The organism is Micromonospora rubida (genome assembly GCF_009908295.1).
Taxonomy (GTDB): Bacteria; Actinomycetota; Actinomycetes; order Mycobacteriales; family Micromonosporaceae; genus Micromonospora; species Micromonospora rubida.
The window spans coordinates 109319-161479 of the sequence record NZ_JAAALO010000002.1; the positions used below are offsets into that span (position 1 = coordinate 109319).

Consider the following 52161-nt stretch of genomic DNA (forward strand, 5'->3'; position numbering starts at 1 on the left):
CTCGTCCTGCGGCACATACGTCACCGGTGCGCCCAGGCGGGCCTGCGCCGAACTGGTCACCACGTCGATGCGGCCCTCTTCGACGTCGACGATCCGGGTGAACTTCTCGCCCACCTTCAGCAGATCCGACAGCGGCCCCTGCCGGATCATCGACCGCAGCGGCCGGTAGATGTTCTCCGTCTGGTCCTCAGCGAACGCGGTGATCTGGATCAGCGGCGTCGGCCAGCGCATGCCCATCGGCTCGCCAGGCCGGTAGTCGTATTCCCAGCCGCACCCGCACCCGTGGTCCGAACACGCCCAGCCGTCACCCTTGCCCGCCCAGCCCGCGAACAGCGCCGGCCCGGCCGCCTCAAGAGCCACCCCGCACGCGGACCAGGGACCCTTGCCCGTCTTCTGCGGCGCGATGATCTGCGACCAGCGGTGCACGAACGCCGTCGACAGCAGCGGATTCTCCGGCTGCCACTCGGCGTCCTCCCGAACCCGGTAGTGGTTGAGCGTGCACCACGCCTGCCAGTCGTACAGCTCCATCCGCTGACCGGCGCGGAACTGATCCGGCACGGGACAGTGCTGCTCGATCCAGTCGACCGTGATGAACAGGGTCGGGAAGTCGACGACGAAGGCGTCCGGGTCAACCCGCCGCGCCATCGACGACCTGGAACCTGTCCCGCGCAGCCATCCGCGCCGACTCCGGCGGGGTGGACTTCTCCGCCCGCTTCGCGGCCACCTGGTCGACAGCGATCCGCCACCGGTTCGTGCGCAGCCCCGGAATCGTCAACCCCAACGCGTCGGCCATCTGCCGAACCAGCGTGGCCAGGTTCGCCCGGGCGCCCGGCTGCTCCGCCTCCACCAGACGCCGCACGTACAGCGCGACCTCCAGGTCCTGGCCCTGCCGCTCCCACTCGCACGCCTGCGGACTCGCCCAGAGCCTCCGCCACAGCTCGGCTTCCCGCTCACCCCAGTCGGAATCCTCGTGCTCCGACAGCGGCCAGGCCGGAGGATCGCCCGCCCGGCCCGCCGACGGCAGCACCGTCCACTCGCCGTCGGACTTCCGATCCCGACGCAACGCCTTCGGGTCTGGCGGCGGCCCCGAGCGGGTCCGAGCTCCACCACTCGCCATGTCGATCATCTCCTCAGCCGCATCGCGCGGCATCGGCCGACCGTCACATCGCGTAACGGTCCGAAGTTTTGAACCCGGCCGACCGGACAGAGCCCTCCCCGGCGGTCCGCTGACCTGCGGGTCTTGGGGGTCACCCCCCACCCCTCGTTACTCAGGGTGACTTTCAGCAGGGCTCGTCGTCGGTGGCTCGCTTGCGTAGCCGGGTCGACGCGTACTCGACGAGGCCGAGCATCCGGTGCAGGGGCACGTCGCTGTCGCGGCTGAGGCAGCCGATGGCGGTGAGGCTGTCGCCGTCGTCGGCGAAGCTGTGCTGCGCGGTGACCACCACGTACTCGGTGAGCACGTACGGCTGGCCGTCGGAGTACGCGGCGAGAGTCTGCTCGATGGCGGCGGTGAGCGTGTCGTCGGCGGCTACCTGCTCGGGTGTCCTGCTCATCGGGCGTGCCATCCTCCGGGCTGGTGTGTGGCGGTCTCCCGGCCGTGGCACGAGGCGCACAGGGGCCGGAGCCTGCCGTCCGCGTCGGGGTCGGCCACGCCCTGGGCGACGAGGTCGCGGCGGCTGACCGGGTGGTGGTCGGCGACGGCGGCCGGGGCGGGGCAGAGCCGGCATCGGGTGTGGCGCCGGAGGTAGTCGGCGCGGCGCCGGGCCCAGGCTGGGCCGTAGCCGCGCTGGCTGCTGCTGCCTCGCGCCTGGTCTGCCTCGCGTGTGTGCGTGCCGCATCGGCCGCGTGGTGTGAGGTTGGGGCAGCCGGGCGTGGAGCAGACCTTGAGCGCGCGGGGCATGGTCACCTCCGCCGGGTGGTGCGGGCAGGCCCCGCCGCCAAGGCCTGCCCGCCACCGCGCCCTGCGTCCTGTCCCCGGGAACGCAGCAGCCCGGCGGGACCTGAGTGGTCGACCGTCCGGGCTGTGGGCACACTCCGCCTACGCGGGATGTGAACAAATGATGGGGCTACGCGGCGGCAAGGTCAAGTCGCCGGGGCCGCCCGCGTGGCGAGGTGCGGACGGCATGCTCGATCGCGGCAGCCTCGTCGAGCGGGCTGTAGCCGGCTCGGGTGGTCAACCCTTTGCGGTCGCGCCAGCGGCGGACCATGGCGGGGGTGATGTCGGGGCCGAGGCGCTCGGCGAGCTGCTCGACGGTGCCCCACTCCCGGCCGTCGATCCGGATCATGCGCCGAGCCTATCCGCGCTGCCCTGGCGGGCGCGGGCGGCTGCGATGACGCCCATCAGCGAGTAGGCGGGGTGGTTGTCCGGGGACAGGTGGGAGCGGTCGTAGCCCTCGGTGGTGGCCGGGTTGGCGTGACCGACGGCGTACTGCACGACGCGCAGGTCTCGGCCGGCTGCCAGGTTGAGGGTGACGAAGCTGGCGCGCAGGACGTGGGGGCCCATCTTGGCGATGAGCGGCTCGGGCAGCCCGGCGGTGGTGGCGAGGCGGACGAGCTGGCGGCGCAGGTTGCGGGGGTCGACGCGCCCGCCGGTGTCGGTGACGAGCAGCGGCCGGCGGGGTCGGGCGCCGGCGGTGAGCGCGGGCAGCCGGTCGACGTCGCCCCGGGTGGCCAGGTAGGTGGTGAGGCGCTGGTGGGTGGTGGGGATGAGCGGCACGGCGCGCCGCTTGCGGCCCTTGCCCATGACGTGCAGCACGGTGTGGCCCTGGTCCTGGCCGAGGTCCTCGATGTAGGCGCCGAGGAGCTCGGCGATGCGCAGCCCGGTGGTGGCGAGGGTCCAGACGATGGCGGCGGTGCGTGGGGTGTCGGCGTCGGCGGCGTCGAGCAGGGCGACCACCTGCTCGGCGGCCAGGGCCGGCGTCGGCACGGGGTTGGCGACGGGCCGGCCGACCTTGAACTTCGCGGGGTTGCGGCGGAACGCGATGTCCTGCTCTTCGAGCCACTCGTACCAGGATCGGACGGCGGAGAGCCGGTTGGCGCGGGTGCCGTCGCTGTAGCCGCGGTCGCGCAGCTCGGTGGCCCAGAGCTGGCCGTGGGCGGGGACGGCGTTGAACGGGTCGACGCGGTGGTGGGCGCACCAGTCGAGCCAGGAACTGACGCCGTAGCCGTAGCTGCGCGCGGTGTGGGGGCTGGCGCAGGCGCGCAGGAACGCGGCGACCAGGTCGGCGAGTCGGTCGTGGGTGGTGGTGACGGGCACAAGGTCGGTCATGGCCGGTCCTGTTCGCGTGTAGTGGATCTATCCGGTGGCGGTGCTGGTGGCGGTCCGGGTGGTTCCTGGCAGGGGTGCGAATCCCTGTTGATCTCACTGCTTAATGACAGTTATCGGGTTCGCTGCCCGAGGGCCCGGGGCGCACGGTCGCACCCCGGGCCGGGGCGGGTCAGGCAGTGCGGCGGTCAATCGCCTCGACCCACGCGACGGCGACAGCAGCCACCTGGATCAGCTCCTCGCGGAGCTTGGCGGGGTCGGTCTCCGCGTACGCCTCGGCGATCTCCTCGGACAGGATCGCTGTCCAAGTCAGCTCACCTCGGGCGGCGAGGTGCTGGCACAGGGCCCGAGCCCGGACGGCAGCCTCCTTGTCCCAGCGGCTCTCCTCGGTGCCGTCGGGGTGGTTCTGCTCGCCCCACTGCACGTCCTGGCGGCTGCGCTCCCGGGCGATCTCGTACAGCACCGCGCGGGTGGTGTCGGTCCGCTCGACGTCCTGGTCGACGGCGGCCGGTCGGTCGGTGAGGGCGTGCGGGTTGAGGTAGCCCATCGTGGGTCTCCTTCGATCGGGTCATTTGCTCGGGCTGGTGGCGTGTGCGGCCCCCGCGACCGCACCGAGGTGGTCATCGGGCACCGATCCCGTGGTCGCATCGGCACGTGACCACCCAGCAGAACGGGTGCGCGTAGGGGCCGGGGCAGACGCAGGGCGTCGGCTTGCGTCGGGCGCGCAGGCGCGGCGGGATGATCCACCTGACGTTGATCAACTTGAGGTGGCGGGCGTCGATCACCGGGCACCTCCGACCGCGCCGAGGACGACGTAGCGGGGCCAGATGTGCACCACGCCGGCCACCGCGCCCTCCATCCCGCACGGGCAGCCGGGCCCGGTGCACAGGCACGGCTGGTGGGGCTGGCCGGGCGGCTGGCTGCCGTCGCAGACCACCGTCCAGTCGGCTTCGGGGCCGGCGGTCTGGATGTGGAGGGTGGCGCGGCAGCGGCAGGCGGGGCAGGTGGGCGGGATCGGGCCGCGTAGGGGGGCCCGGCTGGGCGGCGCCCACGGGCCGAGGGTGCGGCGGGCGGACCGGTCGAGCACGGCGAGCGCCTCAGCGGTGCGCTCGGCGGCGTGGGGGCTCATGCTGGGGATGGCGTGGCGGATGCGGGTGAGCGGGTCCATGCCGGGCGCTCCGGGCAGCAGGCCGGCGAGGGGGTCCAGGGCGCGCAGGATGCCGCCGAGCGCCTCCGCGTGGGGGTCGGGGCGGCTGGGGGCCCATGCGCCGATGGCGAGGTCGGCGGTGGGGTCGCCGTGGCCGCCGAGCCCGTGGCGGCGGCCGAACTGCTGGGAGGGGATGGAGATCTCGCCGCTGCGGTTGCCGTTGACGGCGTCGGCGAGCGAGGCCTTGGCGGCGGACTCGAGCGCGCCCAGGGCCGCCGCGAGGGAGTACGCGGCGGCCAGGGCGTGGAGGTGGTGCGGGGTCACGGTGCTCCTTGCGGTTGAGCGGTCCAGAGGTGCTGGAGCAGGGTGGGGCGGTCGTCCAGGTCGTCGAGCCAGCCAGTCAGCCGGCCGAGGTTGAGGTCGGGCCCGAACGCCAGGTACGTCCCGTCGGCGGACTCGCATCCGAAGTCGGCGGCGAGTCGGAGTCGGGCGGCGGAGTTGACCCGGCCCATGTGGATGGTCTTGCCGCGCTCGCGGGCCTCCCGGGTGAGTCGGCGGGCGACGTCGCCGACCTTCCATTCGGTGGTGCCGGCGAGGAACAGCACGTCGAAGTCGTCCCACGGGATGAGGCCGTCTTCGCAGCCGTCCTGTGCGGCGAACGCGGCAGGGATGCCGAGTGCGCGGATCCGGGGCAGCCAGGGCAGGGATTCGGCGAGGGTCCCTTCGGCGTCGAAAGGGACATCGGGGGCGACTGCCCAGGCGCACCGGTCGGGTCCGTAGCGGTCGACGGTGTTGGCGAGCCACTCGTACCAGCGGGCGTGTCCGGGCCAGCCCTTGCCGAACTTGCCGTTGTCTGCGGCCCAGGTGGCTCCGGGTGGGATGCGGTTGCCTTGGGCGGGGGTGGTCATGCAGGCGATCCGTCCGGCGGTCATGGCGGCTCGGATGGCGGGGCTGGATGGTGTCCCGAAGTAGCGCATGGGGTCACGGGGCTCCTCAGGCGACGCGGTTGAGCGGGTTGCGGATGAAGCGGGCGAGGCGCAGGGCGGCCGGGTACGCGGCGGCGGTGTGGACGGGGGTGGCCGGGTAGTAGAGGCGGGGGTCGCCGGCGATCCGGATGTGGCTGATGCCGCGGCGGGCGGTCCACCGCGAGACGTAGCCGCGGCCGATGCCGGCGATGGTGGCGACCTGGTCGGAGGTGAGGAGGTCGATCACCGTGCCCTCCGGGGGGTGGCGGTCACCCCCGCCACCAGTGCGGCGGCGGCGGGGATGACCAGGCGGCGGAGGGTCACCGGTGACCCCGGCGATCAAGCTCGGCGACCACGTCGTTGAGCGCGGCGGCCACTCGGGTCCGCTCGTCGGCGTCGGGGTACAGGTCGTCGTCGGGCCAGCCCTGCTCCAGGCTGGTGCGGATGACGCTGGCGGCCCGCCAGCAGGCCTCCCGCTTGGCTGCTCGGGCGTCCACCGCTCAGCCCTCCCGCGCGGCGTTGGCCGGGTTGTTGGCCGGGCACCGGTCGGCCCGGTGCATGGATCGCATCGTGCGGGCCAGCGCGGCGGGGTGCTGGGTGCAGCCGGGGTCGGTGCGGGTGCTGTCGACGGCGCCGCACGCCGCCTTCGGGCACGGGCAGTCGCGCTCGGCCTCACCGGGGCCGGTGCCGCGGGCCATGTGCAGCGGGCTGAGGGTGGTCGGGTAGGCGGGGCTCATGTGGTCGGTGTCGGTGTCGGTGAGGACGGCGGCCTGGTGCTGGGTGGTGTCGGCGGCGATCTGCGCCAGGGTGGCGTCCCGGCCGGCCCGGTCGGCGACCTGGACGAGCACCGGCCGCATCGCCTCGTCCAGGGCGTCCCACGCGGCGTCGGCGGCGTCCTGCGCGCCGGCCGGGGCGGAACCGGGGGTGCCGTCGCCGGCGAGGCAGGCGTCGTAGGCGGCGAGGAGGGCGGTGTCGTGCTGCTGGGCGGGCGTGACGCAGTCCAGGCGGCGGCGGTGCCAGTGCTGGGCCCAGGCGTCGAGGGCGGCGAGCAGCTGGGCCGCCCAGACAGGCAGCTTGTCGTCGCCCTCGTCGTCCTGCTCGTCGTCGGTCTCGATGTCGATGAGCAGGACCATCCGGGTGGGTCCGCACTCCGCCTCCAGCTCGGTCTCCGAGTCGGCGTGGAGGTCGGCCCGGGTCCAGGTGCCGCCGGGGCCGGGCCGCCAGATGCGGCCGTCGGTGTCGACCCTGACCGTCTCGCCCCGCTCCAGCAGCTCGGCGACGTCGGCGGCGTCCAGCTCGTCGTCCTGGCCGTCGTCGGCCGGCTCCGGCGTCGTCGTGTCGCCTCGGCCGATCTTCTCGCCGAGGTGGTGGAGCAGCTCCCCGTAGCTGACGGGCGCCGGCTGGCAGGTGGTGAGCCAGTCGCGGAGGAGCGCGGGGTCGGCGGCGAGGTAGCTGATGTCGCGGGCGATGTCGCGGTGGACGTCGGCGCGGGTCTGGTCGCGCTCGTCCATCGCGGCGACGAGCCTTTCGACGGTACGGGTGCGCTCGGCGGCGAGTTGCCCGATGAGGTCGGCGACGCTGGCGGTGGGCGACTGGAGGCCGGCGCGGTTGAAGGCGGCCCACGCGTCGGTGAGGTGGGCGAGGGCCTCGCCGTGCTCCCGGCGGGCCTGGTCCCGCTCGTCGAGGGCGGCGTCGCGGTCGCGGACCATGGCGGCGGTCTCGGCCCGCTCGCGGTGGAGCTGGATGCGGAGGTCGTCGCGCTCCATCTCGATGCGGTCGGCCTCGGTCGGCTCCGGGCGGGTCGGCTCCGGGGCCCAGATGCCGTTCGTGACGGCGGTGCGGAGGTCGGCGGGGCGGAGCGGGATGCGGTCGGTGGTCGGGTAGAGGACGGCGCGGTCGCCGCTGCGGGCCTCGATGGCGGCGAGGTCGGCGTGGAAGGCGTCGAGGTGGGCCTTGGACTGGGCGAGCGCGGTGTCGCAGCGGGCGATGGCCTGCTCGATGGGGTCGCGGGTGTCGGGCTGCTGGGTCATGGCGGTCCTTCCGGGTCAGGCGGTCGGGTCGGCGGGCGTGATGTCGTTGAGGGGCGGCTGCGGGATGTAGCCGGCGTCGGCGAGGAGCCGCAGGAAGCGTTCGCCGGTCATCACCACGTAGCCCTCCCCGGGGGAGGTCTTGCCGCGGCGCTTCACCCAGGCGGCACCGACGGACGCCCGGTCGTTGCGGCGTTCGGTCTCGGTCTCGTCGAGCCAGCCGGCGAGGTCGATGCGGCTGGCCGACTTGGCTTCGATGACGACTCCGGGAATCCCCGCGATGTCGCCTCGGTCCTTGGCGCCGCAGAGGGTGCGGCGTTCGGCGTGCGGGACGCCGTTGGCGAGCAGGTAGCCGACGATGGCGGATTCCCAGGCGGTGCCCTTGCGCTTGCTGGCGCTCATCAGTAGGGGATCCCTTCGGTTCGGGGCGTGATGGTCGGGGTGGTGGTGGCGCGCTGGTCGGCGGGGACCTGGCGGTGGCAGGCGTGTTCGGCGAGCACCGGGCCGGTGAGGGCGGTGCCAGCGATGCGGCCGGCGTCGCGGTGCACGAGGCCGTCGCGGGTGAGGGTGTAGGTGTTCAGGCCGGCGCAGAGGACGTGGATCTCACCGGCCCGGTTGAGGGGCACCAGGTCGACGCGGGCGCGCAGGCCTTCGGCGTGGCCGGTGAGCACGGTGGCGCCGCAGCGGGCGTGGATGCCCGGCTTGACGGGGGTGGTGATCAGCGGGCCCGTCATCACTGCCGCCCGGTGCTGGCGGGGATTGCCAGGGTCGCGGCGGCGCTGCCAGGGTGCTGCTTCGACCCTGGCAGCGGGTGTTTCTGCTGGTCAGTGCCGAAATTTGGCCGGCTGGTGCCAGGGTGCCAGGGTCGGTTCCCTGTCGTGGTGCTCTTCTGGGTAGAGAGATAATTCTTCTTAGGGTGCCCTAAGTGCCTTTTATTTCTGTCTTCCTTTACGCGGAAGACGTTGACAAACACCCTGGCAAACCCTGGTAGCCCCAGCTCAGAGGCGGTTTCGACCCTGGTAAGACCCTGGCAATGACCCTGGCAGCGACCCTGGCAATCGGTCATAACGGACGGGCGGCGGATGTTCACAGCGCATCACCGCCGAGCCACCGGTTCTTCACCTTGAAGCCGTCCGGCTCAAGGGGGGCCAGCCCGTAGACGCGTTGGGTGCGCACGCCGTCGACCATCTTTCGGTCGACCTGGATCGAGCCGTTGCCCGCAGAGCGGAGATCGCGGGCGAAGACGGCCTTGGTGCTGACCCGGTCGCGGCCTTCCTCGTCGGCGCACCACTCCTTGTAGACGGCGAAGAGGTCGTCGAGCAGGACCGGCGGCGCTTCCGGGTCGAGGGCGGCCCGGTCGTCGATGAAGCCGTACACCGGCGAGGTGAGCCGGAGGATCTCCCGCTCGGATTCCTCGCTGCTGGCGGGCGGCTTGAACCGGCCACGTTCGGTGAGCCGGTCGAGGCCGTCGAGCGCCCAGTTGAGAATGCCGGGCAGTTCGCCGAGCAGTTCCTTGGTGAGGTTCGGGTTCTCCTTACCGTAGAAGGACACCCGGAACCGGACGTGGATCATGCGACCGGCCAGGGCCCCAGATGCATCGGTGAACTTCGGCATGTCGTTGCCGAGGGCCATGAAGCGGACGCCGAGCCGGCCGTGCCACGTCTCCCGGTTCTTTCGGTTGACGTCGCGGGAGTCCTCGCCGCTGATCGCCTTCATGATCTCAACGGCCTCGCCGACGTCCCGGGTGGACCAGTTGATGTCGGAGAGCACGGCGAGGGATTTGCCGATGAGCGGCTGCTCGCCGAAGTCTCCGGTGAGGCTGGCGAGCCGGACCGCGGCGACCGATTCGGGGCCGAGAAGCGATTCCAGGATCCGGGCGATGGTGCCCTTTCCGGACCGCTTGGCTCCGAACAGGCTGGCGATCTTTTGCAGATCGGTGCGGCCGGACACGACGTAGCCGAACCATTCGCCGAGGAACGCCTGGGCTTCTTCGTCTGCGGGCAGGACCTCGGCGAGGAATGCCCGCCACTTCGGGCATCTGGCCTCCGGGTCGTAGGCGAACGGGAGCGATGCCAGGTTGAACCGCTGCGGGGTGTGGGGGTGGAGCGTCCGGTTGGCGACGTCGAGCACCCCGTTTGTAATGGCGATGCACTTCTCGTCGTCCTCGTCCCAAGGTCGGGCGAGGACTGCGGAGCCGATGGCTTCGCGTAGGTTGCCGATTTTCGCGATGTTGGGAGCCCAACGGCCGAACTCTTCTCCGGTGTCGAAGATGGCGTTCTCGGTCTGTAGGTACAGCCAGCGGTTGATGGAGGCGTCGCGCTGCACGGCCCATCGGGTGCCGTTCCACTCGTAGAAGTCGCCCCGCCACCAGGTGAGGTGCGGGATGTCGTTGGTGGCCGGGAGGCGCTCGACGAGAGCGCGGGCGACGGCCATCGGGTCGGCCGGCGCGGGGATCAGCCGGTCGTGGGTGGCGGCGTTCTGCTTCTTCTCCAGGTACCGCTGCTGGCGCAGCTGCTCGGCGACCTCCTTGGCCCGCTCCTTTTCGGCTCGCCGCTCGTTTCGAATAATCGCGTCGAAGTCGCCCTTGGTGATGGCGGGCACGACCTGCCGGATCGCGTCGCGCCAGGTCTGCTGGTCGGCGGCGTCGAGTCTCGCCACCCGGCGGATCAGATCGCGTGCCTTCGCCTGGCGCTCTTCTTCGCCCGCGTCAGCGAGCAACTTCATCTCGGCGTATAGGTCGGTGGGTGCGTCGTTGGCCTTGAGGACCCGGGCTGCGGTGCCGTCGACTGCGGCGAGCACCCGGGCGGCCGACGCGGGCGGGAGTAGGTCGGCGATGGCGGCGCGCTGCTCGGCGGCGGGGTTGGCGCGCTCCAGGGGGGTGCCGTAGCCGAGGCGGGCCAGTTCGCGGGCGGCGGCCCTGTGATCGCCGCCGTGGTGGAGCAGGGCGTACGCGCCGAACTTGGTGTAGGGCACCTCGGTGTCGAACTCGGTGGAGCTGGAGAAGACGTAGAGCCGGTCGCGCCCCGGGTCCTTGCCGGTGGTGGCCGACGGGCCGGGGTCGGTCTTGCCCGAGCGGCGCCACTCGCAGTAGGAGCCGGGGGTGCCGCTGCAGACGCTCCACCCGGCCCCGCCGAGGAGCAGCTCGTCGTCCCAACCGGTGCGGGCTTCGAAGTCGTCGCCGGGGGTGACGGTTCCGGCGGGCCGGACAACCTGCAGGGCGGGCCGGGCCGGCGTCGGGCTGGGGGCGGGCATCGTGTCGAGGGAGCGGAACGCGCGGTGCAGATGCTCCCGCTCGTTGCTGGTGATGGTGGGTACCTGCCCGTACGTGCCGTAGGTCAGCTCCCACGGCTTGCCGGTCGGGTGGGTGGTGCCGTTCGACGGGGCGACGACGACGTACCCGCCTTCCCCGCGGGTCTCGGCGAGTCCCCGGGTGATGACCCGGTGGGGGTGGCGGGCCAGCAGCGCCCGCTCGTCGTCGGTGAGTTCGTCGTCGCGGGCGGGCCGGTTGGCGAGCTTCGTGTTCCCCGGCACCGGGCCGTCGACGCGGTAGAGGAAGTGCAGGCCGCCGCTCGGGGTGCGTTCGGCGTACCCGCCGGCGGTGATGCGCATCCACAGGTCGGTGAGGTCGGCGTCGGTGAGCAGCCGAGTCACCTCGTCGAGGGCGCCCTCGGCGACGGCCCGTCCCTCCAGCTCCAACATCTCCAGGCCGCCGGAGACGGCGCCGCAGATGATGCCGAGGCCCGGATGGTTGCCGGCGAACCAGGCGGTCACCTGGTCGCGGTCGGGCCGGGTGGTCTGGTACTGGGTCCAGGATCCGACGGCGGGGGCTTTGCTGCCGTCGGTCTTGGCGGGCAGTACGCAGAACCCGGCGTCGTGCCACGCCAGCGCTGCGTCCCGTGCCTGCGTCATCTATCTGACTCCTGAGCTGATCGGTTCGGGGAGGGTGTTGCCGGGGCTCCGGGGCCGCCGGCCGGCCTTGAGGTGGTGGCCGGCCGGCGACTCGGGGGCACCGGTTACCGGGGGCTGCCGAGGGCGGCGTGGAGCTTGTCGCGCTGTTCGGCGCTCATCTGCGCCCAGATCGCCGGGTCGACGCCGGTGGGGGCGTCACTGGCCGGCGCGGGGGCGGCGGGGGCCGGGGCCGCCGGGGCGCTGCCCATGAGCAGGTTGTTCGCCGCCTGGCCGGCCGGCGGCCGGTAGGTCGCGGTGTAGAGCTTCGGGGCGTTGAAGGCCTTGTTGGTCTTCTCCCCGTCGGCGACGTAGGTGACGGTCAGCTCGCCGCCCACTTCCAGGCCCTTCGCGCCGGCGGTCTTCACCGCGTCCCGGACGGCGGCGAGCATCTTGGCCTTGACGTAGAGGGCGCGGACACCGTCGTCCTCGGCGTCGGACGGGTCGCGCTCGTCGGTCTGGATCTGGACGACGAGCTGCATCATGGGGTCGCCGTTGGAGAACGTCTTGAACGAGCCGTCCTTCGGGTCGGTCTGCTGCTGGACCTTCGGCTCGCGGACGATCGGGCCGGTGACGACGGTGCCGATGGAGGGGAAGGCGGCGGACTTGGTGCCGCCACCCATGAGCAGGTCGTTGGCGTTCATTGCTGGGGTGCTCCTTTGCTCCGGTGAGCAGTTGGTTGGCCGGTCGCCCCGGGCGGGGCGCCGGGGCTTTAGGGGGCGATGAGCCCGTCGGCGAAGCGGTCCATCCGCCGGTCGTTCGCGGCGGTGTCACCGGCGCACCCTTCCCAGCCGGTGGGCTGGCCGGGCCGGTTGAACGGGCACCAGGTGCAGGTGTCGCGGTGCGGGGTGGCCGGCACACCGGCGATGAACGCCGGGCTGGCCGCGACGTCGAGGTCGAGGAGCATTTGGACGGTGGCGTAGTACCGGTCGATGGCCAGGTAGGCGATGTCCGGGTCGTACGGCTCCGTCCACTCGTCGGAGTCGTCGTACTTCCACGAGCGGGCGAGCAGGACGAGCCGGACGTGCCGCACGTCGCGGCCTTTGCGCTGGTGGCCGAGGCCGTACAGGTGGGCCTGGATCCGGTATTCGGGGCTGACCTGCTGGGCGGCGGGCTTGCCGAGTCGCCTCGCGGTGCGCAGCTTGGTCAGGGCGGTGGTGCCGACGAACTTCCAGTCGACGACCATGCCGTGGTCGAGGTCGAACGCGTCGCCGTGGCCGCGGATCCCCTCAACGTCTTCCAGGCCAGGGTCGACTTCCAGGTCGTCTTCGGCGAGCCACCGTTCCCGGCCGAGCTGCGCGTTCCAGAACGCGACGACGTTCTCCATCTCGGCGTGCACGGCGGTGCCCTGGAACGGCGCCCAGGTCGGGTCGGTGATCGGCCTGCGGGGTGCCCCGGCGAGCTTGCGGGCCATCTGCTGCTGGCAGGGGGTGCCCAGCTCGGACGGGCCGAGGCGTCGCTGCATGGACCGGGGGCGGCTGGCGTCGTAGTCGATGAGCACCTGGCGGAGCTCGGCGACGGTGGACGGCGGCGGCCCGGCCGGTTCGGGCTGGCAGCCGAAGTGCCAGCCGGCACCGGTGGCCTTGTCGAGCACCAGTTCGGGGGCGAGCTGCTCGCCGCAGTTGGCGAGGCAGTGCGGCCGGGGGGCCGGCGCGGGTGTGGTCGGCCGGCCGGTGAGGCTGGCGATGACCGCGTCGAGGGTGGCCTGGTCGACGCTCATGCCGCCACCTCGCGGTGCTCCAGCAGCTTCTCGGCGTCGAGGTCGACCCGGTTGCAGTCGGGGCATTGGCTGGCACCCTCGATGTGCAGCGGGTCGGTGGTGTCCCAGCGGTCCTCGGGCAGGCCGCAGGTGACGCAGGTGTTCACGCCTTTCCTCCTTTGACGACTCGGAGCTGCGGCCGGTCGGCCTCGCACCCGGGGTGTCGGTCGAACACGCCGGGGGTGCCGTCGTGGCCGGCTGCGGCGGCGGGGTGGAGGGCCCAGCCGCAGCCGGCGGCGCAGCGCCGTCCGGCGCGGCGGGCGGTGGTGGCGGTCATCGGGTGTGCCTGCGGCGGGATCGGGTGTCGCTGGTGCGGGCGCAGGGCCGGCACCGGATCTGCGTGGCCAGGCGGGGCACGAACAGGTCGCGGCAGCGGGCGCACCGCTTGGTCTGCCCGTGGACGCCGAGGTTGCGTCGCTCCGACCCGGTGAGGGCGGCGCGGATGCCGTGCCAGTCGCGCAGGCCGATGAACTCGGTGAGGCACTGGGCGGCGACGGGGCATCCGGTGCACACCTTCTTGGCGGCCTGTTCGCCGGTGTGGTCGCCGCCGTCGGGGTGCATGTTGGTGGTGCTGGTGGTGCAGTGGCCGTGCAGCCGCCAGTTGGCGTCGGTGGGCCGGGCGGCCCGGGTGAGGGTTGCGGTGGTCACGGCTGCTCCGTCCTGGTGTCGGTGGCGAACCAGTCCGCGGCCGGTCCGGCGGCCGGCGGGGTGGTCCACGCCCCGGTGTGGGGGATGTCGCGCACCCTCAGCAGGCCGGTGGCGTCGGCGGGTCCGGCGTGGACCGGGTCGGTGGTGCGGGTGGTGAGCTGCTGCGCGGCGGGGCTGAGCAGGTAGCTGGCGGGCACCGGGTCGGCGATCTGCCGGCGGCCGGCGGCGTCGCGGGTGCCGGCGGGGCAGGGTCGGTGTCCGGCCCCGGCCGGGGCCGGCCCCGCGGTGGGGGCCGGCACGGTCGCGAGCTGCTGGGTGGTGTCGACGGCGGTGCTCACCGGGCCGCCGCCTCGGCGTGGACGGCCGGCATCTCGTCCCAGGTGCGGCCGTCCAGCTCGCGGCCGGCGAGCTTCTTGCCGGCCTTCCGGAGCAGGGCGCCGGGGTACGCGCGGATCTCCTTGCCGGTGGCGACCTTCGGGTCCATCGGCGCGAACTCGCCCCACTGCTTAAAGAAGAACGGGACGCCGGCGCCGGTGCACTGGTCGCGGAGGGCTCGGGCCCAGTCGGGCTGCATGGGCCGGGCGCGGTGGCCGGACTCGCCGCCGGCGATCAGCCAGTCGATGCGCGCGAGCCGCTCCCAGGTGTCGCCGACCCGCTCCATGCCGTTGACGACCGCGCCGTCCGGAGCGTCGAGGTGCCGGTCGGTGACGGGGCGGCGCTGGTCGAGGTACGCGCCCAGGTCCACGGGGCCGAGCAGCGGCTCGCACGACAGGAACCGCACGGCGGCGGGCGTTTCCAGGAGTGCCGGGATGCGCCGGTCGGCGGTCGCCTGGTCCTCGACGGAGGTGCCCAGCCACACGTTCGGCAGCGGCCACGGCGGGATGTCGCGGGCCGGGCCCCGCAGGTCGAGGGTGCTCTCGCGGAGGTACACCGACGACCGCCAGGCCAGGTCGTTGAGGATCCGGGCCATGCGCTCCGGCCGCTTGGTCAGCACCTGATACGTGTGCTGGGGCGTCGCGGCCATGACCCCGAACACCTTGGCGACGAACTCGCGGGGCACCCGGGCGTGGAACAGGTCGGACATGGAGTTGACGAACACGGTGCGGGGCCTGCGCCAGGTCAGCGGCAGCCGCAGCGCGTCGGCGTGCACGGCGACCCCGAAGCCGGGGCCGGAGGTGCGCGGGTCGCCGTCGGTCTGGTACTTCGCCGAGCCCATGCCCTTGAGCCGCTTGGCCAGGGTGAGGGCGTAGCAGTTGTCGCAGCCGGCGGAGATCCGGTCGCACCCGGTGGTCGGGTTCCAGGTCTCCTCGGTCCACTCGATGGCGGTGGTCATGCGATGGCTCCGATCAGGAGGAAGAGGGCGACCCGGAGGGCGAGGGCGGTGAGGGCGGCGAGGCCCCAGGCGCGGCGGCGGGTCACCGGACGCCCCGCGGGCGGATGTGCAGCCGGGCGGCGTACGCGGCGAGGACGGCGAGACGGTGCTGGCCGGTGGTGGCGGTGTCGGCGGCGAGCATCTGGTCGACGAGGCCGCGCACGTGGTGCCGCTCGTACCCGTAGCCGGCGGCGGCGCCGACCAGCAGGCCGAGGAGCAGGGCGAGGGCGGCCATTTCAGGCCACCGCCCGCAGGTGTCCGGCGGCCGGCGGCCAGCCGTACTGGACCAGCTCGGCCCGGTCCTGCGGGGTGAGCGCGTCGACGGCCCGCTCCAGCTCGGCGCGCAGCCACAGCACCCGGGCGACCGGGTCACCGTCGAGGCCGAGCGCGGCCAGGGTGTAGTCGGGCTCGGGAGCGGTGGCGGGGCCGGGCGGCCACGGGCCCGGGTCCATCGGGGGCAGCGGCGGCAGTGGCGGCAGGTCGTCGTCGGCGGTCATCCGCAGCGGGCCGGTCACCGGGTGCCGCCGGCCTGGTGCGCCTCCAGCTCGGCGGCGTCCGCGTCGGGGACGTCGCAGAAGCTCTGCACGTCCACCAACCAACCCGGCATTCCCGGGCAGTTCCGCCCCTTCGTCTCGTAGGCCCGGAACAGCCGCCGGGGCCCCCGCATGGCGCTGCCGTAGGTCGGCTCCCCCAGTCCGAGGAAGGCGGCCCAGCGGTCCACGCTGGCCGGGTCGTCGTTGGCGAGGTGGATGGTGAAGACGGTGTTGTTCGACGGAATCCACGTCTCGTCGGGGATGGGCAGGCCGGCGGCGACGCCGGCGAGCACCAGCTCGTAGGCGGCGCGGCGCGGGTCCAGCTCGGCCGGGGTGGTGGCGTCCGGCTCGGCCGAGCCGACGACGGTAACGCCCTCCTCGACGCCGTACGACGCCGTCACGCCGTCCGCGAACGCCACGGTGACGTCGTCGCTGCCGCGGATCGTGCCGGTGACCCGGTCGCGGGTGCCGTCGTCGTAGACGACCGTCATGCCGGCCGCCAGGTAGCGGGCCTTGATCGTGCGGGGCTGCTCGACGGCCGGGGCGAGCCCGGCGCCGGTGACCGCGCCCACCGCCTGGGCGAGGTCCAGGCCCCGCACGTCCAGGTCGATGCACTGGGCGTGCCGGTCGGTGACCGCCGTGATCTGCCGGCCGGACGGGTGGATCAGGACGTACTCGGCGGCACCGCCGTCCAGGGGCGTCACGGTGTCGGGCCGCCAGCCGGCGGCGTACAGGGCGCGCAGCGCGGCGGTCGCGGCGGTCAGGTCGGGTAGGGTCTGGTCTTGCATCTGGACTCCTCGTGTGTGCGTGTGGTCCGGGTGTTGAGTCCCTGCCGTGGCTGCGGTGGGGACTCGCTTGTGTCAGGCGGCGGCAGCGACCCGGGCGCGACGGCAGGCCTTGCACTCGCGCCGGGCGTAGCCCTTCGCGGTCCGCCGGCTGTACGTGTTCTCCGCCGTGTACTCGTGGCCCTGCGGGCAGTGCGTCTTCGTCGCGTTGTGGTGCGGCATCGTGTGCGGGCTGCGCAGCACGTTCTCCCGCTGCGTCACCGCCTCCAGGTGCGTCGGGTTGACGCACAGCCGGTGCCGGCAGGTGGTGCCGCCGGCGCAGGTCTCGTCGCGGTTGTGGCAGAGGTGGTCGACGTGCAGGCCCTCGGGGATCGGCCGGACCATCAGCTCGTAGGCGGCCCGGTGCGCGCCCTCGGACGCCTTGCCGAACCGGCCGTAGCCGTCGTCGTCGGTGTGGCCGCGCCACGGCCAGCAGCCGTCCGGGCCGGCCGTCGTGTCGACCTGGGCGATGAAGGCCCTGAGGCGGAGCGGGTTCATGCGGTGCAGCTGCGCGGCGTCGGCTTCGGGGCGTTCGGCCCCGACTGGCCCGGTCGGCCCGGCTGGACCGGGGCGGGTACGTGCGGCGAGGTGTTCATGCGGACGCGAGTCCTTTCGGTCGGGGTGGGGCGAGGGATCGGGGTCACGCCGCCAGCTGCTTCGCGGCGCGGCGCCGCAGGATGGCGACCCAGATGTCGGCGAGGACCTCGCTGAGCGCCTCGGCGGCGGCCAGCCCCTCGGGGCTGTCCGGGTCCAGCGGCGTCACCAGCGGGTGGGTGTAGGTCTGCGGGAGCTTCGGCCCGGACGGGCGCGGGGGCTGCGAGGGCCCCGACGGCGGGTGCGTCATGCCGCCACCCGTCCGAACAGCGCCTCGACGGTCGTCCCGAGGTCGCTCGCCATCCGCATCGCCAGCGGCAGGCTCACGCCCTTACGTCCCGCCCGGATCAGGGACATGTGCGTGCGGCCGATGCCGTGCCTCTCGGCCTGCCCCGTAACCGAGGTCAGCCCCCGCTTCTCGGCCAGGGCGTCGTACACCTCGACCCGCAGTCGTATGCCGTTGCCCACAGGCAACGCTGCATCCTTCTTTCCCGTCGCTTGCATGGTCACGACCGTAGACCGTTGGCTTTAGGCAACGCAACATCCGACGCGAAAACCCGCCGAGATCAGCCGAACGGATGGGTACCCCTCAACCTCCCCGATGTCCTATCGTTGCCGTCAGGCAACACTCGGAGGAGGGCGGAAAGCCATGCCGCAGCGCGTGAACGCACAGGAAGCGGATTGGATCCGACGACGGCGGAAGGTGATCGCGACCGTCGCCAAAGAGCAACGACCACCAAGTTACCGATGCCGCTGGCTGAGCGCATACCGTGCGCCTATGGGCGACGCTTCCCCGCCAGCTGAAGACTGGGCTGGCTACCTCAGACGGATGACCCGCCGACCCGGGTGGAGCGTCGCGCGGCTCGCCAGAGAGGCCGGCATCAACAAGTCCACGATCTTCGGGTGGATCAAGGGCGACGGGGTGACCGTCGCCAGCGTCAAGGCCATCGCCAAGGCCCTCGGCGACGACGAGGCGCATGCTCTCGCCGCCGCTGGTGGCGCCAAGCATGGTGACGCCCTCGATGCGGACGTGCGGATCATCCTGCGCCGGCTGGCCTCACCAGACGCGAGCGAGGCCGAGCGAGCGACCATCCGCGCCACCCTGAAATACCTCGCCGATCTGGCCGACCAGGCGGAGCGCGGGGAAGGCCGCGCCGCCAGCTGATGCCACCGCGTCGCCGTCTCGCCACCGTCCCTGACCGCCCCACCCGCGCGGTCCTCTACGTCCGGGTCAGCTCCCTGATGGGCCGCGGCGGCGACGACTTTCACTCACCGGACGTACAGACCTCGGCCATGCGACGCGCCACCACCGGCATGACCGAGGTCGCCGTCATCGAGGACATCGACGTCAGCGGCACCCACTTCTCCCGTGAGGGCATCGACCGGGTCCGCGCGATGGCCCGCTCCGGCCAGCTCGACGCCCTGGCCGTGTACGACGTGTCGCGCTTCGGCCGCGACGTCCTCGAGTCGCTACTCGTCCTGCGCGAGCTGTCCCAGGCCGGCGTCCGCATCATCTCCGCCTGCGAGCAGATCGACACCTCCAGCCCGGCCGGCGAGATGATGCTGATCAATTTGCTCAACGTGGCGCAGTACCGCGCTCGGGAGATCGGCCGCAGCTGGGCGGGGGCCATCGCGCGGCGGGCTGAGGCCGGCAAGCACCACGGCCGGCCGCTTGGCTACATCAAGCGCGACAAGCGACTGATCCCGGACCCCGTGGTAGGACCGGCCATCACCGAGGCCTTCCGCCGGTACGCAGCCGGGGAACATATCGGCCAGATCACCGCCTATCTCGCTGGGCTGCGGGGCACCGCGATGGTTAACGGCAATGTGAAGAAGATGCTCCGCAACCCCTCTTACCTCGGCCAGGTCGTCACCGTTGACGAGATCCTGCCCGGCGAGCACGAGCCCCTGGTCGACGAGGACACCTGGCAGAAGGTCCAGGCACGGCTGGAGGTTGAGGCTGGTACCCCGCCGCGGGCGCTAGCCCACTCCTGGGCGCTCGTCGGACTGGTGGAGTGCCCGCGTGGTCACAAGCTCCAGAAGCAGGGCGAGCGGCTCGTCTGCGGCCACGGCCGGGGCGACACCAAGGGCGGCGACTGTTCGGGCGTCGGACGTCCCTTCATCGACCGGGTCGAGGACGAGGCCCTGCGGCAGGTTGCGGCGTACGCGGCGCAGCTGCGTACCGACGCAGGCGTCCGGGTGGCCCGGATCGCCCGGGTTGCCGCCGGCCGCGCCGACCGGGCACGGCTGGAGAAAGACATCGCAGCCACCCGTGCGGCCATGGTCAAGCTCGCCACCCGCAACGCGCTGGACCAGCTCCCTGACGACGTGTACCAGGAGGCGCTCGGCGAGCTACGTCGCACGGAGGCCTCTGCCACCGTTGAGCTGTCGCGGATGGCCCCCGTCGGGGACGTGCCGGGCGCTGAGGAGGCAGCGGCGATGGTGGACACGATTCTCGGGCTGTGGCCGGAGATGACGAATGCGGAGCGCGGACGAGCACTACGCACGGTGGTTGACCGCGTGGAAGTGCGGGCGACTGACCGGTGGCGACAGCCCGAATCCGAGCGCGTCACGGTGCATTTCCACTGGTAGACGTAATAGGTCTTTGCAATTTCCCACGAGTGTGACGTACGTGTCGAACATCGCCCCTCCAGGGAGATCCGGGCTTGCGGTGGTGAGTCGACTCGCCGCCGAGCCTGGCCGCCCCGACGCTCCCTCGCCACCGCCGGCACCCCGACCTGTGGACAACGGAGGGTCCTGTGGACAACAACCTGATCAAGGCCCGGGCGTGCTAGGGCCCCGGGGTCAGGAGGTCACCTTGGCGACGAAGGCGGCGATGTTCGCCACGGTCCGCTCGATCTTCTCCTCCACCGTGAGCGACTCCTGGAGCCGCCCACCGGCGCCCGCGTCCCTCTTGCCCCGCACGTACAGCGAGCAGGCGAGGTCGCCACAGATGTAGGTGCCCACCGTGTTGCCCTGCTGCCCGGCCTTGCCCGCCTTCGGCGCAACCATCAGTGGGACGCCGCCGCTGTGGCTGGTCAGGCACATGGAGCACATGCCGCGCCGCGACCGCCCGGGGCCGGGGCCGGGGCCGGAGCAGCGCAGCGCGAGGGCCCTCGGGTGGCCGTCCAGCTCGGCGACGAGGTAGCCACGGTCGGGGGCCTGCGGGTCCCGCCAGCCGAGGTAGTCCAGGTCGCCCCAGGGGCGGTCGGCCAGGTCACGCGGGACGTGCAGGCGCTTGGTCTGGCCCTTGGTGCAGTTCACGAACGCGCTGCGGATCTCTTGCTCGGTCAGGGACTTCATATAAGACACGCTAATTTGCCTAAAAGCATTAGGCAAATGTACGTTGGGTCCCGGCTACCGGGAGGACGAGGGGTATGGCGCGGGCAGGACTGACCACGGAACGCCTGACCCGGGCGGGGGCGGAGCTGGCGGACGAGGTCGGCTTCGACCAGGTGACCGTCTCGGCGCTCGCCCGACGCTTCGACGTCCGGGTCGCGAGCCTCTACTCGCACCTGAGGAACTCCCAGGACCTGAAGACCCGGATCGCCCTGCTCGCTCTGGAGGAACTCGCCACCCGGGCCGCCGACGCCCTGGCTGGGCGGGCTGGCAAGGACGCCCTGACCGCGCTGGCGAACGTCTACCGCGACTACGCCCGGGAGCATCCCGGCCGCTACGCCGCAGCCCAACTCCGGCTCGACGCGGAAACGGCGGCGGCCAGCGCCGGCGGCCGGCACGCCCAGATGACCCGGGCGATCCTGCGCGGCTACCACCTGACGGAGCCGGACCAGACACACGCGGTCCGGCTGCTGGGCAGCGTCTTCCACGGGTACGTCAGCCTGGAGATGGGGGGAGGGTTCAACCACAGCGCCCCCGACACCCAGGAGACCTGGTCACGGGTCCTGGACGCGCTCGACGCCCTGCTGCGCAACTGGCCCGCACCGGCCACGCCTTCGACGGAGACCGTGACGGGGGCGTTTCCGGACGGACCATGACTGGGTACAGCAGTGATCAAGCGAGCACCACCGACGGCACGCCCGTCCACAACAGGCGGCATGTCGTCCGATCAGAAGGGCTAGGAAGATGACTTTCTGCCGACTCCGTACGACCGGTTCCGTCCGCACCGAGGGCGAGGCCCGTCGATGAGCGCCGTGGCGAACCCCGCGACCGTGGGTGAGTGCCTGCGCGTCGGTGCCGGGTTCTCCCAGGGCGACCGGAACTGGATCGCCACGCAGTTCGCCACCCTCGACGCCCGGCTGGCCGGCTTCCACGCCGACGCCACCGAGCTGGAGGTGTCGGTGAAGGACCGGGAGGCCCGGGGGCAGAAGGTCACCCTGGAGTGCTGGATCGCCGGCCGACAGAAGATCGTCACCACCTCGTCGGAGGAGGACCTGCACGCCGCGCTCAACGACGTGCGGGACGACCTGCGCCGCCGACTCAACGATTCCAAGACCAAGCAGGAGCCCCGGCACAACAAGCACCTGCGCGACACCGGCCACGTTGGGGCGATCCCGGACGAGGTGGACCTCGACGCCGACGCGCCCCGGGTCGACGCCGAGACGGCCTGATCAGGACCTGAGCAGGACCGGCGGGAGGGTGGGATACGCCCCATCCTCCCGCTTCTGGGCTACCGCCGGGTAGGTTCCCGGCGTACCGTCGCGGTCGTGGAACCGGATGTGCTGGGGCCGCCGTACGAGCGGCAGACGATCGACCTGGGCACCGACGACGAGGGACCGGTCGTCGCGACCCTGGTCCGCCGACGGGCCGACCGCCCCACCGGCCGGGCCGTGCTGTACGTGCACGGCTACGTCGACTACTTCTTCCAGACCCACGTGGCCGACTTCTACGCCGAGCGGGGCTGGGACTTCTACGCCCTCGACCTGCGCAAGTACGGTCGCAGCCTGCTGTCGCACCAGACCCCGAACTTCTGCCGCGACCTCGGCGACTACTTCCCCGAGCTGGACGCCGCCGCGAAGATCATCCGTGACGACGACGGCCACCACACCCTGCTCACCATGGGCCACTCCACCGGCGGCCTGATCATCTCGCTCTGGGCGCACGCCCGCCGCGACTCCGGCATCGTCGACGGGCTCGTCCTCAACAGCCCCTTCTTCGACATCAACGCCCCCTGGCTGGTGCGCAGACCCCTCGCGGCCGCCGTCTCCCGCCTGGCCCGCCGGGCGCCGCACCGCATCCTCCCCACCGGCATCCGCAACGTGTACGGCGAGAGCCTGCACACCGAGCGACGCGGCGAGTGGACGTACGACCTGGCGTGGAAGCCGCTCGCCGGGTTCCCGGTCCGGGCCGGCTGGCTGGCTGCGATCCGCGCCGGCCAGCGGCAGCTCCGCGCCGGCCTCGACATCCAGGTGCCGGTGCTGCTGGCCTGCTCCACCCGCAGCTTCCAGGGCACGAAGTGGCACGACTCGGCGGCGCTCGCCGACGCCGTCCTGGACGTGGAGCACATGGTCCGCTGGGCGCCCCGCCTCGGCCGGCACGTGACCCTGGCCCGCTTCGACGGCGGCATGCACGACCTGACCCTCTCCGGCCCCGCCGTACGCGAGAAGGTCTTCGCCGATGTGGGCCGGTGGGCGGAGGCGTTCCTCGGAGCCGGCCCAACCCCCTCGGTGCCCGCCAGCCGTGAGCCCGCCGAGCAGGGGGCGGGCCCGGCCGAGCAACGACCGGGCTCGGCCGGGCAGGTCGTGGAGACGACCGCGCCGAGCTGACCGGGCCAAACTGGGGTGCCCTGCGCGGGCGGATCATGCGACGCTGGGCGGGCGCCGACGGCCAGCCCCGTCGCACCCGCCCCGGCAGGTGCGGCGGTACCCTCTTGGCGCGACACCCACGACGCGCGCCCGTAGCTCAGCGGATAGAGCAGGGGACTTCTAATCCCAAGGCCGCAGGTTCGAATCCTGCCGGGCGCACAGGTACTTCTCTCGACCGGATGGCTCCCGTGGAGCTATTCGTGGAGCCATCGAGCTACTGTCGGCCCCGTGGCAGGCGTCAAGCGGCAACGTGGCGAGATCATGAAGCTCCCCAGCGGGTCACTCCGCGTGAGGGTCTACGCGGGCGTCGACCCGCTCACCGGCAAGCGGCACTACCTCACCGAAACAGTCCCGGCCGGCCGGACCGCCGAGCGAGAGGCGGAGAAGGTACGGACCCGCTTCCTCAACCAGGTCGACGAGAAGCGCAGCCCGCGCACCCGCGCCACCTTGAACCAGCTCCTTGACCGGTGGCTTGAAGTCGCTGAGATCGAGCCGACCACCCGCATGGGGTACGAGAACAAGCTCAACAAGCACATCCGGCCGGTGCTCGGCAAGCTGCCGGTCGGCAGGCTCGATGCCGAGACGTTGGAGTCGTTCTACGCGAGCCTGCGCCGCTGCCGCGACTGGTGCGGCGGCAAGGCGTACGTGCGCCATCGGGTCGACGGGGAGCACACCTGCACTGCGAAGTGCCGGCCACACGTCTGCAAGCCGCTCAGTGCGTCGTCGGTGCGGCAGATCCACTGGATCCTGAGTGGCGCACTCAGCCGCGCCGTTCGGTGGCGCTGGATCGCCGTCAACCCCGCCGGGCAGGCCGAGCCGCCCGCGCCGCCGCACCCCGACCCGCAGCCGCCGAACCCGGCTGACGCCGCGCGCATCATCAACGAGGCGTGGCTCGACCCTGACTGGGGCGCGCTGGTCTGGCTCGCCATGACCACCGGCGCCCGACGCGGCGAACTGTGCGCGCTGCGCTGGCACCATCTCGACCTGGCCGCCGGCGTGCTGACGCTCCGGCACAGTTCCTACCTGGACGCAGACGGCGCGCTGCGGGAGAAGGACACCAAGACGCACCAGCAGCGGCGGGTGGCGCTCGACCCGGAGACGATCGAAGTGCTGCGCGAGCTGCACGGCCGCTACCTCGACCGCCTGGCGCAGCTCGACGTGGAGGCCGATGCCGCCGATTACGTCTTCTCCCCCGAGCCGGACAACAGCCGTGGCTACCGGCCCGACACCATTACCCAGCGATACGGGCGGCTCGCCACCCGGCTCGGCATCGACAGTCACATTCACGCGTTGCGCCACTTTTCGGCGACCGAGCTGATCAATGCGGGTGTCGACGTGCGTACCGTCGCCGGCCGGCTTGGTCATGGCGGCGGCGGAACAACCACGCTCAGGGTCTACGCCGCCTGGCTGTCGGAGTCAGACCAGCGCGCGGCAGGGACGCTGGCCGCACGGATGCCGCCGCGCCCGGTCGCGCCGACGCAGCGCACCGTGGCGAGTAGTCCGTACCAGAGGATCGCCGCCGAGCTGCGCGAGCAAATCGCTGCCGGTCGACTGCCGCCCGGCGACCAACTCCCCACGGTTACTGAGCTGGCTGCGGCACATGGCGTCTCGGTCGGTACCGCTCACCGCGCCGTCTCCCTGCTGACCAAAGAGGGGCTGGTAAGTGTCGTCCGAGGTCACCGCGCGACCGTTGCAGACGACGTATTGGATAGTCGCGAGAGCGAATCGACTGTCGCTGGCCGTCTCTCGGTACGCCCGAATCCCATTTGAGGCGCTCTCCGACTCTCACCTTCTAGGCCGGCCTTGCGCTAGCTGCTTACGCTTGAGGTTCGGGGTTTTCCTGAGGCACAGCAACGGCGTGTAGATCCGACGGAGGACATATGCAAGGCAGCGAGTCGGATTCATCGAGTCCGTTCGAGTTCGTCGACGACTACATGAAGCCGTTCAGCCCTTACTCTGCCGTAGAACGCTGGTGGGGAGAACCAATCAGCACAGACCTCATCAGTAGAATTCGCAAAGCCCCCAAGGAGCATCACTACTCATTCATTATGGATATCCACGAGGAGCGCTTCGACAAGCTGCCCGCGCTTGTTTCAGGGAGCCTGCGGCCTGCCATTTTCTTTGACCATTACTACCAAGACACTCTTGAAGACTACTTGCAACAGAGCCTGTCATCACTACTCTACTGCCACGAAGTTCTTTTAGAGGACCCCCTCTATTTATTCGACACAGCCGGCGATATTCAGCGGTTTGGTGACATACTCGAAGCTCTACTTCAGGTAAAACCACTGGCAGATCTGGGAATCGTGCAATTTGTTCGAATCGACAGCATCGCACGCCTTCCGACCACGGTCGGCCGATGGTTCCGAGAGATTGACGATAAGAGCGCTTCGCTGGAAGCAAGGAAGGAACTTTTCAAAGCCGTCCAATGCATAGGTGCCGCGTCGAACCCGCAAGCAGCTGTGGCACACTTTCAAATCTCGGTGGGCACGAGCCTGAATTTTCTAGCTAGATGGCCTGGGCAATTTCATACTGTCACACGCAGCAACGCGGAGGACATGGTTCTTCGGTTGGCCCTAGGCCACGCGTACGGCAGGGCAGCGCCAGACCGACGCAAGGTGCGTCTACAAAACCTGCTCGCGGTAGGCTTGCCAGAATTCGCAGCGAGCCTACCTGGGCTGATCGAGATCCGCAAAAACGAGGAAGATTTCGCGAGATGGCGAAACGCACTAAGCAACGCTTTGAAGGACATCGCCGAGATCCCCGAGACTGAGAGTTATTGGAGGCACGAAGCATCCGAGATCCTCGCGGAGGAACTCGCTCCCATCAAGGCCGATTTAGAGAGAACCATAGCGCGATCGAGGGCACTGCGTTCGTTCCGTTCAGGGACGAAGCAAGTCGTCCTCGCTGGCACGGGGGCGGCTTCCGGCGCCCTCGCGGGGGGCGACCTCATATCAGGATTAATTGGCGCGACTGTCGCACCCGCATTCGACCTTATTGCAGAGTTCGTTAAGGCCAACCGTGAACGGCGTCGCTCCAAGGCGATTCTAGACCTTACGCTGTCACTGTCCCAACTAGACTAAGCACCCTGCACCCGACAGCGCATGCTTCGCCGGTGGTAGGCACTGTGCGCGCATGCTGAGTGCTGTTTGCCCCCCGACGGGCTGCCCACTGAGACGCGGCATGATGGAGCGATGCGTTTGTTGGTACTCGGGGGAACCTGGTTCGTTGGCCATGCGATCGTCACCGCTGCCATGGAGGCCGGCTGGGAGGTAACTACCTTCAACCGTGGCAGCTCGGAGCCCTTCTCGGAGGCGGTCAAAGTCGTTAAGGGTGATCGGACCTCGCCGCGAGACGTACAAGCCCTTGCCGAAAGCGGCTCCTGGGATGCGGTGGTCGACACCTCGGGGTATGTGCCGACGAACACCCTGGAAGTGGCTCGCGCGCTCGCTCCCGTCGCCGGTCGCTACGTCTTCATGTCCACGGTCAGCGTCTACCGAGACTGGCCGCTGAAGCCGCTCAGCGAACACTCCGAGGTGCTCTACTGCCCGCCGGACGCTGGCCCCGACTACGGCACCGACACCGAAGACGGCCCGACCCGGTACGGCTACCAGAAATCCGGCTGCGAGGCAGCAGCAGTCGCCGCGTTCGGAGCAGACCGGACGACAATCCTTCGCCCCGGTGTCGTGCTCGGCCCGCGTGAGTACGTCGGCCGCCTCCCCTGGTGGCTGCACCGCGTGGCCGCCGGCGGGGACGTCCTGGCCCCCGGCTCCCCCGACCGCACCATCCAACCGGTCGACGTACGCGACCTGGCCACGTTCGCACTCCACACCATCACCGAAGGCACCTCCGGCGCGTTCAACGTCTGCGCCCCGGTCGACGGCGCCACCTTCGGTGGGCTGCTGGCGGACTGCGCCCACGCGACCCGGGCTGATGCCTCCTTCGACTGGGTGCCCGATGAGGTGTTGCTCAGCCATGGCGTCCGGCAGTGGTCTGAGCTGCCCCTCTGGCGCACGTTCGACGGCGTGTGGCGCGTCGAGACGGCTAGGGCACAGGCTGCCGGCCTTCGCTGTCGGCCGCTCTCCCTGACCGTCCGCGACACCTGGCGGTGGATGGTGGAAAGCGGCGAGGCCAGCAACCACGACCGAGCCGCCGAGATCGGCATCAGCCGGGAGAGGGAAGCGCAGGTGTTGGCCGCCTGGCGGCAGTCAGGCGAGCGGGCGAGCTGAGGTTTCCGACAGCCAGACCGAGATGCGCTCGGCGAGCTGGCGCGCGTCGACGTCACTGCTCCACGGTGACTCGCTCAGCAGGCGCTCGATCCGCGACAGCCGGCCGGTCAGCGAGACGTTGCGTTTCTCCGGCGGCAGCTCCAAGACGGTACGCAGCGCTTCGGCCGCACCATCCTTGTCTCGCATGTGGAGGTGAGCAGCGGCCACGTCGATCTGCGTGCCGTTGATCTGCGAGTACGGCCGCCTGGGCGACGGCAACGCTTCGTACACCTGCAATGCCTCCCGGGCGTACCTCGCGGCCTGCTCGCCGTTGCGCAGGTCAAGCCATGCCGCCGCAGCGCATGCTGCTGCCCGCGCTTCTCCGAAGGCGAACTCCCCACCGGTAGAGGTGGCGAGTTCATCGGGTCGCTCCGCGGCCGACTCTCTGTCGCGCTGGGCTGCTTCCAAGACAGCAGCGACCGAGGCCGAATCGGCGAGCAGAGCATGAGAGCGGGAAGCGATATAGCGAAGCCTCAGTCTCGGCTCTCCATCCGGCGCCGCTCGCATAGCCCGAGCGAAGTAGCTCAGAGCCGAATCAGGCTCATTGCGCCAGTTGGCGAGGGTCATTTGCAGGCCGTACGTCCACGCCTTCAACGATGCGTGTCCCGCCAAGTCGGCGTACTGCGTCGACGCCCTGGCCAGTGCAGCCGAGTCGTTCCAGTGCCCAAGGTCGAAGGCAGTGGAGGCCATCAGGGAAGCGCTTTGGCCGATGACCACGTAAAGATCGGCCAGCTCACCCGGCCGGCGGGTGCGCTCCACCAAGGCTCTTGCCTCGTCCCTCAGCCGGCGGGCGCCGCTGAACATGTCGAAGGCCGCCATGCCTCCCGACCGGGCGAGCAGTGTCACGTCTTCCTGCAAGGACTCGATGGAGTCGTGCGGCAGGGCAAGGCTTGTCAGCAAGGGATCATTGGCGATCAAGTCGGCAGCAGCGCTCACAGCATCAACAACGATGCCTCGACTACCAGCAATTCCCTCGGGCTGCACCCTGCTAAGGATCTCGAAGAAGCGGGAGCGAACCGAATCCGAGACCCGACCCAAGGCGGTATCTAGCAGATCCTGATTGGCGTTCCCAGGGACCGTTTCAGGTCGACTATGCCAATACGCGACTGTCCTTGTCGCGATCCCGAGCCATCCCGCGAATACCTCGTTCGTCATTCCGGCGGCAGCTTGCAGCGAGCAGGCAAGGTTTCCTGTCCACCGGTCTACGGTCGCCACCGTCGTCTCCCGACCTTGCGGTTGCATTGGATTGCCGCGCCTTGCACTGGGTTTGCATGGGCGCCGCGCCCTTTTTCGACTTCACTGGGTCTCAGCAAGCCGAACGAAACGCCAACCACAGACTACTGAGGAGAATCCCGTGGCTGAACCCCTCGCCGCCAAGAACGATCGTCCTCGGTTCCGGTCGGTCGCCGACACCGCAGCGATCCTCTGCATGTCGGAGGTGACCCTCTACCGGGCGATCCACGCCGGCCAGTTCCCCGCCATCAAGGTCCGTGGCCGCTTCGTGATCCCGGCGCGCGCCATCGACGACATGGAGGCGTCTGCACTGGCGTACGGCCTGGTGGACGCCAGCAACTACGCGCTACGACCCGCTGGATGACCGCTAGGAAGCAACCCGCTTTGGCCCCGGCGGAGCAGGCGGGACGCTGTGCTCCCGAGCGAGCTTCCGGACGTAGGCACCGCTGAACGGCGACAGCCGCTCGACCTCAGTCGGGCCGACACCGCCCCGGAGCGCCGCGACCACCGCCGCCACCACCGCCTCACGTGCGGCCTCATGAGCCGCTTCGGTACGCCGATACCGCTTCGTAGCTGCTGACAGCTCATCTCGCGCATCACTCATCGGACCAACATACCGCTACCCCCTTGCGCAACAGAGCCGCGTATCGCTACCTTGTTGCGCAACAGAGGCGCACATCTAGAGCGCCGGATCAGTCAGAAGGGATACGAAGTGACTGAGCCGAACCACTCCCCCGAGATCGAGCCGAGCGGGGCCGACCTCGCCCAGATCGAGCAGGAGTTGCCGCTGATCGAAGCTGAGGTTCTGTTGCTGGACGCGCAGATCATCGTGCTGACCGGCGACGCCGGTCCGACCGAGTTGGACTGGCAGCGGCTTCGTCGGGCGCAGCGTCGGGTGCTGCGGGAAGCGCGTGACCTGCTCGCCGTTCGCTCGGCCGCCGTCCGGGCCGCGTAGGCGGTGGCCACCGTGAGCCGTCGATTCCCGATCCCCCGCCCCGCCGGGGACTCCCGCTTCACGTTCGGTCTGGCGCTGGACGTGGCCCAGGTCCTCGCCGCGCACGGCTACCCGTCGATGACCGAGCCGTACGACGGGTGCGGCCCGGACCTGCTGGCCCTGCAACAAGCCCTGTTCTCGCTCATCTACGGCACTGACGAATCGAAGGGGAACCTGTCATGACCGCCCCCACGCTCTCGGCCTTCCCCCGGCCGGTCGAAGACCTGATCCCCGCCGCCCGCGACCTGGCCGACCACCTCGGCGAGATCCCATCGCGCAACCGCCTCAAGAAGGAACTGCGGGTGGGTGGCCCGAAGGCAGACGCGATCCTCGCCACCCTCACCCACACCGACACCCCGCCGCTCACTGAGCCCGCCACCGACCCGGCCGACACCACCCCAGACCCGCTCGCCGACCCGAACCCGCTGCCGGACCTGCCGCCGATCACCGACGACACCCCGCCGGACGTGTCGGAGCAGGCAGCACCCGTCGTAGACCTGGGCACCAACATCACCACCGAGGCGATCCCGACCGACTCGACGGACAACGCGCGGGCCGTGGCGTGGCCGGTGGTGCTGCTGGCCCTGCCCGCGTTCGTGGCGATCTGGTCCGGATGGGTCGGACTCGGCGGACTCACCGGGTTCGGCCAGGTCCACCCGCTGCCGGGAATCTGGGACAGCTTCTCCATCAACTCGGCCATCACCCTGCCGATCGGCGTGGAGACCTACGGCGCGTACGCCCTCTACGTCTGGCTGTCCGGCCGCGTGCCGGACCTGGCCCGCCGGTTCGCCAAGTGGTCGGCCATCGCCTCGCTGCTCGTCGGCGCGCTCGGCCAGGTCGCCTACCACCTGCTCGTCGCCGCCGGCATCACCTCGGCCCCGTGGTGGATCACCACCGCCGTCGCCTGCCTCCCGGTCGCCGTGCTCGGCATGGGCGCCGCCCTCGCGCACCTCGTCCGCACCCACGACTAGCTATGCCCGGCGGCGCGGCCTCACGGCCTGGAAACCTGCGCCGCGCCGCCGGCCCTCACCCCTCGACCCTCACGGAATCTCAGGAGAGACACCCATGTTCGCAGACCCCACCGGCACCCGCGCCGCCGCGTTCGCCGCCGTGTTCGTCGCCCTCTACGTCGCCCACCAGGTCGCCGACCACTGGGTCCAGACCCAGCACCAGGCCGACTGCAAAGGCCAGCCCGGATGGGCAGGCCGGATCGCCTGCGCCACCCACGTCGCCACCTACACCCTCACCGCCGGCCTGGCCCTGGTGTTCCTGGTCGCCGGCACCGGGCTGCGGCCGGACCCGTGGGGCGTGGTGGTCGGGTTGACCGTCTCGGCGGTCACGCACTACATCGCCGATCGGCGCACCCCGCTCAAGCGCATCGCCGCCGCTCTCGGGTCAGCCCGCTTCTACGCCCTGGGTGCTCCCCGGCCCGGCCGCGACGACAACCCGTCCCTTGGCACCGGGGCCTACGCCCTCGACCAGTCCTGGCACATCGGGTGGCTGTTCATCGCCGCCCTGTTCTGCGCCGCCTGACTTCCCTGAGAGGACTACTGACCATGGCCAAGAACCTGATCAACAAGGCGTTCGACGCGATCACGCGCTGCCTGCCCTGCAAGGGCACCGGCCGGGTGGCGCACTACACCCAGGGCTGCAACGACGTCATCGACAAGAACGGCCGCAAGGTCGCCTACACCGACTGCACCGCGATGAAGACCTGCCCCACCTGCGGCGGATCAGGCCGCTCCCGCTAACCCCGCCCGGCAGCGCGGCCAACCGGCTACCAACCCGCGCCGCGCTGCCGGCCCCTACCTCCCGAGGAACATCCCCGAGCTTGGAGGAACCCCCATCATGACGTCCCCCAACGACGACAACCGCTTCGACTGGCAGGCAGCAGAGCACGATCTGACCGACCCGAACAGCCCGGATGCCGACGTGGTCGACCTCGACGCCGCCCGCGCCGCCCGCACCACCGACCCCGACACCGACGACGGCGGGACGGCGCTGGTCGACTCGCCGGCCGCGCAACGGTCACCGCGGTTCACCCTCGACGGCGCGCGCGCCGGGCAGCGCCGCCCGATCCTGCCCGCCTGGCTGCGCTCCCGTGCCGAGCTGGCCGACGTGATGCGGTGGGCGGTGGGGCACCTCCTACACACCAGCGCCTACCACTCGCTGCGCCTGCCGAAGTACGCCGGCAAACTCGCCCTCCGCGCCCCCGTCGGCGCGATCCGGCTCGTGTCCGGGGCGACGCGGTGGTTGTTCGATTGGGAAGGCGAGACGCTGCGTCAGTCGACGTCCCAGACCCGCGACGGAGACCTCTACCTGAAGCTGTCGAAGCAGCGTGACCGGCGGGTGCGGTGGCGCGGCATCGTCACCGTCTTCACCCTCGCGGTGACCCTGGCCGGGGGCGTCGCCGTGGCCCTGGCCCCACCCTGGGCACGATGGGCCGTCCTCGCCCTGCTCGTGACGCTGTGCGGGATGCTCGGTCAGCCGGCCGACAAGCCGTTGCTCGACACCGCCGTGGTCATCCCCCGCGTCGCCCGGCTCACCTCGGACGTGGTGGTGCGCGCCCTGGCCGTGCTCGGCATCGCCGGCATCACCCAAGCCATCGCCAAGCAAGGCACCCGCGCCATCGCGTTTACCGCGCCGATCACCCGCGACGGCCCGGGATGGCGGGCCGACATCGACCTACCGCCCGGCGTGACGGCAGGGGACGTGATCGAGCGGCGTGACCGGCTCGCCGCCGGCCTCACCCGCCCTCTCGGCTGCGTGTGGCCGGAGGGACAGCCGGAGGTGCACCCCGGCCGGCTGCTGCTGTGGGTGGGAGATCAGGACATGGCCGCCACTCCGCCGAAGCCGTGGCCGCTGCTCAAGACCATGGGCGGGTTCGACCTGGGGCGTCCGGTGCCGTTCGGCACCGACCCGCGCGGCCGGATCATCTCCTTCGAACTCCCGTACACCAACCTGCTCATCGGGTCGATCCCCGGCTACGGCAAGACTGCCGCCACCCAAGTGCCCATGCTCGCCGCCGCTCTCGACCCGTACGCGGAACTGTGGTGCTTCGACTTCAAGGGCACCGGCGGCTTGGACCCGTTGGAGAAGGTGTCGGCGCGGTACGCGTCGGGGCAGGACGACGACACCGCCGAGGAAGGGCTGCTCGCACTGCGGGAGTTGCGCAAGGAGTGCCAGCGCCGCGCCGCCGTCATCAAGGGCCTCCCCAAGGCGGTGTGCCCGGACAACAAGGTCACCCCCGAACTCGCCCGCCGCAAGAAGCTGGGCCTTCACTGGCTCGTCGTCGCCCTGGACGAAGTACAGGAACTGTTCTCCCACCCGGAGTTCGGCAAGGAAGCCGGCGAGCTGGCGGAGAAGATCATCAAGCTCGGTCGCGCCCTAGGCGTGATCCTCGTCGTGGCCACCCAGCGGCCCGACGCCAAGAGCCTGCCCACCGGGGTCAGCGCAAACGCCGGTACCCGGTTCTGCCTGCGCGTCATGGGTCAGATCGAAAACGACATGATCCTCGGCACGTCGGCGTACAAGAACGGCATCCGGGCGACCATGTTCGCGAAGAAGGACAAGGGCGTCGGCTACCTCGTCGGTGCTGCCGACGACGCGCAGATCGTGCGGACCTTCTACGTCGACGGGCCCACCGCAGAGAAGGTCATCGACCGGGCGCGCGCCCTGCGGGAAGCCGCCGGCACCCTGACCGGCCACGCCATCGGGCAGGCCGCACCGACCCCGGCCGCCCGCCGGGACACCCTGCTCGACGACATCCTCACCGTGCTCCCGGCCACGGAGCCGAAGGTATGGGCGGAGACGCTGACCGAGCGCCTGGCCGAGCTGAACCCTGACGCGTACGCCGACCTGACCCGCGACCAACTCGTTGCAGCGCTCAAGCCGTACGGGATCACCACCGGACAGGTGTGGGGCACCGACCCGACCACGGGCAAGGGTGCGAACCGGCGCGGCATCGACCGGGCCGACATCACGAATGCGGTTGCGGAGCGTAACAAGCGGCGGGGAGACAAAGCCGCCTAACCCGGACGGCATGTGGTCGCTAGGTCTAGCGGCACCCCCCGCTAGACCTAGCACCCCTGCTAGCACCACACCCCAACCCTGGCCAGCGCCCTAATTCCTAGCGGCGTGACCCTCGCACACCCGAAAACCGGCCTGTGGAGGCATTTGGTGGTCCCCATCGCCCTGCTCGCTAGCCTCGCCACCCTCATCTACGCAGCGTCATATCTCGCCGTGTGCGCCGTGTCCCCGTGGGGACGCTGCCGACGCTGCCACGGCCGACGCTCGCACCGCACGGCCATCGGCACCCGACGCGACTGCCCCCGCTGCGACGGCACAGGCATCCGCGTCCGCACCGGCCGCCGGCTACTCGACTACATCCGCGCCGAGTACCGGGCAGGCCAGCAGTGACCGCCCGCCCCGGCCGGCACGGTCACACCGGATGGTGCGGGCGCGACCATCGCTGCAACCTCGGCGAACACCGCTCGGCGGAGATCGTGGTCGACCTCCCCGGCCACGCCCGCGCCGTCCTCGTCCGCGTTCGGGCCAGCGACGGCCGCGAACACGCGGAGATCCGCGTACGAGTCGCCCTGGCCGACGTCGACCCGGCCGCCCGCCGCCAGCTCGGCACCCTGCTCGCCGACCTGCGCGACCTGGTGACCCGCGCCGCCGCAGTTCGCCGGCCGCGCCCCGGCCGCAAGGCCGCCTGACTTGCCCTTCCCGACTCACGACAGGAGCACGTCATCGTGACCCGACCTCCCGCGCACGACCACGCCGCCGAGCAGGCCGTGATCGGCGCCGCGCTACTCAACCCGTCCGTCGTCGCCGACCTCGCCCCTACGCTCGCCCCGGCCGACTTTCACCGGCCCGCGCACGGCCGGTTGTGGGAAACGCTCTGCGCGATGCACGCCGCCAGCGAACCAGTCGACCCGATCGCCCTGGCTGCCCGCCTCGCCACGACCGGCGACCTGGCCAAGGTCGGCGGTGCCCCGTACCTGCACACCCTGATTGCCGCCGTGCCCACCACGGCGAACGCGGGCCACTACGCGCGGATCGTCGCCGACCACGCCCGCCGCCGCCAGGTCGCCGACCTCGGCGTCTACTTCGCCGAGAAAGCCGACCAAGGTACGGACGTCGCCGATATCCTCGCCACCGGCCGCGCGATGCTCGATCACGCTGCCACCGGCACTCAGTGGGCCCCGCTGATCCCGCTCGGCGACCGCCGGCACCTCCCCGAGTTCCCGGCCTACGTGCTGCCCAAGTGGGTCGCCGAGCACGTCTACGCCGTCGCCGAGTTCACCCAAACCCCGGTCGATCTGGCCGGCTGCATCGCATTGGCCGCTCTCTCGACCGCCGCCGGGGGCCGCGCCGAAGTGGAGGTGCGCGGTTCCTGGCGCGAGCCGACAAACCTGTTCACCGTCGTCGTATTGCCGCCCGGCTCCCGTAAGTCCGCCGTCTTCGCCGCCATGACCGGGCCGCTACTCGCCGCTGAGAAAGCCCTTGTCGAGCGCACCAAACCGGCGATCGTGGAAGCCGAACTCGCCGCCCGCGTCGCGGGCAAGACGGCGGAGAAAGCCGCCATCGCCGCCGCGAACGCCGACACCTCCGGCCGGGACACCCTGCTCGCCGAAGCGACCGCCGCCGCGATGAACGCCGACGCCGTCACCGTCCCTGTTCTGCCGCAACTGGTCGCCGACGACGTCACCAGCGAGGAAGCCGCATCCCTGCTCGCCGAGCAGGGCGGACGCCTCGCCGTCCTGTCCCCGGAAGGCGGAGTCTTCGCCACCATCGCCGGCCGCTACTCCGGCACCCCCAACCTGGAAGTCTTCCTCAAAGGCCACGCCGGAGACATGCTGCGCGTCAACCGCCGCTCCCGAGCCCCCGAGCACGTCGAACACCCCGCGCTCACCCTCGGCCTGGCCGTACAACCCGACGTGCTGCGCGACATCGCCGACATGCCCGGCTTCCGAGGCAAAGGACTGCTGGCCCGAATCCTGTTCAGCCTCCCGGAAAACACCGTCGGCCGCCGAAAGATCGGCGCCGACCCGGTACCCGAACCCATCGCCACCGCCTACGCCGCCAACCTCGGCACCCTGGTCGCCACCCTCGCCGAATGGACCGACCCCGCCGTGCTGCCGCTCACCCCGGAAGCCAACGAACGGGTACTGGACATCGAACGGGCCGTTGAGCCACGCCTTGCCCCCGGCGGCGCGTGGGGACACGTTGTGGACTGGGGTAGCAAATACACCGGTGCCGTCGTTCGCCTCGCCGGGCTGATCCACCTCGCCGAACACCTGCGCGACGGCTGGGGCAAACCCGTCACCGCCGAAACCGTCGAACGCGCCGCCCTACTCGGCGAGTACTTCGCCGCCCACGCCCTGGCCGCGTTCAACGACATGGGCGCAGACAAGGCCAGCCGCAACGCCAGGCACATCCTGGCCTGGATCGAGCGCACCGGCTCGACCAGCTTTACCAAGCGAGACGCCTTCCGCGCCCTCAAGTCAGCCCAGTTGCCCACCGCTGGCGACTTCGACGGCCCGCTTGCCGCCCTCGAAGCTCACGGCTACCTGCGCCAGATTGATACTCCCGAGCGTCCCCGTTCCGGCGGACGACCATCCTCCCCGACGTACCTCGTTCATCCCGACGTGCACCGGCAAGACGCGCCAGTCCACGCCCTGTCAAACGCCCCACGGTCAGCCTGAACGCTCCTGCCAGAACTGCCACAACCGCCAAAACCGGCGCAACTCAGGGGTTTTGGCGGTTGTGGCAGTTCTGGCGTGGGTATCAGGAGGTCTTGCGATGCATAACCGAACGGGGCCGACCACCCTATTTGCTGGTGATGCCTTCGCTTGCTTCGTGCTCGTCGCCGACGCCTTCCCCGGCGACAGGGTCCGAGTCCTCGACGGAGAGCTCCTGCACGCGTTTGGCGAAGCTCCTCGCCTTGAACTCCCGGTACCCGAAGGCGGCTCCCGCGACGACGAGGCCCCCAACGATCGACGCGCCGGCAACTATCGCTCGGCCTTTCTTGCCTTCGGCCAAGCCCTGGGCGAGCCCATCAGTCAAGCCCTGATGGTAGCCGTTGCCCCACGCCGAATTGCCCATGCCAGTCCCCTTACCCACTGCTCGTGAATCGGGGTAGAGCCTAGCGGCGGGTGCCACCTGCAGGCTACCTGGCAAACCCTGATGAAGATCACCCGCGGCGAGCTGCAGATCTTGAAAGGTCAGCTTTGGTCCACTGTGATGCGTGGTCTCGCTGGTCGGGGGTAGATCGATGTGTTCTCCCGCCGGATCGTTGGGTGGAAGACCACCGACCTGATCCTCGCCGCCCTCGAATACGGCATCTGGTCCCGCGATGTCCGCGACGGCCAGTTGATCCGCCACTCGGACAGGGGATCGAACTACACGTAGTTCCGCTTCTCCGAAAGCTTGCAGGACAACGGGATCCTGCCCTCGATGGGCTCCGTCGGCGACTCGTACGACAACGCGCTGATGGAGAACTTCTGGTCAACGTTGAAGATCGAACTCGTCTACCGCACCTCGTGGCGCATCCGTGACGAGGCCGAGAACGCGATCTTCGCCTACATCGACGGCTGGTACAACATCCGCCGCATCCAACGCGAGCTGGGCTACCCTCAGTCCCGACGAGTACGAGACCACCTGGCACAGCCGCCAGACGGAACCAACCGAGCCACCTATCGCCATCCCTCCACCAGCCGGGAGCAGGTAACCACCGCTCTATCAAAGCGGGGGAAACTCAAGCTATGAAACGGGCTGCACCGGAGCAAGAACTGTCCAACCGTGCGACGTGTAGCGCAGTGAGGGTGTATTCGGGTAGTCCGAGATCAACCATAGGTGAGTAATCTCTGTCGGCAAGACAGGGTGGCGTGCTGGTGGCCCATAGTTGGCTACAGTCATCAGACAACCATGGACCTCAAGCGAGGAAGCTGGCATGAACGGGACGACAACCGCCAGGTGCCGTTCGTTGCGACCGGATCGCGCCAACTTGCGCCGCTCACCCTCACAACGGCCAGAGGCAACGAAGCCTTCGACCCAATCTGCCAGCTTGTTGGGGTGTGAACTGCCCACCCATCCGACCCGCAGCCGGACGGTTCCTGGCACTAGAGGCGGCGAACCGGGCGGGTCGGGCAACGCCGCGACGAAGCCGAGGTCACTGATGCCGGCGGGGATTGTGGTCTGAAACGGTGAGTCGGGATAGATCGTTACGCCAGCCGCGTGTGCCTCCTCCAACCCCAAGAGGAACGGAGCTAGTACCTTCTTCGCCCACGACCTCGGCCGGTCCGGGTATCGGTTAATGCTGATTTCCCAGCCCAGCCTACACGGCGTTACATCCAGGTATTCGATGCGCTTCGCGTGCCAACCGGCTGCAGCCTCGTCGCGGTCCTCGGTAACCTCCACCGCCGCCATCGGGGTGGGCCCTCGCATGATGTCGAAGTCGTGGACCGCATGGCCCGTGTTGAGGTCAGCGTTCTTGAGCCAACGCGGCTTGCTGTGGCGTGCGATGACCATCCAGGCCAGCGCCTCGGAAGGCTTGACGGGTGGTGCAATGACGCGCTCTGGGTAGAACCTCAAAAAGGGGTTTATGTCAACTCCAAATCGCTAGTCGCCGATCCCTTCCAGTATCTCACCCCACTCCGTGGCCCCGCCGATGCGGGGCATTCCCGGTTGGACGGGCCGGGCCTGGGTGCCAGACTGGACGCCCCGTAACGGGAAAACGGAAGGGATCGGCGAGGCGCTGACCAGGGTGGCCTGACCCGTATGATGGCCGCCGTTCCGAATCTTGCTCCAGGCACCCCGCCCGACCTGGGCAAACGCCCTCAAAGTCATTCCGCGCATATTCCGCGACCTACGACAACAGGGTGGACTGTTCGCTCTGCGTATACTCGGCTAGGTCCACGTACAAAGCGGCCCGACGATCCCGCTGCCGAGCAAGGCGCTCGCGTTCATGCCGGACCTGATCCAGCTCGCGCTCGCGTTCCCAACGACGGTCTTCGCGATTCCTGGTCGCCCGCTGAGTTAGCCCGGCGCCGGCCAAGGCCCCCCGGATGCCGAGAGCACCGGAGGCGAGAGGTATCCAGAGATCGAAGCCCACGGCGGCACAGCCCTCCACATTGGGTGGTCATGTCGAGCTGCACCTTACCGCCGATTTGGAAGGTGCTCGATTCGGGGGCAGACCGCCCAGCCGTGCTGGCGATCAGGCTGGTTCTCTGCCGGTCCGGCGACGACCGCCACCCGAACGCACTGTTGTTGCCCCCTACTGACTGGCCTGTCGGGCACGCAGCGGGCAGGGACTGAGTTGGGCGCTCCCCGGTCGGAACGCAGGCCCCCGCCTGCGCCGCTTGGTCCGTGGGACCTGCGCCTGGATGATCTGTGTGTGAAGCGCATCGGCAACGCCTCCCGGCCGCGAACGTATGTTTCGCGACGACCCGCTCCCCCCGCTCCTCGCAAGCAGCATTCCTGGATGGAGCCGCAGACGATAGTTCCAGGGCTCCTTGCGGTAGCGCCTGTGATTTCCGCTGGATTCTCGCTGATAGCTTTTTCCGGCGGCAACAGAGAAACGCTTCTCTACTTAACTCAGAACCTCAATCTGACTGCGATATTGGTGGCATCCTACGCTGCACTATTACCTAATCTCATCCTCATTGGCTTCGTTTGCCATGTTTTCTTTCAGCGGAAACATTTGCGAACGTGGGATGCAGTGCATCGCTTTAGGATCCTAGCGCTGTGGATTCCTGTGCTGCTTGTAGATCTACTAATGCTACCGCAGCGCATTTCCGATTCATTCGTTAGTTGGGGCACTGCACTAGGGGCTGTCATATACCTGTGGCTACCGAAGAAGTTCGTTCGGATCCTGTGGCGCATCGGCAGGAGCGTCAGGAGCGGAGACAGGCCGGAGGACCTGTTCTGGAATCCACAGATCATAGGCTCCTACATGGTGGGCCTTCTGATGGTGACCGTAGTCATACTCGCACCGGTTTCAGGCAACGGATTTTTGCCATCCGAGGTGATCGATGTGTCTGGCGAGGATTCGGCTTCAACTGGTTATGTGGTTGAGGATAAGGAAGATGAAATAGCGATCTTGTGGCACGACGGTCGCGGCATCCGGAGGTATCCGTCCAAGGATGTCCGCTATCGCCGCCCGTGCCACTTCGAGGGCGAGGACTCCTCAAGAATCCTTACTCCATGGACTCAATCGACGGCGCGGGTAAAGAGGCCCGCGACCCAGGTGTGCATTCTGCAATAGCACGTCGAGCGGTACACGACGAGACCGCGGTGGGGATGCGGCGCGTGAACCCTGGGCAAGCCCCCTGGCCTGCCGGCAACGCCGGCCCGAGGGGTCGCAGATGCTCCGGGTTCAAGGGCGGCCAGCAGGGCCGTCGTGCAGCGACGCGCAGCGCCCTTCAGGTCGGAGGGGCGGCCCCGCATCCTCCGCGCCGCATCCCCACCACGGCCGGCGGTAACTCACCCACGGCGCGGCGGTACGACGGCCGCCGCGCCCCGGCCGGCTGCCGGCCCGTCAGCCCACCCAACTGCCTGTAGTTCTGCGGCGGCCCTCCGGGCTTCCCGCTCTCCAGCGCCACACGCCGGGCGTCAGGCGTGACGGCCGCAGAGCGACAGCGGCCGGCGCGCGCCCCGGCGGCGGCGCATGCGGCCCGTTCAGGGCCATCTTGAGACGCACAGAAGGTCCGAACCACCTCACAGACGTCCGACATCACAGACATCCAGCCGGACAGCCGATGCCAGCCCTACAAAGAGTCGACTCACGGAGCGTTACCAGGCCTCGAATGCGTCCGCCCCAGTCAACCCGATCACCACGTGGAGCTATTCGTGGTGCGAAATATGGGCCACCAAGGAAAGCCAGGCACACCAGGGATGAAGTTTTAGCAGCTAGAGAGCCTACTGAAACCAGAGAGTGTGGCGCTAATGCCACTTCTAATCCCAAGGCCGCAGGTTCGAATCCTGCCGGGCGCACTCACATTTACCAGGAGAAGCTTCCTTAGCTGCCTGGCCTCGACCAGCACCGGACCCACCCGACCCACCAGTCACCCGTGGCCAGCCGTACGCCGAGCCTGCGTTGCCCGGCGCCGCGGGGTGGCCGGCACCCCGGCGAAGCCCTCGACGTCGTCGCACCCGACTGGCCAAACCACCAAGTCCTGCTGTCCGCGGACGGCGGCCCGCCACGGTGGCCCGGCTGGCGGGAGAGGTGGTGGTTCCCCGGTGCGGGGCGCCCCGATCAGGCACGGTGCCCGAATTATCGAGCCTCCCGGTAGTTCACCTGATGCAGGAGCGTCACGGACATCGGGGCCATCTCCGGGCCCGCCCCGATAGCTTGCCGGCACGGTGTACCTCCACGATGGGCTTTGCTTCGTATTTGTAGCGACCACTTGGGGAGTTGCTGTGACGTACCGAAGTATTGCCGCTGGCCTCGCCATGATCCTGGCCGGAACCCTCACCTTCGCGACGTCGCCAGCCGCGTCAGGGGCGGACCACCGAAGACCGGCATTGGCGTGGGGGCAATGCCCCGACGACATTCCGGGAGTCCCAGTGGATCCGGTGGTGCAATGTGCGGCGCTGAGGCTGCCGGTGGATTGGTCCAGACCGCACGGCGTCACGTTTGACTTGGCGGTGGCGCGCCGTCCAGCCCGCGACCGGGCGAAACGAGTGGGCGTGCTGGTGTTCGGCCCCGGAGGGCCGGGCGATTCCGGCGTGGAACGGGTCCGGAAAGGAGACCGGTTCAGCGATGAGCTTCTCGACAAGTTCGACATCGTCAGTTTCGACCCGCGGGGTGTTGGTCGAAGTGCCGCACCGCATTGTTCCCCGAGCCCAACCGTGCCTAAGCCACCGCTGCTGCTGGGCAGCCAGGCCGACTTCGACGCCACGGTCGCCTACAACCAGGCGCTGTGGGCAAACTGTCGCCCGACGAGTCCGGTCTTTGACTACGCCGACACCCTGAGCACTGTCTACGACCTCGACGCGATCAGGCGGGCACTCGGCGAGTCACGGCTGACGTTCCATGGCAGCTCATACGGCACGCTGCTCGGCGCGCAGTACGCGGAGCGGTTTCCGTACCGTGTCCGGGCAGTCGTCTTGGAAGGCGTGTTCGACCACAGCCTCGACGTGCCGTCGTTCGTCCGGTCGCAGGCGGCGACGTTGCAGGACTCGTTCGACGAGTTCGTGGCGTGGTGTGACCGCTCGACCGACTGCGTACTGCACGGCACCGATGTGCGGGCGATCTGGGCCGACGTGCTCGCCCGCGCCGACCGGGGCGAGTACGCCCCGAGCACGGCGTTCGACATCGCCGCGCTCCCGCTCGGCATGCTCAACGTGCCGAAATGGACGGACTTCGCGCAGATGATCAAGGGTCTGAATGGCGGTGTCGCACCGGCGCCGAGAGTCCTTCCGGTGGCCACCGCCGTCTTCTGCGCGGACTGGCCCGTACGCGTACGTGACTACGACGAGTACGCCGCACTCGTACGCCTGGCCTCGGCCGCCGCGCCGGACGTGCGGTACGGCGCCGGGCTGATCGCCGTGCAAACATGTCTCGGCTGGCCGACACCGGTGCGCAACCCCCCGCACAAACTTCGCGTGACCGGCAACGCGCGGCTGCTGCTGCTCAACGCGTTGCATGATCCGCGCACCGGATACGAGTGGGCCACGAACGTCGCAGAACAGCTCGGGAAGCACGGCCGGCTGCTCACCTACGAGGGTTGGGGGCACGGTTCGTACCAGCGGACCCCGTGCACCATCGGCGCGGTCGACAGGTATCTGGTCGACCTCGTCCTCCCCGAGGCGGGCGCCCGCTGCCCCGCCGCATAGGGAAGCAGTCGTGGCGGCCGAGGTCCACTCGGCCGCCACTACCCTCACCCGCGCCGAGGCCGACACAGGCACGACAGCCGGCCCGGCTCTTGGCCGACCACTACGGACAGCAGCGCGACAGCGAACTCAACGCTCGGCGTTCTGTGGCGGCGGCGACTCACCGTCGGCAAGGGCCCCGGGCTCGGGCGAGGCTTCCGTTCCGGGCCCAGGGATCGCTCGGAGCGCTTCGCCGTACACGTACGCCAGCGACGCGGCGACGGCGTCGGCGTCTCCGGCTCGCGCGCACCGACCGGCGACGCGGCGGGCCAGGATGTCGAGGTACGGTGCGAGCGCCTTGGCCGTCGAGTTGCCGTCGATCTGAGAGGCGGGCACGACCACGGTGACCGTGAGCCGTCGCCGTCGGGCCGAATACCGCAGATTGTGTACGCCACCGTCGCCCTCGCCGCTGGTGATCGAGCCCCCCAGCGTGAGGAAGATGTCGAGTTCGTCGAGCCCTTCGACCTCGATCCGTCCTGACAACGCCTTGAGCGCCCTCCGCAGGGCGACGGTTTCCACCAGAGAACGTTCCGGTCCACCGAGACGCGCGGTCAGTGTCAGTCTCACGATCTCTCCCCAGCCGGCCCGGCCGCCTCAGTGCGTCGGCGGGGCGCGCCGCCGGTCTGTCACCCCGGATCAGGCCTCGGTCGACGCGGCCAGGTCCAGTTCGCCGACGGTCTCTCCGCCGCTGCGCTCTCCGTTGACCCGGAACCCGAGCCGCAGGTAGAACTCCTCCGGCCCGTCGCCGCCCGGCTCCCACGTCGTGTAGATCCGGGTCTCCCCGCGCCGTCGCGCCTCCTCGGCCACTGACCGGACGGCGAAGCGCCCGTACCCGCGCCCCTGCCGCTCGGCGGCGATGTTCAGCCGCCACAGCCCGGACCGCAAATCGGTCGGGGTGTCCTCCCGCCACGGGATGTGGAAGAAGCCCATCAGGAAGCCGACCATCTCGGCACCGTCGTAGACGAGCCGGGGCCAGGCGATCTCGCCCCACGCGTACGCCTCGGCCAGCGACCGGGCGACCGGCTCGATCAGGTGCTCCTGGTCTGGCCGTACCTTCAGCTCGCACGCCGCGTCGATGTTGGCCGGGTTGATCTTCTCGAGACGCGGGGATGACATCCCGGCACCCTACCGAGCGCCCCACCGCCGACTCGACGCATTAACCGGGATCGACCGCGAACTCCGCTCGCCTCGTACCCTCGCCACGATCGACCTGATGAGGGGCTGCCGGGGCGCGGAGGCCCGGCACACCTACTGCGGTTCCCGCCGTGAAGACGGAGATGGCGGTTCGAGCCGATTGGCCGCCGGTCCCGAGTGTGACGCTACGGTGGCCGGGTGACGACGCAGCCGCCGGCCGACCCGATCGAGGCGATGGAACAGTTCCTGGCCCGGATCGCCCCCTACGACGATCCTGGTGCCGAGCCCGCCGCGACGGTCGACGTGCGGGTGGGCCGGCTGCACGCCTCCTTCCGGTTGACCGACCGGGCCGCCCGGGCCCTGACCGAGGCGCTGGGCCGGTGGACCGACCCGGACGACGCCGGCCGGTGCGGCGACTGCGGCGGGCCGGTGGGCCGGGACCTGGTGTGCTCCGCGTGCGGCCGGCTGGACGGCATCTTCGGCGCGACCGTGGCGCACCACGCGGCGCGGGTCGCTGACCGCCCCGACTGACCGGACACGGAACCGCCCCGCCCGAAACCCGGGTGACGGCGCAAACCGCAACGAACACAATCGACGGATGCCCGCGCATCGCCCCGCCGAACCGGACATCCTGCGCTACTACACGGACGTGTTCGCCGAGGCGGACCGGTTGCACCGCACCCCGCAGGGGCGGCTGGAGTTCACGCGTACCAAGGAACTGCTGGCCCGGGTGCTGCCGGACGCGCCGGCGACGGTGCTCGACATCGGCGGCGGCCCGGGGGTGTACGCCGGCTGGCTTGCCGCCGCCGGATACCGGGTGCACCTGCTCGACCTGGTGCCGGCGCACGCGACCGCCGCCCGCCAGGACCACCCGGCGGTGAGTGCCGGCGTGGCGGACGCCCGCCGGCTGCCGCTGTCCGGCGGCTGCGCGGACGCCACCCTGCTGCTCGGGCCGCTCTACCACCTCACCGATGAGGCGGACCGGGTCGCGGCGCTGCGGGAGGCCGCCCGGGTCACCCGGCCCGGCGGGCCGGTGGTCGCCGCCGCAATCAGCCGGAGCGCCGCGCTGGTCGACCTGACCCGGCAGGGCCGGATCGACGCGCGGACCCGCCCGGCCGTGCTCGCCGCGTACGCCAGCGGCGTGAACGACCCGGAGACCGGCTTCACCACCGCCTATTTTCACCGGCCCGAGCAGCTTGTCGCCGAGTTCACCGCCGCAGGCCTGCCGGCACCCCGGCTGTACGGGATCGAGGGACCGCTGTGGCCGCTGCTGGACGCGCTCGGCGTCCAGCCCACCGAGCGGCTGTTCACCGACGCGCTCGACTGCGCTCGGGTGGTCGAGTCGGACCCGTCCGTGCTCGGTTCGAGCGGGCATCTGCTGGCGGTCGCCGTAGCGTGACGCGCCGAGCGGGGTCAGCCCGGTGGCCTGCCGGAACGGCCGGCCACCGGGCTTTCTCAGGCGGCGGGGGTACGCCGGCCGGGCCGGTCCAGCGCGGCGGCTTCCTCCAGGGTCGGCGCGGTGCCGCCGAGGTGCGCCGGCTGCCACCAGGCGTCGTCGGGGCCGGAGGGCTTGTCCGGGTACTCACGCTGGGCCCGGTCGACCAGTGCGGTCAGCCGGATCTTCAGCTCGGCGCTCATCGCGTTCGCGTCGGGGTACTCGGCCGGGTCGATCGGCTCGCCGACGAGGATGGTGATCGGGGTGTGCCGGCGGGTGAGGGTGCGCGGCCGGCCCTTCGTCCAGAGTCGCTGGGTGCCCCAGAGCGCGACCGGCAGCAGCGGCACGCCGGCCTCCTGCGCCATCCGGGCCGCCCCGTTCTTGAGGTCCTTCACCGTGAACGACCGGCTGATCGTGGCCTCCGGGAAGAGGCCCACGATCTCGCCGCGGCGCAGCGCGTCCACCGCCGCGTTGTAGGAGGCGGCGCCGGCCCGCCGGTTCACCGGGATGTGCTTCATGCCGCGCATCAGCGGGCCGGAGATCTTGTGCGCGAACACCTCGTGCTTGGCCATGAACCGGACCAGCCGGCGGGACTCGTGCGCCCCGAACCCGCAGAAGATGAAGTCGAGGTAGCTCACGTGGTTGCTGGCCATGACCGCGCCGCCGGTGCGCGGCACGTGCTGCTTGCCCTCCACGGTCAGGCGCAGGTCGAGGACCCGGAACATCGTCTTGGCGGCGGTGATCACGGGCGGGTACACAAGTTCCGGCATCCGGCGACTTTACCCTGCTGGGGGCCGGAGGACGGCAGGGCCGCACGCCGCGCCCCACGGCGGACGGCGGGCCCGTGTCGGACGATCGGCCGGCGCCGGCCAGGGCGGGTCAAGGCCGGTGTGCCCGACGAAGAGCGCCTCCAGCCGGGCCAGCTCCGCCGCCGCCCGGTCGGGGTCGAGGCCGGCGAGCTGGTCGGGGCGGCTGGGCACCGGCAGGCCGTCGAGGCTGACCGCCCCGGGGCAGCTGGGCTCGCGGGCGGCCCACCGGGCGGCGAGCAGCCCACCGAGGGAGACCCCGACGACCGCCGGCCGGTCGAGGCGCAGCGCGGAGACGATCCGGGCGAGGTCGTGCAGCGCCCCGGACCAGCTCCACCGGGCCGCGCCGGAGCGTCCGTGCCCGCGCAGGTCGGGCAGCACAATCCGGTACGCGGGCCGCAGCAGCTCGGCGAACGGGAGGAGCCCGGTCGCGTCGCCGCCCGCGCCGTGCAGGAGCACCAGGGACGGGCCGTCGCCGCCGAGGTCACGTACGGCGAGGGGCGGGTCAAGTAGTTCTGCCCTCGGCAAAGCGCTCTGGCGCCCCGAGGCGCGGCGACCGCACGATGGCGGCATGACGGAACGCGGGGTGCTGCTCTGGATCCACGGCGGCGGTTGGCGGGCCCGGTCGAGCGAGGACGGCGCGGCCCTGACCGGGCACGGGCTGCGGGTGCTCCCGGCCACCTACCGGTTCGTCGCCGAGGCGCGCTGGCCGGCCCAGCTCCACGACGTACGGGCGGCGGCGCGGGCCGCCCGGGACCGGGCGGACGGCCTGCCGCTGCTGGTCGGGGGCGACTCGGCCGGCGCGATGCTGGCCCTGCACCTCGCCCTGCGCGGCGTGGACCGGCCCGACGACGTGGCCGGCGCGCTGGCGTACTGGCCGCCGGTGGACCCGCTGGCCACGGACTGGCGGCGGCTGCGCGGCGGTGACGACCCGTGGGCCGAACTGCTCGGGCACCGGCCCGCACCGGGCGACCCGGCCACCCTGGACGTCACCGTTGCCACCCACGTCGGCAACGGGGTCCCGGTGCTGCTGGTGCAGGGGACGGCCGACCCGGCCGTGCCGGCGAGCCAGTCGGTCGGCCTGGCCGCCGCACTGCTGGCCGCCGGGCACCCGGTGCACGCCTGGCTCACCCACGGCGGCCATTCCCTGGCCCTGGACCGCCCCGACATCCACGCCACGACAGCAACCTTCCTCAACACCGTCCTCCTCCCACCCACCGCCCCTCCCGCACCCGCAAATACACGGAATTAGTGCCCTCGGGCGTCGTCCAAGGGCACTAATTCCGTGTATTTGCGCCACGGGTTCTGCGGGAGGGTTCTGTGGGCGGGTGGTGTGGGGGCGGGTGGTTAGGTGGAGAGTTGGTGCAGGTTCAGTCGGCCGCGGGCGAAGGCGTCGACCCGGCCCCAGCGGCCCGGGATGTCCAGCACCTCGATCCGCCCCATGCCGACCGGCAGGCGCGGCTCGACCGCCAGGTGTCCCCCGTGCGGCTCGATGCCCAGCATGGTGCGCAGCAGCAGCATCGGGGCACCCGTCGACCAGGCCTGCGGGCTGCATGCCGTCGGGTACTCGACGGGGAACTTGGTCAACTCCCGGTTGTACCCGCCGAACGCCTCGGGCAGCCGCCCGTCGAAGTAGGTGGCGGCGGAGAGGATGCCGTCGGCGATGGTCGCCGCCTCCTCCGCGAAGCCGTACCGGCGCAGCCCCCAGGCGATGAACGAGTTGTCGAACGGCCAGATCGTGCCGTTGTGGTAGCCGATCGGGTTGTACCGGGCCTCGCCCTCGGCCAGCGTCCGCACGCCCCAGCCGGAGAAGAGCCGCGGGCCCACCAGGTGCTCGGCGAGCTTCTCGGCCCGGTCCTGGTCGACGATGCCGCTCCACAGCAGGTGGCCGATGTTCGAGCTGAGCACGTCCGCCGTCCGGCCGTCCGGGTCCAGGGCGAGGGCGAAGTACTGCCCGTCCTCCACCCACCAGTCGCGGTTGAAGCGCTCCTTGAGCTGCGCCGCCTCCCGCTCCAACTGATCGGCGAACGCCGGGTCGTCCCAGAACTCGCGCGCCATCCGGGCGGCCCGGACCTTCGCGTCGTACGCGTACCCCTGCACCTCGCAGGTGGCCCGGGGGAACGGCGGCAGCGTGCCGTCCCGGTACGAGATGGAGTCCCAGGAGTCCTTCCAGCACTGGTTCTCCAGGCCGGTGTCGGTGTTGCGCCGCTCGTACCAGATGTAGCCGTTGCCGACCAGGTCGGCGTAGTTGTCGATCCACTTCAGCGCGGCCCGGCACTCCTGCTCCAACTCCCTGACCAGCGCGACGTCCCCGGTCCACCGCTCGTACTCGTCGAGCAGCACCAGGAACAGCGGCGTCGCGTCCACCGAGCCGTAGTACGGCGAGTGTGGCTGCTCCTCGAACGCGGCCGTCTCGCCGGAGCGCAGCTCGTGCAGGATCCGCCCCGGGTCCTCGTCCCGGAAGTCGTCGAACCGGGTGCCCTGCAACGACCCGAGAAGGCGCAGCGTGGTCCGGGACAGCTCCGGGACGAACGGTATGACCTGTAGGCAGGTCAGAATGCTGTCCCGGCCGAACATGGTCATGAACCAGGGCAGTCCGGCCGCGGGCAGCATCTGCCCGCTGAGCGACAGCGGCGAGAAGCGCAGCGCCGCCAGGTCGACCAGGCTCCGCCGGTACGTGCGGGCCAGCTCCTCGCACTCGGCGTTCACCTTCGGCGCGGCGGCGATCCACTCCTCCAGGTCGCGCTGGAGGGTCGGCCGCTCGTGGCTGGGCACCCGCAGGTCCAACCGCAGGTCCTGGCTGGCCGGCCCGAGCACGGCCGTATGCACGTCGATGTCCGTGCTCCACCGCGCGTTCGGCTCCAGGTGGACGCTGTACGCGAAGCCGTTGCGGTCGTACCGGGCGGCCTGTGACGAGGAGATCACCGTTTCCCGCCGGAAGTTGCCCCGCCGGTAGCCCAGCCGCAGCCGGTCCGCCTCGGCCTCCGCGTAGATCTCGCCCTTCTTGTTCAGGATCTCGTCCTTGACCTGGAACAGGTCGGCGAAGTCAGCACCGGCGTCCATCCTGATCTCCAGGTCGACCGCCTTCTCGTCGTGGTTGAGGATGATCAGCTGCTCGTGGAAGCTGCCGCCGACCGTCCGCTCGCGGACGATCGACAACTTGGCGTCGACGTAGTGCGTCGGCATCCCCGGCACCAGGAAGAACCGCGCCTGGTAGTACTGGAGGTCGTCGTAGGAGAGCGCATTGAGCCGCTCGCCGTTGACCGTCAGCACCCAGCGGGACAGGAACCGGGTGTCGAAGGAGAACAGCCCGGTCGGCTCGGAGGGCGTCGCCTCGATGTCGCCGGTGTCCTCCGACACCACGAAGGTGCTGCCGTCGAGGATCCGGACCATGTTGGCCTTCGCCATCAGTACACCTCCCGGTGAAAGATCCGACGCGGCTCCCGGCTGTCCGGAGGGCTGGGGAAGAGCCGCTCCACCTGCACCACCAGTCGGATGTCACCGATCACCGTCATGTCACCGCGAATCAGCGCAGCCATGCCGTTCTCCCGTCCGGCGGCGAGATCCTCGAACAGCTCCGGGCTGGTCGCGGCGATGGTGTCGGCCTCCCGGGCCTCCTGGCTCACCCGGATCCGCCCCCGGTCGATCCTGAGCAGCCAGTGCCTGGTCTGCGGCCCCTCGTTCAGGTCGAAACGCAGGGTTCCGGAAAGCTTGGTCAGCAGGGGCTCGTAACCCCGCCGGTCCAGGTCCTCGAAGAACCTGGTGGTCGCGTCCAGCATCGGGCCCTCTCCTCCCGTCGATCCGCGTTCGACGTCACAGGAGGGTCCCCGTGCGGTGCTGGGTCAACCTCGCCCGGATCGGGTGAGGCGGGCGTCCCCCGTCAGGCGCCTCGTCGACGGCGTGGGCGCGCGACGCGACGCCGGCCCCCCGGGTGGGGGCCGGCGCGACGCGCTGCGGCGGACAATCAGTTGTTGGGGTCGTCGGCGCTGATGTCCGCCAGCACCGACTGCGGCTCCCGCTCGACCGCGAGGTCGCCCATCGAGATCAGGCCGACCAGCCGCCCGTCGTCGATCACCGGCAGCCGGCGTACGGCGTAGGTGCGCATCAGGTCGGCGGCGGCCACCGTGTCGTCGTACTGGCTCACCGTGATCACGTCCCGGCTGGTGATCTGGTTGAGCCGGGTCGAGTTCGGGTCCAACTCCTCGGCGACGCCCCGGACCGTGATGTCCCGGTCCGTGACGATGCCGGCCACGTCGGTGCCGTTGGTCACCACCACGTCGCCGATGGCGCTGTCGCGCATCTCCCGCGCCGCGGCGGTGAGCGTCTCGTTGCCGTCCATCGTCACCAACCGGGTCGTCATGAACTCTCCGACCGTTGTCATGGTGCTCCCCTCTCGGTGTCGGCACCCGCGGTCTACCCGCCCGCCCCGAGGGGTAACGCGGACCGGGTTGCCGGTAATCGGGGCCGCCGAAGGGGTCAGCCGTCAGGGCCGGGCACCCGGCCGGTGCCGGTCGCTGTCCATCGGCTCCCCGCCCCGCCCTCCGTGCCGGCCGGGTGGCCGGAACGTGTGGCAGGAGCCGGATACCCGCTGTCGCGGGGCTCAGCCGCGCGGCGGCACGCCGTAGACCCGCTCGACGTGCAGGCGCAGCACCAGCCGCCCCTCGGCGACCATCGCGGCGCGGAAGTCGTCCCAGTCGGGATGCTCGCCCTGCACGGCCCGGTAGAGCCCGACCAGTTCCTCCACCGTCGCGTCGTCCGGCCGACGCGCCACCGGGGTCAGCTCGGCCCGCGCCTCAGCCACCGCGTACGCCCAGCCGTCGTCGCTGCTGACGTGGAAGCTGGCCCGGGGGTCCCGGCGCAGGTTGGCGGTCTTGGCCCGCCCGTCGGTGACCGAGATCCGGATCAGCCCGGCCTCCCGGTCGAAGGAGTAGACCACGTTCGACAGCTGTGGGCGTCCGTCCCGCTTGATGGTCGCCAGCACACCCATCCACCGGCCCGCGATGAGCCCGGTGAGGGCGTTCCGGTTCTTCTCGTCCGCCACGGCAGCCTCCAGGTCGAGTCGTCGTACCTGGGTCCATCCAACCCGGCGCGCGGCCCGCCGGCCGGCCGACGCGACGGCCCGGCCGGCGGGAGCGGGATCAGCGGGCCTCGGCGGCGACCAGCTCGGCGAGCTGCACCGCGTTCAGCGCGGCGCCCTTGCGCAGGTTGTCGTTCGAGCAGAACAGGGCGAGGCCGTGCTCCGCCGTCTCGTCGGCGCGGATGCGACCCACGTACGTCGGGTCCTGGCCGGCGGCCAGCAGCGGGGTCGGCACGTCCGACAGGGCCACCCCGGGCGCACCGTCGAGCAGCTCGCGGGCCCGCTGCGGGGTGATCGGCCGGGCGAACCGGGCGTTGATCTGGAGCGAGTGGCCGGTGAAGACCGGGACCCGGACGCAGGTGCCGGAGACCCGCAGCCCGGGGATCTCCAGGATCTTGCGGCTCTCGTCGCGCAGCTTCTGCTCCTCGTCGGTCTCCTCGGAGCCGTCGTCGACGATCGAGCCGGCGAGCGGGAGCACGTTGAACGCGATGGGCCGGGCGAAGACCCGGGGGGCCGGGAACTCCACGGCCGTTCCGTCGAAGGCCAGCCCTGCGGCCTGCTCGGCCACCTTGCGGACCTGCTCGTCCAGCTCGGCCACGCCGGCCAGGCCGGCGCCGGAGACCGCCTGGTACGTCGAGACGACCAGGCCGACCAGCTCCGCCTCGGCGTGCAGCGGGCGCAGCACCGGCATCGCGGCCATCGTGGTGCAGTTCGGGTTGGCGATGATGCCCTTCGGGCGGTTCGCAGCGGCGTGCGGGTTGACCTCGGCGACCACCAGCGGCACGTCCGGGTCCGTCCGGAACGCCGACGAGTTGTCGATCACGACCGCGCCGGACTCGGCGACCCGGGGGGCCAGCTCCTTCGCCGTGCCCTTTCCGGCGGAGAAGAGCACGATGTCCAGCCCGGAGTAGTCGGCGGTGGCCGCGTCCTCGACGGTCACCTCGCCGTCCCGCCACGGCAGGGCACGTCCCGCCGAGCGGGCGGAGGCGAACAACCGCACCTGCTCCGCCGGGAACTCGCGCTCCGCCAACACCTGCCGCATCACGCCACCGACCTGGCCGGTGGCCCCCACAATGCCGATCCTCATGCCCGCGAGGCTACCCAGGTCGACGCCCCGGCCGGGAACGCTTTCCCACGGCCCGGACCCGTCCCGGCAGTGACCCGACCCACCTCGACCAGCGCCGGAACCGCAACGACCACGCCGGCGCGGGGCGCCGCCCGGAAGATCGCAGGGCGGCCCGGCCGCCGGGCCGCAACATCCGCGCCCGGCAGCCGCCCGCCCCGCGCCGCCGGCCCGGCAGCCGCCACGGCCCGCGCGACGGAGATCACATCTCTCTTCGCCGCGCGGGCCGGTCGGCGGGCCGCCGTTGGGCGGGCCGGTCGGCGGGCCGCCGTTGGGCGGGCCGGTCGGCGGGCCGCCGTTGGGCGGGCCGGTCGGCGGGCCGCCGTTGGGCGGGCCGGTCGGCGGGCCGCCGTTGGGCGGGCCGGTCGGCG

The 52161-nt window shown here is 70.7% G+C and carries 64 protein-coding genes and 1 tRNA gene (1 of these 65 running past the window's edge); 25 read left to right on the forward strand and 40 right to left on the reverse strand.

Annotated features, from left to right (window positions below; genetic code table 11):
- From GVV04_RS04830 to GVV04_RS04955, 27 genes are all read right to left on the reverse strand, one after another.
- Positions 1–645: the 5' end (the start) of a hypothetical protein gene (locus GVV04_RS04830; RefSeq protein ID WP_161684907.1), read on the reverse strand. The gene continues 1038 nt to the left of window position 1, outside the view; the window shows 645 of its 1683 coding nt (coding positions 1–645); its start codon is at positions 643–645; its stop codon lies beyond the left edge, outside the window.
- Positions 629–1117, reverse strand: coding sequence for a phage terminase small subunit (locus GVV04_RS04835; protein ID WP_201752961.1), 489 nt, complete (start codon positions 1115–1117; stop codon positions 629–631). Before GVV04_RS04835 ends, GVV04_RS04830 begins: the two co-directional genes overlap by 17 nt.
- 163 nt (positions 1118–1280) lie before the next feature.
- On the reverse strand, positions 1281–1553 hold the full coding sequence (locus GVV04_RS04840; protein ID WP_161684908.1) for a hypothetical protein: 273 nt from the start codon (positions 1551–1553) through the stop codon (positions 1281–1283).
- Between the two features lie 513 nt (positions 1554–2066).
- A complete protein-coding gene (locus GVV04_RS04845; protein ID WP_161684910.1) occupies positions 2067–2285 on the reverse strand; it encodes a hypothetical protein in 219 nt (72 codons plus the stop codon).
- A complete protein-coding gene (locus tag GVV04_RS04850) occupies positions 2282–3268 on the reverse strand; it encodes a tyrosine-type recombinase/integrase (RefSeq protein WP_161684912.1) in 987 nt (328 codons plus the stop codon). The genes GVV04_RS04845 and GVV04_RS04850 overlap by 4 nt, the downstream gene beginning before the upstream one ends.
- A gap of 169 nt (positions 3269–3437) precedes the next feature.
- Entirely contained in the window at positions 3438–3812 is a 375-nt protein-coding gene (locus GVV04_RS04855) for a hypothetical protein (RefSeq protein WP_201752962.1), read from the reverse strand.
- A gap of 234 nt (positions 3813–4046) precedes the next feature.
- Positions 4047–4736: a hypothetical protein gene (locus tag GVV04_RS04860; protein WP_161684914.1), complete on the reverse strand. Its 690-nt coding sequence runs from the start codon at positions 4734–4736 to the stop codon at positions 4047–4049.
- Positions 4733–5344 carry a hypothetical protein gene (locus GVV04_RS04865; protein ID WP_201752963.1) on the reverse strand — a complete coding sequence of 204 codons (612 nt, stop codon included), beginning with the start codon at positions 5342–5344 and terminating at the stop codon, positions 4733–4735. Before GVV04_RS04865 ends, GVV04_RS04860 begins: the two co-directional genes overlap by 4 nt.
- Before the next feature lie 61 nt (positions 5345–5405).
- Complete coding sequence (locus tag GVV04_RS04870) at positions 5406–5624, reverse strand: hypothetical protein (RefSeq protein ID WP_161684916.1); 219 nt, start codon at positions 5622–5624, stop codon at positions 5406–5408.
- 73 nt (positions 5625–5697) lie between these two features.
- Positions 5698–5874 (reverse strand): hypothetical protein, encoded by a 177-nt coding sequence (locus tag GVV04_RS04875; protein ID WP_161684918.1) that lies wholly within the window; start codon positions 5872–5874, stop codon positions 5698–5700.
- 3 nt (positions 5875–5877) lie between these two features.
- A complete protein-coding gene (locus GVV04_RS04880; RefSeq protein WP_161684920.1) occupies positions 5878–7407 on the reverse strand; it encodes a hypothetical protein in 1530 nt (509 codons plus the stop codon).
- 15 nt (positions 7408–7422) lie between these two features.
- A complete protein-coding gene (locus GVV04_RS04885) occupies positions 7423–7806 on the reverse strand; it encodes a hypothetical protein (protein WP_161684922.1) in 384 nt (127 codons plus the stop codon).
- Entirely contained in the window at positions 7806–8138 is a 333-nt protein-coding gene (locus GVV04_RS04890) for a hypothetical protein (RefSeq protein ID WP_161684923.1), read from the reverse strand. Before GVV04_RS04890 ends, GVV04_RS04885 begins: the two co-directional genes overlap by 1 nt.
- 352 nt (positions 8139–8490) lie before the next feature.
- On the reverse strand, positions 8491–11313 hold the full coding sequence (locus tag GVV04_RS04895) for a phage/plasmid primase, P4 family (RefSeq protein WP_161684925.1): 2823 nt from the start codon (positions 11311–11313) through the stop codon (positions 8491–8493).
- A 104-nt stretch (positions 11314–11417) separates the two neighbouring features.
- Positions 11418–11993: a hypothetical protein gene (locus GVV04_RS04900; protein WP_161684927.1), complete on the reverse strand. Its 576-nt coding sequence runs from the start codon at positions 11991–11993 to the stop codon at positions 11418–11420.
- Between the two features lie 68 nt (positions 11994–12061).
- Positions 12062–13069, reverse strand: a complete 1008-nt coding sequence (locus GVV04_RS04905) for a hypothetical protein (protein ID WP_161684929.1) — start codon at positions 13067–13069, stop codon at positions 12062–12064.
- On the reverse strand, positions 13066–13215 hold the full coding sequence (locus GVV04_RS32095; protein ID WP_201753266.1) for a hypothetical protein: 150 nt from the start codon (positions 13213–13215) through the stop codon (positions 13066–13068). Before GVV04_RS32095 ends, GVV04_RS04905 begins: the two co-directional genes overlap by 4 nt.
- Positions 13212–13385 (reverse strand): hypothetical protein, encoded by a 174-nt coding sequence (locus GVV04_RS33855; protein WP_161684931.1) that lies wholly within the window; start codon positions 13383–13385, stop codon positions 13212–13214. Before GVV04_RS33855 ends, GVV04_RS32095 begins: the two co-directional genes overlap by 4 nt.
- The gene (locus tag GVV04_RS33860) at positions 13382–13756 is read right to left on the reverse strand and encodes a WhiB family transcriptional regulator (protein WP_161684932.1); all 375 of its coding nucleotides are present in this window, start codon (positions 13754–13756) and stop codon (positions 13382–13384) included. Before GVV04_RS33860 ends, GVV04_RS33855 begins: the two co-directional genes overlap by 4 nt.
- Positions 13753–14094: a hypothetical protein gene (locus GVV04_RS04920; protein WP_161684934.1), complete on the reverse strand. Its 342-nt coding sequence runs from the start codon at positions 14092–14094 to the stop codon at positions 13753–13755. The genes GVV04_RS33860 and GVV04_RS04920 overlap by 4 nt, the downstream gene beginning before the upstream one ends.
- On the reverse strand, positions 14091–15089 hold the full coding sequence (locus GVV04_RS04925; protein WP_161684936.1) for a DUF5131 family protein: 999 nt from the start codon (positions 15087–15089) through the stop codon (positions 14091–14093). The genes GVV04_RS04920 and GVV04_RS04925 overlap by 4 nt, the downstream gene beginning before the upstream one ends.
- 82 nt (positions 15090–15171) lie before the next feature.
- A complete protein-coding gene (locus tag GVV04_RS04930; protein WP_161684938.1) occupies positions 15172–15363 on the reverse strand; it encodes a hypothetical protein in 192 nt (63 codons plus the stop codon).
- Between the two features lies 1 nt (position 15364).
- A complete protein-coding gene (locus GVV04_RS04935) occupies positions 15365–15643 on the reverse strand; it encodes a hypothetical protein (protein WP_161684940.1) in 279 nt (92 codons plus the stop codon).
- Entirely contained in the window at positions 15640–16449 is an 810-nt protein-coding gene (locus GVV04_RS04940; protein ID WP_161684942.1) for a hypothetical protein, read from the reverse strand. Before GVV04_RS04940 ends, GVV04_RS04935 begins: the two co-directional genes overlap by 4 nt.
- 72 nt (positions 16450–16521) lie before the next feature.
- The gene (locus GVV04_RS04945; RefSeq protein WP_161684943.1) at positions 16522–16983 is read right to left on the reverse strand and encodes an HNH endonuclease signature motif containing protein; all 462 of its coding nucleotides are present in this window, start codon (positions 16981–16983) and stop codon (positions 16522–16524) included.
- A gap of 142 nt (positions 16984–17125) precedes the next feature.
- Positions 17126–17329 (reverse strand): hypothetical protein, encoded by a 204-nt coding sequence (locus GVV04_RS04950; protein WP_161684945.1) that lies wholly within the window; start codon positions 17327–17329, stop codon positions 17126–17128.
- Positions 17326–17583, reverse strand: a complete 258-nt coding sequence (locus GVV04_RS04955) for a hypothetical protein (protein WP_161684947.1) — start codon at positions 17581–17583, stop codon at positions 17326–17328. The genes GVV04_RS04950 and GVV04_RS04955 overlap by 4 nt, the downstream gene beginning before the upstream one ends.
- A gap of 274 nt (positions 17584–17857) precedes the next feature.
- Between GVV04_RS04955 and GVV04_RS04960 the strand changes: the two genes are divergently transcribed.
- Positions 17858–18244, forward strand: coding sequence for a helix-turn-helix domain-containing protein (locus tag GVV04_RS04960; RefSeq protein WP_161684949.1), 387 nt, complete (start codon positions 17858–17860; stop codon positions 18242–18244).
- The gene (locus GVV04_RS04965; protein ID WP_268926235.1) at positions 18244–19671 is read left to right on the forward strand and encodes a recombinase family protein; all 1428 of its coding nucleotides are present in this window, start codon (positions 18244–18246) and stop codon (positions 19669–19671) included. Before GVV04_RS04960 ends, GVV04_RS04965 begins: the two co-directional genes overlap by 1 nt.
- Positions 19672–19884: 213 nt before the next feature.
- Here the strand turns inward: GVV04_RS04965 and GVV04_RS04970 are convergent, their stop codons facing one another.
- On the reverse strand, positions 19885–20382 hold the full coding sequence (locus tag GVV04_RS04970) for an FBP domain-containing protein (RefSeq protein ID WP_161684953.1): 498 nt from the start codon (positions 20380–20382) through the stop codon (positions 19885–19887).
- A gap of 74 nt (positions 20383–20456) precedes the next feature.
- Between GVV04_RS04970 and GVV04_RS04975 the strand changes: the two genes are divergently transcribed.
- The 7 genes from GVV04_RS04975 to GVV04_RS05005 all read left to right on the forward strand — a co-directional run bounded on the left by GVV04_RS04975 (position 20457) and on the right by GVV04_RS05005 (position 27070).
- Positions 20457–21074, forward strand: a complete 618-nt coding sequence (locus tag GVV04_RS04975) for a TetR/AcrR family transcriptional regulator (protein ID WP_161684955.1) — start codon at positions 20457–20459, stop codon at positions 21072–21074.
- A 147-nt stretch (positions 21075–21221) separates the two neighbouring features.
- A complete protein-coding gene (locus GVV04_RS04980; protein ID WP_161684957.1) occupies positions 21222–21647 on the forward strand; it encodes an HPF/RaiA family ribosome-associated protein in 426 nt (141 codons plus the stop codon).
- A 96-nt stretch (positions 21648–21743) separates the two neighbouring features.
- The gene (locus GVV04_RS04985; RefSeq protein WP_328822215.1) at positions 21744–22802 is read left to right on the forward strand and encodes an alpha/beta hydrolase; all 1059 of its coding nucleotides are present in this window, start codon (positions 21744–21746) and stop codon (positions 22800–22802) included.
- Between the two features lie 125 nt (positions 22803–22927).
- Positions 22928–23000: transfer RNA gene (locus tag GVV04_RS04990), tRNA-Arg, on the forward strand.
- 102 nt (positions 23001–23102) lie between these two features.
- Positions 23103–24611 carry a tyrosine-type recombinase/integrase gene (locus tag GVV04_RS04995; protein ID WP_161686669.1) on the forward strand — a complete coding sequence of 503 codons (1509 nt, stop codon included), beginning with the start codon at positions 23103–23105 and terminating at the stop codon, positions 24609–24611.
- 110 nt (positions 24612–24721) lie between these two features.
- A complete protein-coding gene (locus GVV04_RS05000) occupies positions 24722–25924 on the forward strand; it encodes a hypothetical protein (protein WP_161684959.1) in 1203 nt (400 codons plus the stop codon).
- Between the two features lie 111 nt (positions 25925–26035).
- The gene (locus tag GVV04_RS05005; protein WP_161686671.1) at positions 26036–27070 is read left to right on the forward strand and encodes an NAD-dependent epimerase/dehydratase family protein; all 1035 of its coding nucleotides are present in this window, start codon (positions 26036–26038) and stop codon (positions 27068–27070) included.
- On the opposite strand, the gene GVV04_RS05010 is transcribed toward GVV04_RS05005, so the two are convergent.
- Positions 27050–28324 carry a hypothetical protein gene (locus GVV04_RS05010; protein WP_235965717.1) on the reverse strand — a complete coding sequence of 425 codons (1275 nt, stop codon included), beginning with the start codon at positions 28322–28324 and terminating at the stop codon, positions 27050–27052. The two genes, GVV04_RS05005 and GVV04_RS05010, sit on opposite strands and share 21 nt — an antisense overlap.
- 139 nt (positions 28325–28463) lie before the next feature.
- On the opposite strand from GVV04_RS05010, the gene GVV04_RS33865 reads away from it, so the two are divergent.
- The 10 genes from GVV04_RS33865 to GVV04_RS05060 all read left to right on the forward strand — a co-directional run bounded on the left by GVV04_RS33865 (position 28464) and on the right by GVV04_RS05060 (position 36046).
- Entirely contained in the window at positions 28464–28706 is a 243-nt protein-coding gene (locus tag GVV04_RS33865) for a helix-turn-helix transcriptional regulator (protein WP_161684961.1), read from the forward strand.
- A 348-nt stretch (positions 28707–29054) separates the two neighbouring features.
- Positions 29055–29297: a DUF6284 family protein gene (locus GVV04_RS33870; RefSeq protein ID WP_161684963.1), complete on the forward strand. Its 243-nt coding sequence runs from the start codon at positions 29055–29057 to the stop codon at positions 29295–29297.
- A gap of 12 nt (positions 29298–29309) precedes the next feature.
- Positions 29310–29519: a hypothetical protein gene (locus GVV04_RS05025; RefSeq protein ID WP_161684965.1), complete on the forward strand. Its 210-nt coding sequence runs from the start codon at positions 29310–29312 to the stop codon at positions 29517–29519.
- Entirely contained in the window at positions 29516–30307 is a 792-nt protein-coding gene (locus GVV04_RS05030; RefSeq protein ID WP_161684967.1) for an ABC transporter permease, read from the forward strand. The genes GVV04_RS05025 and GVV04_RS05030 overlap by 4 nt, the downstream gene beginning before the upstream one ends.
- 94 nt (positions 30308–30401) lie before the next feature.
- Positions 30402–30869, forward strand: coding sequence for a DUF3307 domain-containing protein (locus tag GVV04_RS05035; protein ID WP_161684969.1), 468 nt, complete (start codon positions 30402–30404; stop codon positions 30867–30869).
- A 23-nt stretch (positions 30870–30892) separates the two neighbouring features.
- On the forward strand, positions 30893–31087 hold the full coding sequence (locus GVV04_RS05040) for a hypothetical protein (protein WP_161684971.1): 195 nt from the start codon (positions 30893–30895) through the stop codon (positions 31085–31087).
- Between the two features lie 97 nt (positions 31088–31184).
- The gene (locus GVV04_RS05045) at positions 31185–33368 is read left to right on the forward strand and encodes a cell division protein FtsK (RefSeq protein ID WP_161684973.1); all 2184 of its coding nucleotides are present in this window, start codon (positions 31185–31187) and stop codon (positions 33366–33368) included.
- A gap of 147 nt (positions 33369–33515) precedes the next feature.
- On the forward strand, positions 33516–33755 hold the full coding sequence (locus tag GVV04_RS05050; RefSeq protein ID WP_161684975.1) for a hypothetical protein: 240 nt from the start codon (positions 33516–33518) through the stop codon (positions 33753–33755).
- Complete coding sequence (locus GVV04_RS05055; protein WP_161684977.1) at positions 33752–34054, forward strand: hypothetical protein; 303 nt, start codon at positions 33752–33754, stop codon at positions 34052–34054. The genes GVV04_RS05050 and GVV04_RS05055 overlap by 4 nt, the downstream gene beginning before the upstream one ends.
- A gap of 36 nt (positions 34055–34090) precedes the next feature.
- Entirely contained in the window at positions 34091–36046 is a 1956-nt protein-coding gene (locus GVV04_RS05060; protein WP_161684979.1) for a DUF3987 domain-containing protein, read from the forward strand.
- 124 nt (positions 36047–36170) lie between these two features.
- Here the strand turns inward: GVV04_RS05060 and GVV04_RS05065 are convergent, their stop codons facing one another.
- A complete protein-coding gene (locus tag GVV04_RS05065; protein WP_161684981.1) occupies positions 36171–36725 on the reverse strand; it encodes a hypothetical protein in 555 nt (184 codons plus the stop codon).
- A 45-nt stretch (positions 36726–36770) separates the two neighbouring features.
- Between GVV04_RS05065 and GVV04_RS05070 the strand changes: the two genes are divergently transcribed.
- A complete protein-coding gene (locus GVV04_RS05070; protein WP_268926236.1) occupies positions 36771–37109 on the forward strand; it encodes an IS3 family transposase in 339 nt (112 codons plus the stop codon).
- Here GVV04_RS05070 and GVV04_RS05075 read toward each other — a convergent pair.
- The gene (locus GVV04_RS05075) at positions 37104–37934 is read right to left on the reverse strand and encodes a hypothetical protein (protein WP_161684985.1); all 831 of its coding nucleotides are present in this window, start codon (positions 37932–37934) and stop codon (positions 37104–37106) included. The two genes, GVV04_RS05070 and GVV04_RS05075, sit on opposite strands and share 6 nt — an antisense overlap.
- An 889-nt stretch (positions 37935–38823) precedes the next feature.
- Between GVV04_RS05075 and GVV04_RS05080 the strand changes: the two genes are divergently transcribed.
- The gene (locus GVV04_RS05080) at positions 38824–39606 is read left to right on the forward strand and encodes a hypothetical protein (protein ID WP_161684987.1); all 783 of its coding nucleotides are present in this window, start codon (positions 38824–38826) and stop codon (positions 39604–39606) included.
- Between the two features lie 1187 nt (positions 39607–40793).
- The gene (locus GVV04_RS05085; protein ID WP_161686675.1) at positions 40794–42179 is read left to right on the forward strand and encodes an alpha/beta fold hydrolase; all 1386 of its coding nucleotides are present in this window, start codon (positions 40794–40796) and stop codon (positions 42177–42179) included.
- 126 nt (positions 42180–42305) lie between these two features.
- Here GVV04_RS05085 and GVV04_RS05090 read toward each other — a convergent pair whose 3' ends face one another.
- Positions 42306–42734, reverse strand: coding sequence for a hypothetical protein (locus GVV04_RS05090; RefSeq protein WP_161684989.1), 429 nt, complete (start codon positions 42732–42734; stop codon positions 42306–42308).
- A gap of 117 nt (positions 42735–42851) precedes the next feature.
- On the reverse strand, positions 42852–43331 hold the full coding sequence (locus GVV04_RS05095; protein WP_161684991.1) for a GNAT family N-acetyltransferase: 480 nt from the start codon (positions 43329–43331) through the stop codon (positions 42852–42854).
- A 216-nt stretch (positions 43332–43547) separates the two neighbouring features.
- On the opposite strand from GVV04_RS05095, the gene GVV04_RS05100 reads away from it, so the two are divergent.
- Complete coding sequence (locus GVV04_RS05100; RefSeq protein WP_161684993.1) at positions 43548–43880, forward strand: hypothetical protein; 333 nt, start codon at positions 43548–43550, stop codon at positions 43878–43880.
- Between the two features lie 67 nt (positions 43881–43947).
- Positions 43948–44748, forward strand: coding sequence for a class I SAM-dependent methyltransferase (locus GVV04_RS05105; RefSeq protein WP_161684995.1), 801 nt, complete (start codon positions 43948–43950; stop codon positions 44746–44748).
- Between the two features lie 56 nt (positions 44749–44804).
- On the opposite strand, the gene GVV04_RS05110 is transcribed toward GVV04_RS05105, so the two are convergent.
- Together GVV04_RS05110 and GVV04_RS05115 are read right to left on the reverse strand one after the other, a co-directional pair.
- A complete protein-coding gene (locus tag GVV04_RS05110) occupies positions 44805–45554 on the reverse strand; it encodes a lysophospholipid acyltransferase family protein (protein WP_161684997.1) in 750 nt (249 codons plus the stop codon).
- Between the two features lie 9 nt (positions 45555–45563).
- The gene (locus GVV04_RS05115) at positions 45564–46118 is read right to left on the reverse strand and encodes an alpha/beta fold hydrolase (RefSeq protein WP_235965718.1); all 555 of its coding nucleotides are present in this window, start codon (positions 46116–46118) and stop codon (positions 45564–45566) included.
- 43 nt (positions 46119–46161) lie between these two features.
- Between GVV04_RS05115 and GVV04_RS05120 the strand changes: the two genes are divergently transcribed.
- The gene (locus GVV04_RS05120) at positions 46162–46842 is read left to right on the forward strand and encodes an alpha/beta hydrolase (protein WP_161685001.1); all 681 of its coding nucleotides are present in this window, start codon (positions 46162–46164) and stop codon (positions 46840–46842) included.
- Between the two features lie 95 nt (positions 46843–46937).
- Here GVV04_RS05120 and GVV04_RS05125 read toward each other — a convergent pair whose 3' ends face one another.
- The 5 genes from GVV04_RS05125 to GVV04_RS05145 form a co-directional block, all read right to left on the reverse strand.
- Positions 46938–48998, reverse strand: a complete 2061-nt coding sequence (locus GVV04_RS05125; RefSeq protein ID WP_161685003.1) for an amylo-alpha-1,6-glucosidase — start codon at positions 48996–48998, stop codon at positions 46938–46940.
- The gene (locus GVV04_RS05130; protein ID WP_161685004.1) at positions 48998–49369 is read right to left on the reverse strand and encodes an SCP2 sterol-binding domain-containing protein; all 372 of its coding nucleotides are present in this window, start codon (positions 49367–49369) and stop codon (positions 48998–49000) included. Before GVV04_RS05130 ends, GVV04_RS05125 begins: the two co-directional genes overlap by 1 nt.
- Before the next feature lie 185 nt (positions 49370–49554).
- Positions 49555–49971 (reverse strand): CBS domain-containing protein, encoded by a 417-nt coding sequence (locus GVV04_RS05135; RefSeq protein WP_161685006.1) that lies wholly within the window; start codon positions 49969–49971, stop codon positions 49555–49557.
- A 219-nt stretch (positions 49972–50190) separates the two neighbouring features.
- On the reverse strand, positions 50191–50631 hold the full coding sequence (locus GVV04_RS05140; RefSeq protein ID WP_161685014.1) for a PPOX class F420-dependent oxidoreductase: 441 nt from the start codon (positions 50629–50631) through the stop codon (positions 50191–50193).
- A 97-nt stretch (positions 50632–50728) separates the two neighbouring features.
- Entirely contained in the window at positions 50729–51754 is a 1026-nt protein-coding gene (locus GVV04_RS05145) for an aspartate-semialdehyde dehydrogenase (RefSeq protein ID WP_161685022.1), read from the reverse strand.
- Positions 51755–52161: the final 407 nt, after the last annotated feature.

Excerpts from the sequence above, each read along its gene's own strand:
- GVV04_RS04960 (WP_161684949.1), top strand. The coding sequence starts at position 17,858 with ATGGGCGACGCTTCCCCGCCAGCTGAAGACTGGGCTGGCTACCTCAGA.
- GVV04_RS04930 (WP_161684938.1), bottom strand. The coding sequence starts at position 15,363 with ATGGCCGCCCTCGCCCTGCTCCTCGGCCTGCTGGTCGGCGCCGCCGCC.
- GVV04_RS04845 (WP_161684910.1), bottom strand. The coding sequence starts at position 2,285 with ATGATCCGGATCGACGGCCGGGAGTGGGGCACCGTCGAGCAGCTCGCC.
- GVV04_RS04980 (WP_161684957.1), top strand. The coding sequence starts at position 21,222 with ATGAGCGCCGTGGCGAACCCCGCGACCGTGGGTGAGTGCCTGCGCGTC.
- GVV04_RS04905 (WP_161684929.1), bottom strand. The coding sequence starts at position 13,069 with ATGAGCGTCGACCAGGCCACCCTCGACGCGGTCATCGCCAGCCTCACC.
- GVV04_RS05035 (WP_161684969.1), top strand. The coding sequence starts at position 30,402 with ATGTTCGCAGACCCCACCGGCACCCGCGCCGCCGCGTTCGCCGCCGTG.
- GVV04_RS05085 (WP_161686675.1), top strand. The coding sequence starts at position 40,794 with ATGATCCTGGCCGGAACCCTCACCTTCGCGACGTCGCCAGCCGCGTCA.
- GVV04_RS05080 (WP_161684987.1), top strand. The coding sequence starts at position 38,824 with ATGGAGCCGCAGACGATAGTTCCAGGGCTCCTTGCGGTAGCGCCTGTG.
- GVV04_RS05005 (WP_161686671.1), top strand. The coding sequence starts at position 26,036 with ATGCGTTTGTTGGTACTCGGGGGAACCTGGTTCGTTGGCCATGCGATC.
- GVV04_RS05000 (WP_161684959.1), top strand. The coding sequence starts at position 24,722 with ATGCAAGGCAGCGAGTCGGATTCATCGAGTCCGTTCGAGTTCGTCGAC.
- GVV04_RS04965 (WP_268926235.1), top strand. The coding sequence starts at position 18,244 with ATGCCACCGCGTCGCCGTCTCGCCACCGTCCCTGACCGCCCCACCCGC.
- GVV04_RS04895 (WP_161684925.1), bottom strand. The coding sequence starts at position 11,313 with ATGACGCAGGCACGGGACGCAGCGCTGGCGTGGCACGACGCCGGGTTC.
- GVV04_RS05040 (WP_161684971.1), top strand. The coding sequence starts at position 30,893 with ATGGCCAAGAACCTGATCAACAAGGCGTTCGACGCGATCACGCGCTGC.
- GVV04_RS04865 (WP_201752963.1), bottom strand. The coding sequence starts at position 5,344 with ATGACCGCCGGACGGATCGCCTGCATGACCACCCCCGCCCAAGGCAAC.
- GVV04_RS04970 (WP_161684953.1), bottom strand. The coding sequence starts at position 20,382 with ATGAAGTCCCTGACCGAGCAAGAGATCCGCAGCGCGTTCGTGAACTGC.
- GVV04_RS04880 (WP_161684920.1), bottom strand. The coding sequence starts at position 7,407 with ATGACCCAGCAGCCCGACACCCGCGACCCCATCGAGCAGGCCATCGCC.
- GVV04_RS05135 (WP_161685006.1), bottom strand. The coding sequence starts at position 49,971 with ATGACAACGGTCGGAGAGTTCATGACGACCCGGTTGGTGACGATGGAC.
- GVV04_RS05105 (WP_161684995.1), top strand. The coding sequence starts at position 43,948 with ATGCCCGCGCATCGCCCCGCCGAACCGGACATCCTGCGCTACTACACG.
- GVV04_RS04885 (WP_161684922.1), bottom strand. The coding sequence starts at position 7,806 with ATGAGCGCCAGCAAGCGCAAGGGCACCGCCTGGGAATCCGCCATCGTC.
- GVV04_RS33855 (WP_161684931.1), bottom strand. The coding sequence starts at position 13,385 with ATGACCGCCACCACCGCCCGCCGCGCCGGACGGCGCTGCGCCGCCGGC.
- GVV04_RS04925 (WP_161684936.1), bottom strand. The coding sequence starts at position 15,089 with ATGACCACCGCCATCGAGTGGACCGAGGAGACCTGGAACCCGACCACC.
- GVV04_RS04850 (WP_161684912.1), bottom strand. The coding sequence starts at position 3,268 with ATGACCGACCTTGTGCCCGTCACCACCACCCACGACCGACTCGCCGAC.
- GVV04_RS05030 (WP_161684967.1), top strand. The coding sequence starts at position 29,516 with ATGACCGCCCCCACGCTCTCGGCCTTCCCCCGGCCGGTCGAAGACCTG.
- GVV04_RS04840 (WP_161684908.1), bottom strand. The coding sequence starts at position 1,553 with ATGAGCAGGACACCCGAGCAGGTAGCCGCCGACGACACGCTCACCGCC.
- GVV04_RS05045 (WP_161684973.1), top strand. The coding sequence starts at position 31,185 with ATGACGTCCCCCAACGACGACAACCGCTTCGACTGGCAGGCAGCAGAG.
- GVV04_RS05125 (WP_161685003.1), bottom strand. The coding sequence starts at position 48,998 with ATGGCGAAGGCCAACATGGTCCGGATCCTCGACGGCAGCACCTTCGTG.
- GVV04_RS04890 (WP_161684923.1), bottom strand. The coding sequence starts at position 8,138 with ATGACGGGCCCGCTGATCACCACCCCCGTCAAGCCGGGCATCCACGCC.
- GVV04_RS05110 (WP_161684997.1), bottom strand. The coding sequence starts at position 45,554 with ATGCCGGAACTTGTGTACCCGCCCGTGATCACCGCCGCCAAGACGATG.
- GVV04_RS05145 (WP_161685022.1), bottom strand. The coding sequence starts at position 51,754 with ATGAGGATCGGCATTGTGGGGGCCACCGGCCAGGTCGGTGGCGTGATG.
- GVV04_RS04950 (WP_161684945.1), bottom strand. The coding sequence starts at position 17,329 with ATGACGCACCCGCCGTCGGGGCCCTCGCAGCCCCCGCGCCCGTCCGGG.
- GVV04_RS04975 (WP_161684955.1), top strand. The coding sequence starts at position 20,457 with ATGGCGCGGGCAGGACTGACCACGGAACGCCTGACCCGGGCGGGGGCG.
- GVV04_RS04835 (WP_201752961.1), bottom strand. The coding sequence starts at position 1,117 with ATGGCGAGTGGTGGAGCTCGGACCCGCTCGGGGCCGCCGCCAGACCCG.
- GVV04_RS04945 (WP_161684943.1), bottom strand. The coding sequence starts at position 16,983 with ATGAACCCGCTCCGCCTCAGGGCCTTCATCGCCCAGGTCGACACGACG.
- GVV04_RS04995 (WP_161686669.1), top strand. The coding sequence starts at position 23,103 with ATGAAGCTCCCCAGCGGGTCACTCCGCGTGAGGGTCTACGCGGGCGTC.
- GVV04_RS04955 (WP_161684947.1), bottom strand. The coding sequence starts at position 17,583 with ATGCAAGCGACGGGAAAGAAGGATGCAGCGTTGCCTGTGGGCAACGGC.
- GVV04_RS05095 (WP_161684991.1), bottom strand. The coding sequence starts at position 43,331 with ATGTCATCCCCGCGTCTCGAGAAGATCAACCCGGCCAACATCGACGCG.
- GVV04_RS05120 (WP_161685001.1), top strand. The coding sequence starts at position 46,162 with ATGACGGAACGCGGGGTGCTGCTCTGGATCCACGGCGGCGGTTGGCGG.
- GVV04_RS05130 (WP_161685004.1), bottom strand. The coding sequence starts at position 49,369 with ATGCTGGACGCGACCACCAGGTTCTTCGAGGACCTGGACCGGCGGGGT.
- GVV04_RS04855 (WP_201752962.1), bottom strand. The coding sequence starts at position 3,812 with ATGGGCTACCTCAACCCGCACGCCCTCACCGACCGACCGGCCGCCGTC.
- GVV04_RS04900 (WP_161684927.1), bottom strand. The coding sequence starts at position 11,993 with ATGAACGCCAACGACCTGCTCATGGGTGGCGGCACCAAGTCCGCCGCC.
- GVV04_RS04940 (WP_161684942.1), bottom strand. The coding sequence starts at position 16,449 with ATGCAAGACCAGACCCTACCCGACCTGACCGCCGCGACCGCCGCGCTG.